The 56220-nt window shown below is 60.0% G+C and carries 57 protein-coding genes, 1 tRNA gene and 2 pseudogenes (1 of these 60 running past the window's edge); 41 read left to right on the forward strand and 19 right to left on the reverse strand.

Annotated elements, in window-relative coordinates; translation table 11 throughout:
• Positions 1–92: 92 nt before the first annotated feature.
• From AACV02_RS04960 to AACV02_RS04975, 4 genes are read right to left on the reverse strand one after another with little or no spacing between them, the layout of a single operon-like run.
• Positions 93–704, reverse strand: a complete 612-nt coding sequence (locus tag AACV02_RS04960) for a hypothetical protein (RefSeq protein ID WP_119736800.1) — start codon at positions 702–704, stop codon at positions 93–95.
• Positions 704–1972: a sialidase family protein gene (locus AACV02_RS04965; RefSeq protein WP_119736803.1), complete on the reverse strand. Its 1269-nt coding sequence runs from the start codon at positions 1970–1972 to the stop codon at positions 704–706. The genes AACV02_RS04960 and AACV02_RS04965 overlap by 1 nt, the downstream gene beginning before the upstream one ends.
• 23 nt (positions 1973–1995) lie before the next feature.
• Positions 1996–2541, reverse strand: a complete 546-nt coding sequence (locus tag AACV02_RS04970; RefSeq protein WP_119736805.1) for a cytochrome b/b6 domain-containing protein — start codon at positions 2539–2541, stop codon at positions 1996–1998.
• Complete coding sequence (locus AACV02_RS04975) at positions 2541–2807, reverse strand: PepSY domain-containing protein (RefSeq protein ID WP_119736807.1); 267 nt, start codon at positions 2805–2807, stop codon at positions 2541–2543. The genes AACV02_RS04970 and AACV02_RS04975 overlap by 1 nt, the downstream gene beginning before the upstream one ends.
• Before the next feature lie 146 nt (positions 2808–2953).
• Here AACV02_RS04975 and AACV02_RS04980 point away from each other — a divergent pair, with 146 nt between their 5' ends.
• Both AACV02_RS04980 and AACV02_RS04985 read left to right on the forward strand, forming a co-directional pair.
• A complete protein-coding gene (locus tag AACV02_RS04980) occupies positions 2954–3616 on the forward strand; it encodes a response regulator (protein ID WP_119736809.1) in 663 nt (220 codons plus the stop codon).
• Positions 3613–4995 (forward strand): ATP-binding protein, encoded by a 1383-nt coding sequence (locus tag AACV02_RS04985; protein WP_119736811.1) that lies wholly within the window; start codon positions 3613–3615, stop codon positions 4993–4995. The genes AACV02_RS04980 and AACV02_RS04985 overlap by 4 nt, the downstream gene beginning before the upstream one ends.
• On the opposite strand, the gene AACV02_RS04990 is transcribed toward AACV02_RS04985, so the two are convergent.
• The 5 genes and pseudogenes from AACV02_RS04990 to AACV02_RS05010 all read right to left on the reverse strand — a co-directional run.
• Positions 4952–5422 carry a hypothetical protein gene (locus AACV02_RS04990; RefSeq protein WP_119736813.1) on the reverse strand — a complete coding sequence of 157 codons (471 nt, stop codon included), beginning with the start codon at positions 5420–5422 and terminating at the stop codon, positions 4952–4954. The two genes, AACV02_RS04985 and AACV02_RS04990, sit on opposite strands and share 44 nt — an antisense overlap.
• A 4-nt stretch (positions 5423–5426) precedes the next feature.
• Complete coding sequence (locus AACV02_RS04995) at positions 5427–5714, reverse strand: colicin E3-like toxin immunity protein (RefSeq protein WP_119736815.1); 288 nt, start codon at positions 5712–5714, stop codon at positions 5427–5429.
• 155 nt (positions 5715–5869) lie between these two features.
• Positions 5870–6094, reverse strand: a complete 225-nt coding sequence (locus AACV02_RS05000) for a DUF7683 domain-containing protein (RefSeq protein WP_119736817.1) — start codon at positions 6092–6094, stop codon at positions 5870–5872.
• Positions 6095–6098: 4 nt separating this feature from the next.
• Complete coding sequence (locus tag AACV02_RS05005; protein ID WP_305955849.1) at positions 6099–6227, reverse strand: colicin E3/pyocin S6 family cytotoxin; 129 nt, start codon at positions 6225–6227, stop codon at positions 6099–6101.
• Between the two features lie 66 nt (positions 6228–6293).
• Positions 6294–6657 (reverse strand): annotated as a pseudogene (locus tag AACV02_RS05010) (detoxification); the annotation flags it as partial.
• Positions 6658–7018: 361 nt separating this feature from the next.
• On the opposite strand from AACV02_RS05010, the pseudogene AACV02_RS05015 reads away from it, so the two are divergent.
• Both AACV02_RS05015 and AACV02_RS05020 read left to right on the forward strand, forming a co-directional pair.
• Positions 7019–7158 (forward strand): annotated as a pseudogene (locus tag AACV02_RS05015) (DUF3077 domain-containing protein); the annotation flags it as partial.
• A gap of 226 nt (positions 7159–7384) precedes the next feature.
• A complete protein-coding gene (locus AACV02_RS05020; RefSeq protein ID WP_119736821.1) occupies positions 7385–8020 on the forward strand; it encodes a LysE family translocator in 636 nt (211 codons plus the stop codon).
• 8 nt (positions 8021–8028) lie between these two features.
• Here the strand turns inward: AACV02_RS05020 and AACV02_RS05025 are convergent, their stop codons facing one another.
• Both AACV02_RS05025 and AACV02_RS05030 read right to left on the reverse strand, forming a co-directional pair.
• Positions 8029–8358 (reverse strand): hypothetical protein, encoded by a 330-nt coding sequence (locus AACV02_RS05025; RefSeq protein ID WP_119736823.1) that lies wholly within the window; start codon positions 8356–8358, stop codon positions 8029–8031.
• Between the two features lie 94 nt (positions 8359–8452).
• Positions 8453–8537 (reverse strand) — tRNA-Leu (locus AACV02_RS05030).
• A gap of 108 nt (positions 8538–8645) precedes the next feature.
• On the opposite strand from AACV02_RS05030, the gene queA reads away from it, so the two are divergent.
• The 6 genes from queA to AACV02_RS05060 all read left to right on the forward strand — a co-directional run bounded on the left by queA (position 8646) and on the right by AACV02_RS05060 (position 14734).
• The gene (gene queA, locus AACV02_RS05035) at positions 8646–9710 is read left to right on the forward strand and encodes a tRNA preQ1(34) S-adenosylmethionine ribosyltransferase-isomerase QueA (protein ID WP_119736825.1); all 1065 of its coding nucleotides are present in this window, start codon (positions 8646–8648) and stop codon (positions 9708–9710) included.
• Between the two features lie 5 nt (positions 9711–9715).
• Positions 9716–10831 (forward strand): tRNA guanosine(34) transglycosylase Tgt, encoded by a 1116-nt coding sequence (gene tgt, locus AACV02_RS05040; RefSeq protein ID WP_003175976.1) that lies wholly within the window; start codon positions 9716–9718, stop codon positions 10829–10831.
• A 43-nt stretch (positions 10832–10874) separates the two neighbouring features.
• The gene (gene yajC, locus AACV02_RS05045; RefSeq protein WP_003175975.1) at positions 10875–11213 is read left to right on the forward strand and encodes a preprotein translocase subunit YajC; all 339 of its coding nucleotides are present in this window, start codon (positions 10875–10877) and stop codon (positions 11211–11213) included.
• 62 nt (positions 11214–11275) lie between these two features.
• Entirely contained in the window at positions 11276–13144 is a 1869-nt protein-coding gene (secD, locus tag AACV02_RS05050) for a protein translocase subunit SecD (RefSeq protein ID WP_106578266.1), read from the forward strand.
• Between the two features lie 9 nt (positions 13145–13153).
• Positions 13154–14068: a protein translocase subunit SecF gene (gene secF, locus AACV02_RS05055; protein ID WP_106578267.1), complete on the forward strand. Its 915-nt coding sequence runs from the start codon at positions 13154–13156 to the stop codon at positions 14066–14068.
• Positions 14069–14191: 123 nt separating this feature from the next.
• Complete coding sequence (locus tag AACV02_RS05060; RefSeq protein WP_015885750.1) at positions 14192–14734, forward strand: glycine zipper 2TM domain-containing protein; 543 nt, start codon at positions 14192–14194, stop codon at positions 14732–14734.
• Positions 14735–14938: 204 nt separating this feature from the next.
• On the opposite strand, the gene suhB is transcribed toward AACV02_RS05060, so the two are convergent.
• Positions 14939–15754 (reverse strand): type III secretion system regulator SuhB, encoded by an 816-nt coding sequence (gene suhB, locus AACV02_RS05065; RefSeq protein ID WP_003175971.1) that lies wholly within the window; start codon positions 15752–15754, stop codon positions 14939–14941.
• A gap of 145 nt (positions 15755–15899) precedes the next feature.
• Here suhB and trmJ point away from each other — a divergent pair, with 145 nt between their 5' ends.
• The 21 genes from trmJ to AACV02_RS05170 all read left to right on the forward strand — a co-directional run bounded on the left by trmJ (position 15900) and on the right by AACV02_RS05170 (position 34723).
• Complete coding sequence (gene trmJ / locus AACV02_RS05070) at positions 15900–16670, forward strand: tRNA (cytosine(32)/uridine(32)-2'-O)-methyltransferase TrmJ (protein WP_003210307.1); 771 nt, start codon at positions 15900–15902, stop codon at positions 16668–16670.
• A 2-nt stretch (positions 16671–16672) separates the two neighbouring features.
• Positions 16673–17458: a serine O-acetyltransferase gene (cysE, locus tag AACV02_RS05075; RefSeq protein WP_106578268.1), complete on the forward strand. Its 786-nt coding sequence runs from the start codon at positions 16673–16675 to the stop codon at positions 17456–17458.
• A 286-nt stretch (positions 17459–17744) separates the two neighbouring features.
• A complete protein-coding gene (gene iscR, locus AACV02_RS05080) occupies positions 17745–18236 on the forward strand; it encodes a Fe-S cluster assembly transcriptional regulator IscR (RefSeq protein WP_003194020.1) in 492 nt (163 codons plus the stop codon).
• 50 nt (positions 18237–18286) lie between these two features.
• Positions 18287–19501, forward strand: coding sequence for an IscS subfamily cysteine desulfurase (locus AACV02_RS05085; protein WP_017530022.1), 1215 nt, complete (start codon positions 18287–18289; stop codon positions 19499–19501).
• Positions 19502–19600: 99 nt separating this feature from the next.
• Positions 19601–19987: a Fe-S cluster assembly scaffold IscU gene (gene iscU / locus AACV02_RS05090; RefSeq protein ID WP_003175965.1), complete on the forward strand. Its 387-nt coding sequence runs from the start codon at positions 19601–19603 to the stop codon at positions 19985–19987.
• Positions 19988–20015: 28 nt separating this feature from the next.
• On the forward strand, positions 20016–20339 hold the full coding sequence (gene iscA, locus AACV02_RS05095; protein ID WP_003209680.1) for an iron-sulfur cluster assembly protein IscA: 324 nt from the start codon (positions 20016–20018) through the stop codon (positions 20337–20339).
• Positions 20340–20347: 8 nt separating this feature from the next.
• Complete coding sequence (gene hscB, locus AACV02_RS05100; RefSeq protein WP_106578269.1) at positions 20348–20869, forward strand: co-chaperone HscB; 522 nt, start codon at positions 20348–20350, stop codon at positions 20867–20869.
• Positions 20870–20917: 48 nt separating this feature from the next.
• Positions 20918–22780 (forward strand): Fe-S protein assembly chaperone HscA, encoded by a 1863-nt coding sequence (gene hscA / locus AACV02_RS05105; protein ID WP_119736827.1) that lies wholly within the window; start codon positions 20918–20920, stop codon positions 22778–22780.
• 3 nt (positions 22781–22783) lie between these two features.
• Positions 22784–23125 (forward strand): ISC system 2Fe-2S type ferredoxin, encoded by a 342-nt coding sequence (gene fdx, locus AACV02_RS05110; protein WP_015885743.1) that lies wholly within the window; start codon positions 22784–22786, stop codon positions 23123–23125.
• A 14-nt stretch (positions 23126–23139) separates the two neighbouring features.
• Complete coding sequence (gene iscX, locus AACV02_RS05115) at positions 23140–23340, forward strand: Fe-S cluster assembly protein IscX (protein ID WP_003238461.1); 201 nt, start codon at positions 23140–23142, stop codon at positions 23338–23340.
• 92 nt (positions 23341–23432) lie between these two features.
• Positions 23433–23858, forward strand: coding sequence for a nucleoside-diphosphate kinase (gene ndk, locus AACV02_RS05120; RefSeq protein ID WP_003175956.1), 426 nt, complete (start codon positions 23433–23435; stop codon positions 23856–23858).
• 29 nt (positions 23859–23887) lie between these two features.
• The gene (rlmN, locus tag AACV02_RS05125; protein WP_005791178.1) at positions 23888–25036 is read left to right on the forward strand and encodes a 23S rRNA (adenine(2503)-C(2))-methyltransferase RlmN; all 1149 of its coding nucleotides are present in this window, start codon (positions 23888–23890) and stop codon (positions 25034–25036) included.
• Between the two features lie 12 nt (positions 25037–25048).
• A complete protein-coding gene (gene pilW, locus AACV02_RS05130; protein WP_119736829.1) occupies positions 25049–25807 on the forward strand; it encodes a type IV pilus biogenesis/stability protein PilW in 759 nt (252 codons plus the stop codon).
• Entirely contained in the window at positions 25807–26805 is a 999-nt protein-coding gene (locus AACV02_RS05135) for a RodZ domain-containing protein (protein WP_119736831.1), read from the forward strand. The genes pilW and AACV02_RS05135 overlap by 1 nt, the downstream gene beginning before the upstream one ends.
• A gap of 2 nt (positions 26806–26807) precedes the next feature.
• On the forward strand, positions 26808–27917 hold the full coding sequence (gene ispG, locus AACV02_RS05140; RefSeq protein WP_071485714.1) for a flavodoxin-dependent (E)-4-hydroxy-3-methylbut-2-enyl-diphosphate synthase: 1110 nt from the start codon (positions 26808–26810) through the stop codon (positions 27915–27917).
• A 21-nt stretch (positions 27918–27938) separates the two neighbouring features.
• Entirely contained in the window at positions 27939–29228 is a 1290-nt protein-coding gene (hisS, locus tag AACV02_RS05145) for a histidine--tRNA ligase (RefSeq protein WP_106578273.1), read from the forward strand.
• Positions 29229–29293: 65 nt separating this feature from the next.
• Positions 29294–29911, forward strand: coding sequence for a tetratricopeptide repeat protein (locus AACV02_RS05150; protein ID WP_177410102.1), 618 nt, complete (start codon positions 29294–29296; stop codon positions 29909–29911).
• Positions 29904–31055, forward strand: a complete 1152-nt coding sequence (gene bamB / locus AACV02_RS05155; protein ID WP_106578274.1) for an outer membrane protein assembly factor BamB — start codon at positions 29904–29906, stop codon at positions 31053–31055. The genes AACV02_RS05150 and bamB overlap by 8 nt, the downstream gene beginning before the upstream one ends.
• Before the next feature lie 134 nt (positions 31056–31189).
• Positions 31190–32659 (forward strand): ribosome biogenesis GTPase Der, encoded by a 1470-nt coding sequence (gene der / locus AACV02_RS05160; RefSeq protein WP_106578275.1) that lies wholly within the window; start codon positions 31190–31192, stop codon positions 32657–32659.
• 136 nt (positions 32660–32795) lie between these two features.
• Positions 32796–33944, forward strand: a complete 1149-nt coding sequence (locus AACV02_RS05165; protein WP_119736834.1) for a pyridoxal phosphate-dependent aminotransferase — start codon at positions 32796–32798, stop codon at positions 33942–33944.
• On the forward strand, positions 33932–34723 hold the full coding sequence (locus AACV02_RS05170; RefSeq protein WP_119736836.1) for an amidohydrolase: 792 nt from the start codon (positions 33932–33934) through the stop codon (positions 34721–34723). The genes AACV02_RS05165 and AACV02_RS05170 overlap by 13 nt, the downstream gene beginning before the upstream one ends.
• 164 nt (positions 34724–34887) lie before the next feature.
• On the opposite strand, the gene leuA is transcribed toward AACV02_RS05170, so the two are convergent.
• The 4 genes from leuA to AACV02_RS05190 all read right to left on the reverse strand — a co-directional run bounded on the left by leuA (position 34888) and on the right by AACV02_RS05190 (position 40100).
• The gene (leuA, locus tag AACV02_RS05175) at positions 34888–36567 is read right to left on the reverse strand and encodes a 2-isopropylmalate synthase (protein WP_083356880.1); all 1680 of its coding nucleotides are present in this window, start codon (positions 36565–36567) and stop codon (positions 34888–34890) included.
• Positions 36568–36994: 427 nt separating this feature from the next.
• Positions 36995–37816: a peptidoglycan DD-metalloendopeptidase family protein gene (locus AACV02_RS05180; RefSeq protein ID WP_106578279.1), complete on the reverse strand. Its 822-nt coding sequence runs from the start codon at positions 37814–37816 to the stop codon at positions 36995–36997.
• Between the two features lie 3 nt (positions 37817–37819).
• Positions 37820–39199: an exodeoxyribonuclease VII large subunit gene (gene xseA, locus AACV02_RS05185; RefSeq protein ID WP_119736839.1), complete on the reverse strand. Its 1380-nt coding sequence runs from the start codon at positions 39197–39199 to the stop codon at positions 37820–37822.
• Positions 39200–39209: 10 nt separating this feature from the next.
• Entirely contained in the window at positions 39210–40100 is an 891-nt protein-coding gene (locus tag AACV02_RS05190) for a LysR family transcriptional regulator (protein ID WP_119736841.1), read from the reverse strand.
• A gap of 99 nt (positions 40101–40199) precedes the next feature.
• On the opposite strand from AACV02_RS05190, the gene AACV02_RS05195 reads away from it, so the two are divergent.
• The 4 genes from AACV02_RS05195 to guaA all read left to right on the forward strand — a co-directional run bounded on the left by AACV02_RS05195 (position 40200) and on the right by guaA (position 44897).
• Positions 40200–40967, forward strand: a complete 768-nt coding sequence (locus AACV02_RS05195) for a sulfite exporter TauE/SafE family protein (RefSeq protein ID WP_119737168.1) — start codon at positions 40200–40202, stop codon at positions 40965–40967.
• A gap of 145 nt (positions 40968–41112) precedes the next feature.
• A complete protein-coding gene (locus tag AACV02_RS05200) occupies positions 41113–41661 on the forward strand; it encodes a hypothetical protein (RefSeq protein WP_015885727.1) in 549 nt (182 codons plus the stop codon).
• A 104-nt stretch (positions 41662–41765) separates the two neighbouring features.
• The gene (gene guaB, locus AACV02_RS05205; protein WP_016977684.1) at positions 41766–43235 is read left to right on the forward strand and encodes an IMP dehydrogenase; all 1470 of its coding nucleotides are present in this window, start codon (positions 41766–41768) and stop codon (positions 43233–43235) included.
• A gap of 84 nt (positions 43236–43319) precedes the next feature.
• Complete coding sequence (guaA, locus tag AACV02_RS05210) at positions 43320–44897, forward strand: glutamine-hydrolyzing GMP synthase (RefSeq protein WP_119736843.1); 1578 nt, start codon at positions 43320–43322, stop codon at positions 44895–44897.
• A gap of 77 nt (positions 44898–44974) precedes the next feature.
• Here guaA and AACV02_RS05215 read toward each other — a convergent pair whose 3' ends face one another.
• Together AACV02_RS05215 and treR are read right to left on the reverse strand one after the other, a co-directional pair.
• Complete coding sequence (locus tag AACV02_RS05215) at positions 44975–45745, reverse strand: APH(3')-II family aminoglycoside O-phosphotransferase (RefSeq protein ID WP_119736845.1); 771 nt, start codon at positions 45743–45745, stop codon at positions 44975–44977.
• Positions 45746–45765: 20 nt separating this feature from the next.
• Positions 45766–46470: a trehalose operon repressor gene (treR, locus tag AACV02_RS05220; protein ID WP_106578287.1), complete on the reverse strand. Its 705-nt coding sequence runs from the start codon at positions 46468–46470 to the stop codon at positions 45766–45768.
• Between the two features lie 252 nt (positions 46471–46722).
• Between treR and treP the strand changes: the two genes are divergently transcribed.
• From treP to AACV02_RS05245, 5 genes are all read left to right on the forward strand, one after another.
• Positions 46723–48165 (forward strand): PTS system trehalose-specific EIIBC component, encoded by a 1443-nt coding sequence (treP, locus tag AACV02_RS05225; RefSeq protein ID WP_119736847.1) that lies wholly within the window; start codon positions 46723–46725, stop codon positions 48163–48165.
• A 65-nt stretch (positions 48166–48230) separates the two neighbouring features.
• Entirely contained in the window at positions 48231–49877 is a 1647-nt protein-coding gene (treC, locus tag AACV02_RS05230; protein ID WP_119736849.1) for an alpha,alpha-phosphotrehalase, read from the forward strand.
• 134 nt (positions 49878–50011) lie between these two features.
• Positions 50012–51232 (forward strand): maltoporin, encoded by a 1221-nt coding sequence (locus AACV02_RS05235; RefSeq protein WP_106578290.1) that lies wholly within the window; start codon positions 50012–50014, stop codon positions 51230–51232.
• 165 nt (positions 51233–51397) lie between these two features.
• Entirely contained in the window at positions 51398–53929 is a 2532-nt protein-coding gene (gene ptsP, locus AACV02_RS05240) for a phosphoenolpyruvate--protein phosphotransferase (protein ID WP_119736851.1), read from the forward strand.
• Between the two features lie 2 nt (positions 53930–53931).
• Positions 53932–54210 carry a PTS transporter subunit EIIB gene (locus AACV02_RS05245; protein WP_119736853.1) on the forward strand — a complete coding sequence of 93 codons (279 nt, stop codon included), beginning with the start codon at positions 53932–53934 and terminating at the stop codon, positions 54208–54210.
• A gap of 138 nt (positions 54211–54348) precedes the next feature.
• On the opposite strand, the gene mltF is transcribed toward AACV02_RS05245, so the two are convergent.
• Positions 54349–55809, reverse strand: a complete 1461-nt coding sequence (mltF, locus tag AACV02_RS05250; protein WP_106578293.1) for a membrane-bound lytic murein transglycosylase MltF — start codon at positions 55807–55809, stop codon at positions 54349–54351.
• Between the two features lie 287 nt (positions 55810–56096).
• Between mltF and purL the strand changes: the two genes are divergently transcribed.
• On the forward strand, positions 56097–56220 hold the 5' portion of the coding sequence (gene purL, locus AACV02_RS05255) for a phosphoribosylformylglycinamidine synthase (protein WP_106578294.1). 3773 nt of this gene lie beyond the right edge of the window; only the first 124 of its 3897 coding nucleotides appear in the window; its start codon is at positions 56097–56099; its stop codon lies off the right edge, out of view.

The following is a 56220-nucleotide window of genomic DNA, read 5'->3' on the forward strand; positions in this document are numbered from 1 at the left end:
CGCCAGGAGCGGCCCGCCATCGGTGACCCTTCCCAATCTCCAAAACGACGCTTATCAAAGGTGGGAGCGGGCTTGCCCGCGAAAGCGGTTTATCAGTTCCAAAGTTGCTGCCTGACACGCCGCATTCGCGAGCAAGCCCGCTCCCACAGGTTGAGTTGCATTAACCCGGCGATTACGCAGTAGCCCGCCAGGAGCGGATCGATCAGGTAATCCCAATAGTTCTCCGACGCCTTGAGCCGCAGTGCGAAGGCCAGGGTGCCCACTGCCAGCATCCACACCGCCAACGTGTTGCGCAGCCAGAGCAGCAGCAACGCCGCCGCGCCCACCAGCACAATCATCGGCCGCGGGTTGAAGCCCCAACGGTAAGGGTCGTGATACGTCAGGCCCATCGTGGCGGGATACAGCAGCAGGCTCAGCGCGCCAAACAGCAGCAGCAGCTGCACTTGATGTGGGCGATTAACCGGTTGCACTACGCCCAATCGGCACAGCGTTACCCACGCCAGCAACACCAAGGTGCTGATCGCCAGGTCATCGGTAAAGCTGCGCACGTACGCCGCCAATGGCAGTTCATTCACCGGGATAAAACTCAGCACCACCAGCATCGGCAGCAGCCATGGCCGCCAGGGTGCGGTAAAGCGAACCCTGCTCAAGAGCACAAACCCCAGCAGCACAAAACTCAAATGGGCCTGCCACACAGAAACCATCACAAATGCTCCGCCAGCCAGGCTTCGTTGAAGCTGACATGTTTGATAAAGGTGTTATTCCACGAGTACACCACGTGGTACATGCCGTCCGGGCTGCGGCTGAAATACGGATACTCGTACTCGAAATCACAGCCGCGCGGTTTGCACACGCGGTAATCCAGGTTGCTCAGAAAACGTTGCTCCAGCGGCAAGCGCTTGGCGCCGCTGGAAGCGCGAAAGCCCTCGCCGATGATTTCTTTGTAAGCCGCGTGGGAGAACGGCTGGCCGAGCGGGTCGGGCGACTGGTCCAGTTCCACCACCGTGCGCCATTGGCTGAACTGGGCGTTGGTCCCGTAGAGGCTGAGCTTGAAGCGACCGTCTTGCAGGTCGTTGAGGGCCACCAGCAAACCGTCATCCTCGGTTGCCACTGCCGCCAGGGATGAATTGGGGTTGGCCGGCTCCAACGGGTACGGCTCGCTCCAGGTTTGCCCGGCATCGATGGTGCGGCTGGCGAGCACGCGGTGATGGGTTTCGCCGGCGTAGCGCAACATCGCCACGGCGCGCTGGCCGTCCTGCGCCACGATGGTCGGCTGCAGGGAGTGCTTGCCGCGGCTGATGCGAAATTTGTCGATCACCGCGCCGTCGGGGCTCAAATACAGGTACTCGGCAAACTTGCCCATGAACTCGTGATACACCGGCAAGCCAATCGAACCGTCGGCGTGAAACACCGGCGCGGCGCGCACCAGCGTGCTGATATTAAAGAACGGTGAGGTCACCAATTGCCGCGGCGTCGACCAGTTTGCGCCGAGGTCAGTGGAGACCATCACGTTGATCGCGCTGGTGGCCCAGCCGCCGACCGACACCGACACATAAAACATCCACAGGCGTTTATCTGGCCCCAGCGCAATCACTGGGTTGCCCAGTTTGCGAATGTAGCGCTGCGTGCCGTCGCGGGTACTTTCGCGCGTGGCCAGCACCTGCTCGGCGCCCCATTCGCCGCTGCGCGCATCAAACCTTGCGGTGCGCACCTGCACATCGGCGGCGCCTTCGCGGCTGCCGGCAAACCACACGGCCATCAAGTCGCCGCCAGGCAGGGCGGTGACGGAGGAAGCGTGCACAAAGTCGGTAAGTTGCGAGGACACAAAGCGGCTGGTGTATTGCGGCGCCGTCGCGACCTTGGAGGTGTTCGGGCTCGCCTGGGCAAACGGCGCCAGCACGTGCGGCGGATGGCTTTGCCAGGCGGCGAAAAACACCGCGAGCAGGCTGCAGATCAGTAAGGCGGAGCGCATAGAGAACCTGTTGGGGAAAAGGATTACTGCGCACGCTCATCCGGCAGGCGTTTCCTGCAACCGGTGAGCATGGATAACGGCAGGTTGTCCTTCACCTGGAGACTTTCATACACGGCGGCCAGCACATGCACACAGACCAGACCCAGCAGCACATTGGCGGTGGTTTTGTGGACCTGCAGCGGCCAGTCGGCGCCCCATAACGCGTCGACTTCCTGCATCAGGAAACCGCTGATACCGAGGGTCAGCAGCGCCGACATCATCAACAGCATCACCAGCGCGCCGATGGGCGAATGACCGAGGCGATGCAGCCCTCGTCCGTCCAACACCCTACGCACATGGGCACTGAGTCGCGCAGGCGATGGCCAGAAATCCGACCAACGCGCACTGCGCGGTCCTACGAACCCCCACACCAGTCGCACCAGCAACCAGGCCATGGCGTAGTAGCCCAGCCACACATGCCAGTCGTCGCCCGCTTCGTTAAAGAAGTAGTTGGCGACGAAGGCCCCGGCGATAGACAGATGAAACAGCCTCACCAACGGGTCCCACAGGCGCAGGGATTCGCCTGCCATCAGCCCTTGATCTCAGTCTTCACGGCCTTGCCGGTGACCGGGTCGTGGTAGATTTCGACCTTGCGCTTGTCCTTGTCGAAGCCGTAGATCTCGTAGCAGTTGCCGTCGGTGACCTTGAACTTGCTGATCTCATACCCTTGAGCCTTGAGCGTGTCCTGGAAGGCTTTTTCGTCTTGCCACTGCGAGCGTTCGGCGGTGGTGCACTGCGGGCCGGCGAGGGCCATGGGGCTGGCGATAATCAGGGACAGCAGGAGAATTTTGCGCATGGAAAAGCTCTCGGCAGATGTGGGAGATTTCACAGTGCAAAACCAACCTTAGCGCAACCTTAGTTGGCAACGCGCCGTAACATCTTTCCCCGAAGGGGCCGCTGCAGAACCGGCATCATTCCGCCGTTTCCTACAGAGATTTCGCAATGCGCCTACTCCTAGTCGAAGATGATCGTGCCCTCGGCCAGGGCATTCGCGTGGCATTGGGCGCTGAAGGCTACACCCTGGATTGGCTGCAGGATGGCCTCAGCGCCCTGCACGCACTGCGCACTGAAAGCTTCGATTTGCTCCTGCTCGACCTCGGCCTGCCGCGCCTCGATGGGCTCGACCTGTTGCAGCAACTGCGCGCCGGGCAATACGACTTGCCGGTGCTGATCCTCACCGCCCGCGACGGCACCGCCGAACGTATCGCCGGCCTGGACACTGGCGCCGACGACTACCTGATCAAACCCTTCGACGTCGAAGAACTCAAAGCCCGCGTGCGCGCCTTATTGCGACGCAGCCAGGGCCGTGCCCAGCCAATGCTGGAGCACGCTGGCGTCAGCCTCGACCCGGCCACCCAGCAAGTGCGTTATCAGGATCAAGACATCATCGTCACCCCGATGGAATACCAGCTGCTGCACCAACTGATGGTGCGCCCCGGCAAAGTCGTGACCCGCGAGCGCCTGTCTCGCGCGCTGTATGGCTGGCAGGACCGGGTGGAGAGCAACACCCTGGAAGTGCTGATCCATAACCTGCGCAAAAAGTTATCCACCGAGCTGATCCGCACCGTGCGCGGCGTCGGCTACGTGCTGGCGCTTAACCCATGACTTCCGTTCGCGCCCGCATCCTCATTCCGGTGCTGGTGTTTATTTTGCTCGGCGACGCGCTGATCAGTTGGCTGGTGCTGCGCGACAGCCACCATGAAATCGAGGAAGTCTACGACGCTCAACTCGCCCAAAGTGCGCGCCTGCTGCAAGGCGTACTGCGCCAGCGCGACCCAGGCGAAGCGGATTGGGACAGGTTGTATCAGGCGTTCGACCAGGCCATGAGCCGCGTCGGTGAAGACGGCGTCGCGCACCCGTATGAAACCCGCTTGACCTTCCAGGTATGGCGCACCGACGGTGAACTCCTCGTGCGTTCCGCCGAGGCGCCCGTGCTGGCTGCGCCGCCGACTACCCTCGGCTCCCACGACATCATGGAGAACGGCAACGACTGGTGCGCCTTCCTCCTCGCCGACCCGCAGCAGGGCTTGCTGATCTGGGTGGGCGAGCGCGACGACATTCGCCAGGACCTGATCGAACGCATCGTGCGCCACACGCTCTGGCCCTCCTTGATCGGCGTGCCGCTGCTGACTGTGCTGATCTGGCTGACCATTGGCTGGGGCCTCAAACCCCTGCGCGCCATGGTGCTGTCGATTCGCGGGCGCAACACCGACACCTTGCAACCGCTGCACCTCAAACCGCTGCCGACTGATCTGGAACCGATGCAAACCGCGCTTAATCGGTTGTTGGTGCAGATGGATGACCTGCTCGAGCGCGAACGCCGCTTTATCGCGGATGCTGCCCATGAACTGCGCACGCCGCTGGCGATTTTGCGCATTCACGCGCAGAACGCTCAAAGCGCTGCGACCGAAGAGCAACGGCGCGAAGCATTGGATTTTTTGGTGAACGGAGTGGATCGCGCTACGCGAATTGGCAGCCAGTTGCTGACCATGGCGCGCATCGAGCCGCAACTGAACAACCCCGTGTGCAAGCCCGTGCAACTGACGGAACTGGTGCGCGAAGAACTGGCTGAGCTGACGCCACTGGCGATGGAAAAGGGTGTGGAGCTGGTGTTGGAAGGAGAGGAGGAATGTTGGGTGCAAACCGAGCCAGTGGCGCTGGCGATTGCGTTGCAGAACCTGGTGACCAATGCGCTTAACTTTTCGCCTGCAGGCAGTGAAGTGAAAGTGGTGATCGGCGCTGACTGCTTGAGCGTGGAAGACCAAGGTCCGGGGATTGATGAAGCGGAAATGGAGCGGTTGTTTGAGCGTTTTTATAGCCGGGATAACGCTAACGGCGCGGGGTTGGGGTTGGCGATTGTGGAGATGATTGTGGGGAAGATCGGCAGTGAATTGACGTTGAACAATCTGGCGCAGGGCGGCTTGCGCGCGCGGCTGAGCTTCACGGCTTGCGCGCAAGCGCCTGCGGGTATACCACACCGTTGAACGTGTGGGTGCAGCAGTCACAGCTTGGCTTCATCTGTTCGGGCGTCAATTGGGGGTTAACCTTTTGCAGCAGGCCCGACTCGTCGACCCACAAACCGCTGTAATAGCTGGAGTCGCCTAACAGCACATACTCGTCTTTGTCGCTTTCATGCAGCGCAACTATCCAGAACACGGGCTCCGAGCGATCCAGTCGAGCGTTGGCTTCGCTGAATACCTTGTCCCATGGCTGACCAACTTTGGACAGGAGAAAACGGAATAGCGGCGTGTAGTCAAAACCATGTCGTTGACGGCTGTGCATTGAACCGCGGGTGGACAGTGAGTGCTTTGCTTGTTTGGTACGCCGTTCATAGCGATAAGCGAAACCGCTACCGTGGCGCACGCCATGGGTTCGGGTGTTGACTGAGCGGTAGAGGAGGGGCTTTTTCATGGCATCAGGATTCCTTCCTGGGTTGTTTTGGAGGTGGCGGCCAAGCGCCTTGGTAGCGGAAGGAAATTTGGTAGTCGAAAAGGTTGGGCTGTATTTCATGCTGGAAGTAGGGCTGGAGAATTGATATCCAATTGGGGAGAACGTTGAAAACGTCGGCGTATATCGCGGTTTCTTCGCTCAGCCCCAGAGCATCAAAAGAACTGTCTGCATCATGAATATCCACGGAGCACTCATTTTCTTTTAAGTTATCATTGTTCTTTTCGTACCAGCGCAATTTAATTTTCATGACCATTTTTGCAGCTCCTCTCTTTCGGCAAAATCGACGGTGCAGGTTGCACCGTTCCTTGGCATTGTGGGGCTGGCGGATCGGGTGAGAACCCTGAGACACCAAAGGTTTTTTTCCAGAAAGTGAAGGCCGGCCAATGAGGTTTCGACTCTTTAAAATGGTTACGCGTCGCATGCCAAATACAGCGACGCATTTTTCGGAAAGACCAACGAGGTAATTTTCTCGATGCCTTCGATTTGCTGGGGAGTTAGCAGGTAGTCATAGACACATTCGTGCTCGTCCTCCCAACCCATAATTGGCAGCAAATCGGCAGCTTTCAGGTTGAGCGGTATTTCAGTCGAAATCTCCTCGCTTCCCACTGGGACTACGTAGATCAGGTGTTTCATGGATCTATTCTATCCTTCTCGTGTTTTTTGCGTCTTTGGTTCGTTCACCTGTTATAGGATCGAATTCGCCCAAGTGTTTCCCTCGCTTGTTGTACTTCTCGACCTTGCCTCGTTCAAAGTCCCATTCGTAGATATAGCCATGGGGATCCTTCCAGCGCGGCCTAAGGTGGCCTCCGCCTGTGACTCCGGATTTGGACTACAGAGCCAACTGCCCTAGACACAACGGGCAGGGCACTGCCGCTGATCTTGCGCAAAGCCACCGCGCCTCGGCTGTCCACCTCGCGCCCACCCAACAGGCTGAAATGGCCGTAGTCCTTGATCAGCTCCAACGGTACGTAACCGCTGGGGTCGTTGTAGCGAATGATGCCGTCGGGCAGTTGGCAGGGTTTGGTGAATACGCAACCGGGAAGCTTCGCGGGCGTAGGCGTAGGCGTAGGCGCCGGTGCAGGTGTTCGGTCGAGCAACACCATGGGCGGCGAATAGGGCACCCGTTTCGGCTGCGGCATCAGGATTCGTCGTTTGAGTTGTTCTTCTGCCGTGATGGGGTACGCGCGTTCTGACATGACGGGCTCACTTCCTTGTGCGAGGGAGTGAGCGTACGAGGGGGGATCAGAGGTTGATGTCGGGTTTGTTCGATGGTGTGCGTGGGAAAAGTCAGCTGGTTTCTAGCGACCCAAAAATGGGGAGTTGGGATTGCTGATGTTAGTGCCTACAGGCAGGTAGGACCGTTCTGAATTTGCTCCTGGGTCATCTTTAGCTCCTAAGCGTTTGCTACGGTCGCGAGCCAAATACGCGATGGATACGCCGAATGCTCACGTTCAACACCCTTTGGAAAAACCATCCCGAAATTTTCGGAGACGCTGCTCCATGCCGAACCAACGGCGCCAAGAATTTCAGTGATCAATGTGCGATCAACCTTGGCGTGCCGCCATGGACAACAGCACGGATCGCTGCGCCTGGGCGGCGCATTATTTGGGGGAGATGGCGAAGGCGGTGGTGGATGATTTGGCCGATGGGATGTTGCCGAATGGGTGATGGAGGAGGGTGACGCTGTTGGTGTGTAGGCGGGTGAGTTGAGGGTGTGGCGGCTGGCGTCTTCGCAGGCAAGCCAGCTCCTACAGTGGAGGGTGTACATCCGTTGAGTCAGTGTTAGCAGTAAAAGAGACCTTGGGGCGCCAAGGTCTCTTTTTTTGTCTATGTGTATGACGTTTTGCTCGCGCATCTGTATCTAACGGCCTGCTTTTCAACGCCCTACCATGGTGCCCAGCACAACTCTTAAGGAGCGACACCATGTCCGAACTGTCCAGCTGGCTGGCCTACGGCCTGATCTCACTCGGCATGGTACTCACGCCCGGGCCGAACATGATTTACCTCATTTCCCGCTCGATTTGCCAGGGGCGCACGGCCGGGTTGATCTCACTGGGCGGCGTTGCGTTGGGCTTCCTTGTGTATATGTTTTGCGCGGCATTGGGCATCACTGCGTTGGTGATGGCGGTGCCGTTTGCCTACGACGCGCTGCGACTCGGCGGGGCGTTGTACCTGGTGTACCTGGCCTGGCAGGCGGTCAAGCCGGGTGGTCGTTCGCCGTTTCAGGTTCGGGAATTGCCCCAGGACAGCCCGCGCAAGCTGTTCATGATGGGCTTTGTGACCAACCTGCTGAACCCCAAAGTGGCGGTGATGTATTTATCGCTACTGCCGCAGTTCATCGACCCGAACGGGCATGGCAGTGTGCTGACGCAGTCCCTGGTGCTGGGCTTTACGCAGATTGCCATCAGCGTGAGCGTTAACGCGTTGATTGCCATGATGGCGGGCTCCATCGCGGTGTTCTTCGTCACCCGCCCGGGCTGGCAGGTTGTGCAGCGATGGGTGATGGGCTCGGTGTTGATGGGGTTGGCGCTGCGGATGGCGGTTGAGGGGCGGCGGTAAGTCGCTTGTTACAGGATGGCTTTCAGGTAGTCCTTGAGTGCGTCGAGCGGGGCGTCGAGTGCTTCCAGTGTCGGGGCTTGGCGCACGTCCGCCGCAAGCCGTTGCAGCTCACGCCCCATCACCGTGCTTGGGCCGCCCAGGGAGTCGAGTGCTAACGCCAGGCACTCATCAAGCTTGAGTTGAATCGTGGCCAAATCCCCCTGACGCACCAACAACCCGAACACCTCGCGCTCATACCCGTCCATGATCAGGTCATCGCGCAGAATCGGGCTCGCGCCTTCGGTCTCATGCACCAGCTTGAGAGCAAAAAGGGCAACAGCTTCCAGCGTCAATTCCATGGTCCCGGCTCCTTAACGTCTGCGTTCGCCTGCGGCTGCTCACTTTTCGACAGGCGAAAAAAAAGACCTTGAATTTCAAGGTCTTTCTTTAAGATGGTGCCCCGAGGGAGACTCGAACTCCCACTCCTTTCGAAAACGGATTTTGAATCCGCCGCGTCTACCAATTCCGCCATCAGGGCTCAATGGCGGCGAAGTATAGAGATGAGATTACCGTTGGTCAATCACGTTTCATGGTCTATTTTCACTATTTCCGCTAGACTTCCCGGCCCTGCTAGACGAACCCCATCATGCGCGTTGCTGACTTTACTTTTGAGCTCCCTGATTCGCTGATCGCTCGCCACCCTTTGGCCGAGCGTCGCGCCAGTCGACTGCTGACCCTGGACGGGGTGAGCGGTGCCCTCGCACACCGTCAATTCACTGATTTGCTTGAGCATTTGCGCCCAGGCGATCTGATGGTGTTCAACAATACCCGGGTGATTCCGGCACGGCTGTTTGGCCAGAAAGCGTCCGGCGGCAAGCTGGAAATTCTGGTCGAGCGGGTGCTGGACAGCCATCGCGTGCTGGCCCATGTGCGCTCCAGCAAGTCGCCGAAACCGGGTTCGAGCATCCTGATCGATGGCGGTGGCGAGGCCGAGATGGTCGCGCGCCATGACGCGCTGTTCGAGCTCAAGTTTGCCGAAGAGGTGTTGCCGCTGTTGGAACGCGTCGGCCATATGCCGTTGCCTCCTTATATAGACCGTCCCGACGAAGACGCGGACCGCGAGCGCTACCAAACGGTGTACTCCCAGCGCCTGGGTGCTGTTGCCGCGCCGACGGCCGGGCTGCACTTTGACCAGCCGCTGCTGGATGCGATCGCCGCCAAAGGCGTCGAAAGCGCCTACGTGACTCTGCACGTGGGGGCCGGCACGTTTCAGCCGGTGCGTGTGGATAACATCGAAGACCACCATATGCACAGCGAGTGGCTGGAAGTCAGCCAGGAAGTGGTGGATGCGGTGGCGGCGTGCAAGGCGCGCGGCGGTCGTGTTGTTGCGGTGGGCACCACCAGCGTGCGGTCGTTGGAGAGTGCGGCGCGTGATGGCGTGCTCAAACCGTTCAGCGGCGACACCGATATATTTATCTTCCCGGGCCGGCCGTTTCATGTGGTCGATTGCCTGGTGACCAACTTCCATTTGCCGGAATCCACGCTGTTGATGCTGGTGTCGGCATTTGCCGGTTACCCGGAAACCATGGCCGCTTATCAAGCTGCCATCGCCAACGAGTACCGTTTTTTCAGCTACGGTGATGCGATGTTTATCACCCGAAACCCTGCGCCGACTGCTCCTAAAGAAGCGGGCCCTGAGGAACAACTATGAGTCGTATGTCGTTTGAATTGTTGGCCACGGATGGCAAGGCTCGTCGTGGTCGCCTCACGTTTCCGCGCGGCACCGTCGAAACCCCGGCCTTCATGCCCGTGGGCACTTACGGCACCGTCAAAGGCATGCTGCCGCGTGACATCGTCGCCACCGGCGCCGAAATCATCCTTGGCAACACCTTCCACCTGTGGCTGCGCCCGGGCACGGAAGTGATCAAGAAGCATGGCGACCTGCATGACTTCATGAAGTGGCAGGGCCCGATCCTCACCGACTCCGGTGGTTTCCAGGTGTTCAGCCTGGGCGCCATGCGCAAGATCAAGGAGGAGGGCGTGACCTTCGCCTCGCCGGTCGACGGTTCCAAGGTGTTCATGGGCCCGGAAGAGTCGATGCAGGTGCAGCGCGACCTGGGCTCCGACATCGTGATGATCTTTGACGAATGCACGCCGTACCCGGCGGACGAAGACGTGGCGCGTATCTCCATGGAGCTGTCGTTGCGCTGGGCTCAGCGTTCGAAGAATGCCCACGGCGACAACACCGCGGCGCTGTTCGGTATCGTTCAGGGCGGCATGCACGAAAGCCTGCGCAAGCGCTCGCTGGAAGGCCTGGACAAGATTGGCTTTGACGGCCTGGCCATCGGCGGTTTGTCGGTGGGCGAGCCCAAGCACGAGATGATCAAGGTGCTGGATTACCTGCCGGGCCTGATGCCGGCTGACAAACCTCGTTACCTTATGGGCGTTGGCAAACCGGAGGATCTCGTAGAGGGTGTGCGCCGCGGTGTGGACATGTTCGATTGCGTGATGCCAACCCGTAATGCCCGCAATGGGCATCTGTTCATCGATACAGGCGTGCTGAAGATCCGTAACGCGTTCCATCGCCATGATGATTCGCCGCTGGATCCCACCTGTGACTGCTACACCTGCCAGAACTTCTCGCGCGCTTATCTGCACCATCTGGACAAGTGCGGGGAAATGCTGGGTAGCATGTTGAATACCATCCACAATTTGCGTCACTACCAAGTCCTGATGGCTGGTTTGCGCGAGGCTATTCAACAGGGTACATTGGCCGCCTTCGTCGATGCCTTCTATGCCAAGCGCGGGCTCCCTGTGCCGCCCTTGGACTGAGTTTTCCGACCCTAAGATTCACTATTTGCAACTGGAGTGCTAAATGAGCTTTTTTATCTCTAATGCCATGGCTGACGCCGCTGCGCCTGCCGCTGCCGGCCCTATGGGCGGTGGTTTTGAGTGGATTTTCCTGGTCGGCTTCCTGGTCATTTTCTACCTGATGATCTGGCGTCCACAGGCCAAGCGCGCCAAAGAGCAGAAAAACCTGCTGGGCAGCCTGCAAAAAGGCGACGAAGTTGTGACCACTGGCGGCATCGCCGGCAAGATCACCAAGGTTTCCGATGCTTTCGTGGTTCTGGAAGTCTCCGACACCGTAGAAATGAAGTTCCAGAAGGGCGCCATCGCCGCCACGTTGCCAAAAGGCACGCTCAAAGCGATCTGAGTAACAACCTTTACCAATCGACGGGGCGCGCAAGGCGCCCCGCGTTATAAGCGGGCGGCGTGATGCTGAACAAATACCCTCTGTGGAAATACGTACTGATCCTGGCGGTGCTGGCGATCGGTTTTATTTATTCCGCTCCCAATCTTTATCCTGATGACCCTGCGATCCAGATCACGGGCGCCAGCACTTCGCTGCAAGTCAATCAGGCTGACCTGGAACGCGCGAGCAAAGCGCTCACCGACGCGGGAATTCAGGTTAAAGCGGCAACATTGGCGGCTGATGCGAAGGGCGGCTTGTTGCGCCTGACCAAGGCAGAAGACCAATTACCGGCCAAAGACGTTGTGCGCAAGGTCATGGGTGACGACTATGTTGTCGCGCTGAACCTGGCACAGACCACGCCAAAATGGCTGCGCAGCATTGGCGCGCACCCGATGAAGCTGGGTCTGGACTTGTCCGGTGGTGTGCACTTCCTGTTGGAAGTCGACATGGACAAAGCCCTCGACGCACGCCTGAAAGTCTACGAAGGCGATGTGAAGAGCCTGCTGCGCAAAGAGAAGTTGCGTTATCGCAGCCTGCCGCAGCTCAACGGTGCCATTCAGCTGGGCTTCTCTGACGAAGCGTCCCGCGAACAGGCCCGTGCGCTGATCCGCAAGAACTTCAACGATTTTGACATCGTGCCGGCCGACCTCAATGGTCAACCTGTACTGCGTCTGGCGATGACCCCAGCCAAGCTGGCGGAAATCCGCGAATACTCCATCAAGCAGAACTTGACCACGGTACGTAACCGCGTCAACGAGCTGGGTGTGGCTGAGCCGATTGTTCAGCGTCAAGGCGCCAACCGCATTGTGGTTGAGCTGCCGGGCGTACAGGACACTGCTGAAGCCAAGCGTATCCTGGGTAAGACCGCCAACCTGGAGTTCCGTCTGGCTGCTGAGCCGGGTGCTTCTCGCGCGACTGCCGAAGAATTCGAGTTCCGTGAAGGTAACCGTCCTCCAGCGTTGATCGAGCGTGGCTTGATCATCACCGGCGACCAGGTCACCGATGCAAAGGCAGGTTTTGGCGAGCACGGCACGCCTGAAGTGAACATTCGTCTGGATGGTCACGGTGGCGAACTGATGAGCCGCGCCACGCGCAGCAACGTTGGTCGCAGCATGGCGGTGATCTTCATCGAGCAGCGCCCGATCACCACCTACACCAAGCAAGTGGTCAACGGCGTCGAGAAAGACGTGCCGGTGCAGACCTTCAAGGAAGAGAAGAAGATCATCAGCCTGGCGACCATCCAGTCGCCGCTGGGTGCTCAGTTCCGCATCACGGGCCTGAACGGCCAGGGCGAATCGTCCGAGCTGGCACTGCTGCTGCGTGCCGGTGGTCTGGCGGCGCCGATGTACTTCGCTGAAGAGCGCACCATTGGCCCGAGCCTGGGTGCTGACAACATCACCAAGGGTATCGACGCAGCCTTGTGGGGCATGCTGTTCGTGTCGCTGTTCATCATCGCCATCTACCGCTTCTTCGGCATCATCGCCACCGTGGCCCTGGCGGGCAACATGGTCATGCTGCTGGCGCTGATGTCGCTGCTGGGCGCTACACTGACCCTGCCAGGCATCGCCGGTATCGTACTCACCATGGGTATGGCGGTAGACGCCAACGTACTGATCTTCTCGCGGATTCGTGAAGAGATCGCGGCGGGCATGACCGTACAACGTGCAATCAACGAAGGCTTCGGCCGGGCATTTACCGCGATTCTCGACTCCAACTTGACCACTTTGCTGGTCGGCGGGATTCTCTTTGCCATGGGCACCGGCCCGGTCAAAGGTTTTGCGGTCACCATGTCCCTCGGTATCTTTACCTCGATGTTCACGGCCATCATGGTGACCCGCGCAATGGTCAACCTGATCTTTGGCGGGCGTGACTTCAAGAAGTTGTGGATTTAAGGGGCTGCCATGTTACGTACAATCAACTTCATGGGCGTTCGCAACATTGCGTTCGGCGTCACTGTGCTCCTTACCGTTCTGGCGCTGTTCAGCTGGTTCCATAAGGGCCTGAACTACGGTCTGGACTTCACCGGCGGTACGCTCATCGAGCTGACCTACGAGAAGCCGGCCGACGTTACCCTGGTGCGCAACGAGCTGGTCAAGGCCGGCTATCACGAAGCCATCGTGCAGAGCTTTGGTGCGACCACCGACCTGCTGGTGCGTATGCCAGGTGAAGACCCGCAACTGGGTCACCAGGTAGCCGAAGCCTTGCAGAAGGTCGGCGGTGACAACCCGGCGTCGGTCAAGCGCGTTGAGTTCGTAGGCCCGCAGGTGGGTGAAGAGCTGCGCGACCAGGGCGGCCTCGGCATGCTGATGGCGCTGGTCGGCATCATGATCTACCTGGCGTTCCGCTTTCAGTGGAAGTTCGGCGTCGGCGCGATTGTGTCGCTGATCCACGACGTGATCGTGACCGTGGGTATCCTCGCGTACTTCCAAATCACCTTCGACCTGACGGTGTTGGCGGCGGTGCTGGCGATCATTGGTTACTCGCTCAACGACACCATCGTGGTATTCGACCGGGTGCGTGAAAACTTCCGCGTACTGCGCAAGGCGTCGCTGATCGAGAACATCAACGTCTCGACGACCCAGACCCTGCTGCGGACCATGGCGACATCGATCTCCACCTTGCTGGCGATTGCTGCGCTGATGATCTTCGGTGGCGACAACCTGTGGGGCTTCTCCCTGGCGCTGTTTATCGGCGTTCTGGCGGGTACCTACTCGTCGATCTACATCGCCAACGTGGTGCTGATCTGGCTGAACCTCAACAGTGAAGACTTGATCCCTCCTGCCGCTACCGGCAAGGAGGTCGACGACCGCCCTTGACGGGCGCTTGTTGACACGCTGTTACAAAGAAGGCGCGAGTATTGAACTCGCGCCTTTTTTTTTGCTCCAAGGCTGGGTATAGCGCGGACGTTTCGGTCCGTTTGTGATGGTCAGGAGGTTCACGTGAACAAGTCGTTGCTGGTTGGTGCGGTATTGGGTGCTGTCGGTGTGACTGCCGGGGGTGCTGTTGCCACCTACAGCCTGGTAAAAAGCGGCCCTGAGTATGCGCAAGTGCTGGCGGTGCAGCCGGTGAAAACCCAGATTAAAACCCCGCGCGAGGTCTGCAAGGACGTCGCCGTAACCCGGCAGAAGCCGGTGCAGGATCAACATCAAATCGTCGGCACCGTGGTTGGTGCGCTGGCCGGTGGCCTGTTGGGCAACCAGGTCGGTGGCGGTAATGGCAAGAAGCTGGCGACTGTAGCCGGTGCGGTGGGTGGCGGTTACGCCGGTAACAAGGTTCAGGAAGGCATGCAGAACCGCGATACCTACACCACCACACAAACCCGTTGTAACACCGTCAACGACATCAGCGACAAGGTTGTCGGCTATGACGTGCGGTACACCCTGGATGGCAAAGAAGGTTCGGTGCGCATGGACCGTGATCCAGGTGGCCAGATTCCAGTGGATAAAGAAGGTCGTTTGGTTCTGGGTCAAAACCAGCAGTAATTCCAGGCCGAGCGCGGTTCAAAATGTGAGAGGGGGCTTGCTCGCGAACGCGGAGTGTCAATCGACAGATTTATTGACTGGCTACCGCTTTCGCGAGCAAGCCCGCTCCTGCATTGGGTATGGGTTGACGCTGGAATTGCCGTATCGCCCAAATCACAGGCATAAAAAAAGCACCCCTCGGGGTGCTTTTTTGTGCCCGCTCGCTTAGCGCTTCAGCGAAGCCGGCAGGTGCGGCTGGATCGCCGTCAGTACAGCCTTGAAGCACTTGGTGTTACCGGCAACGACGTGGCCTTTCTCAAGGAAGTCGTGGCCGCCAGTGAAGTCGCTCACCAAACCGCCAGCTTCTTGAATCAGCAGTGCGCCTGCGGCCATGTCCCACTCGGACAGGCCCGACTCCCAGAACGCATCAAAACGACCGGCAGCTACATAGGCCAGGTCCAGACTGGCTGCGCCAGCGCGACGGATACCGGCGGTCTGGCCAACCAGGGCGCGGAACATGCCCAGGTAGTTTTCCAGGTTGTCCATCTGGTCGTCACGGAACGGGAAGCCCGTGCCCAGCAGGGCGCCGTCGAGGCTGGTGCGACCGCTGACACGCAGACGGCGACCATTCAACTGGGCCCCACGGCCGCGGCTGGCGGTAAATTCTTCCTGGCGAACCGGGTCCAGAACCACTGCGTGTTCCAGGCGGCCGCGGTATTTGCAGGCAATGCTCACGGCAAAGTGAGGAATGCCGCGCAGGAAGTTGGTGGTGCCATCCAGTGGGTCGATGATCCACAGGTAGTCTTCGCCTTCGCCGCTGCCTTTGTGCAAACCGGTTTCTTCGCCGAGGATGCCGTGGGTAGGGTAGGCCTTGCGCAGAGCGTCGATGATTTTCTGTTCGGCGGCGCGATCCACCTCGGACACATAATCCTTGGCGTCTTTTTCGTCGACCTTGATGGTATCCAGGCGCTCGATGGAGCGGAAGATCAATTCACTGGCGCTGCGGGCGGCGCGCAGCGCGATATTCAGCATGGGCTGCATGGATGTGTCACCTAAGGTTGTTAAAGAAAGCCGGGCATTCTAGCAGAAACTTTCTTCAGGTGAAGGACGACGTTAGCTTTCATGGCATAACCTTAGGCTGTTCTGTAAGATTTGCTCCCCTTTCCCGTGTCCGAGAGCGCCTCCCTTGCTGCAAAACATTCGTGTCGTTTTGGTCAATACCAGTCATCCCGGCAACATCGGCGGGGTGGCGCGAGCCATGAAAAACATGGGGCTGACGCGCCTGGTGCTGGTCGAGCCGCGCGTGTTCCCGCACCACGAGGCCGATGCCCGTGCATCCGGCGCCAATGACATCCTCGAAAAAGCCCAGGTCGTCGCCACGCTGGAAGACGCCTTGGTCGGCTGCAACCTGGTGCTCGGCACCAGCGCCCGCGACCGTCGCATCCCCTGGCCGCTGCTGGATCCGCGCGAGTGCGGCACCAAAGTAGTGGAAGAAGCTGCCGGCGGCGCAGAAATCGCCTTGGTATTCGGCCGTGAAGACTCCGGCCTCACCAATGAAGAGCTGCAGCGATGTCATTACCATGTGCACATTCCATCAGACCCTGAATTCAGTTCGCTGAACCTCGGGGCGGCGGTGCAGGTATTGAGTTATGAAGTGCGCATGGCCTGGCTGGCCGCTGAAGGTCAGCCGAGCAAGGTAGAAAAGGATGAAGTCGCATCGACCAAGAGTGGCGAACTGGCCACGATGGACGAGCTGGAGCGATTCTATGAGCACCTGGAGCAAACCCTGGTGGCCATCGAATTCCTCGATCCGGAGAAACCACGGCACTTGATGGCGCGCCTGCGTCGCTTGTACGGGCGCAGCTCGGTCAGTCGAGCAGAGATGAATATATTGCGTGGCATCCTCACGGAAACCCAGAAAGCGGCCCGTGGCGAGCTGCTTAAGCGGAAGGATTAAAAATGTTCGAGCGTTTGCGAGAAGATATCCAGAGTGTTTTCCACCGTGACCCGGCGGCGCGCAACGCCTTTGAAGTGCTGACCTGCTACCCGGGCATGCACGCGATCTGGATTCACCGCCTGTCCGGCGCGTTGTGGGGCATGGGCTGGAAATGGCTGGCGCGCGTGGTGTCGAACTTCGGCCGCTGGTTGACCGGCATCGAGATTCACCCGGGTGCCAAGGTGGGGCGTCGCTTCTTTATCGACCATGGCATGGGCATTGTGATTGGCGAGACCGCCGAAATCGGTGATGACGTGACCCTGTATCAAGGCGTGACGCTGGGCGGCACCACCTGGAATAAAGGCAAGCGCCACCCGACTTTGGGTGATGGCGTGGTGGTAGGAGCGGGCGCCAAGGTGCTCGGTCCCTTTACGGTGGGTGCCGGTGCCAAAGTAGGTTCCAATGCTGTGGTGACCAAGGCCGTGCCGCCTGGCGCCACCGTTGTGGGCATTCCTGGGCGGATCATCGTCAAGCCGGAAGTTGGCGATGAGCAGGAAGCCAAGCGCAAGGCCATGGCTGAGAAGATCGGCTTCGATGCTTACGGCGTCAGCGAAGACATGCCTGACCCCGTGGCGCGTGCCATTGGGCAATTGCTTGACCACTTGCAGGCAGTCGACGGCAAGCTGGACGGCATGTGCGGCGCGTTGAAGGAGCTGGGCAGCAGCTATTGTGCGAAAGATCTGCCTTCGCTGCGCGAAGAAGACTTCGCTGAGATCAAGAGCGAACACGCTACAACCAAGGCTGGGTGAGCGCGGTCCCCTGTGGGAGCTGGCTTGCCTGCGATAGCGGTCTGCCAGCCACCTTCTCATTGCTGATCCACCGCTTTCGAGGGCAAGCCAGCTCCCACATTTGATCTCCACTGGTCTTGAGATAAGGCTTGGGCCCTGTTCCCGCTGTTCGATCCCACCCCATCCTGCTATGATTCGCGCGCCCTTTTTACGGGTAATCCTGACTAAAGTACTAGGTCTTATAGTTGACTTAAATACTCGGGAATCGCATACTTGCTCCCATTCTGAAACACCTTGGTACTTGTCCATGAGACTGACTACAAAAGGCCGATACGCGGTAACCGCCATGCTTGACCTGGCCTTGCACGCGCAAACTGGGCCGGTGTCCCTGGCCGATATCTCCGAGCGCCAAGGCATTTCCCTGTCCTACCTCGAACAGCTGTTTGCCAAATTGCGCCGTAGCAACTTGGTTTCCAGCGTGCGTGGGCCGGGTGGTGGCTACCAACTGTCCCGCGACATGCAGGGCATTCAAGTAGCCCAGGTGATTGACGCGGTCAACGAATCCGTCGATGCCACCAAATGCCAGGGTTTGGGTGATTGCCACGCCGGCGACACCTGCCTGACGCACCACTTGTGGTGTGACTTGAGCCTGCAGATCCATGAGTTTTTGAGTGGTATCAGCTTGGCTGATCTTGTGACTCGCCGTGAGGTGCAAGAAGTAGCCCAGCGTCAGGACCAGCGCCGTTGCAACACTAAGGCGCCGCGTCTGGACAAGATCGAAGCGTCCGCCGTCGAGTGACAGCCGCAGAGCTAACGGCACGCCAGCCAGCCTGATTTAGGAGAAAGTCCATGAAATTGCCGATTTACCTTGATTACTCAGCGACCACCCCGGTTGATCCGCGTGTCGCGCAAAAGATGAGCGAATGCCTGCTGGTTGACGGAAACTTCGGCAACCCGGCCTCCCGTTCCCACGTGTTCGGCTGGAAAGCCGAAGAAGCGGTCGAGAATGCTCGTCGCCAGGTTGCTGACCTGGTGGGCGCCGACCCACGCGAAATCGTCTGGACCTCCGGTGCTACCGAGTCCGACAACCTGGCAATCAAGGGCGCGGCGCATTTCTACGCGACCAAAGGCAAACACCTGATCACCACCAAGATTGAGCACAAGGCTGTCCTCGACACCATGCGCCAACTGGAGCGTGAAGGTTTTGAGGTCACCTACCTCGAGCCAACCACCGACGGCATCGTCACCCCGGCCATGATCGAAGCCGCGCTGCGTGAAGACACCATCCTGGTTTCCGTGATCCACGTGAACAACGAAATCGGCACCATCAACGACATTGCGGCCATCGGCGAGCTGACCCGTTCCAAGGGCATCCTGCTGCATGTCGACGCGGCTCAGTCCACCGGCAAGGTCGACATTGACCTGTCGAAACTGAAAGTCGACCTGATGTCGTTCTCCGCCCACAAGACCTACGGTCCTAAAGGCATCGGCGCGCTGTACGTGAGCCGCAAGCCTCGCGTGCGCATCGAAGCTACCATGCACGGCGGCGGTCACGAGCGCGGCATGCGTTCCGGCACCCTGGCGACCCACCAGATCGTCGGCATGGGTGAAGCCTTCCGTGTAGCCAAAGAAGACATGGCTGCCGAAAACGTGCGCATCAAGGCGTTGAGCGATCGCTTCTACAAGCAGGTCGAGAACCTTGAAGAGCTGTACATCAACGGCAGCATGACCGCCCGTGTACCGCACAACCTGAATTTGAGCTTCAACTACGTCGAAGGCGAGTCGCTGATCATGGCGCTCAAGGACCTGGCGGTTTCGTCCGGTTCGGCCTGCACCTCGGCCTCGCTTGAGCCTTCGTACGTGCTGCGCGCCCTGGGCCGCAACGACGAACTGGCACACAGCTCGATCCGCTTTACGTTCGGCCGTTTCACCACCGAAGAGCAAGTCGATTACGCCGCGCAGAAAGTCTGCGAAGCCGTCAACAAGCTGCGCGTTCTGTCGCCGCTGTGGGACATGTACAAAGACGGTGTCGACATTTCCAAGATCGAGTGGGCGGCACACTAAATATAGAAGCCGCCACCCAAGCTCTGTAGGAACGTGGCGGAAAACGCAGGCGTTTTTACAGGGTTCCAGAGCGGCCCTGATGAGTGAGGATTCAGTACCATGGCTTACAGCGAAAAGGTCATCGACCACTACGAAAACCCGCGCAACGTCGGCAAGATGAACGCGGAAGACCCTGATGTCGGCACTGGCATGGTCGGCGCTCCGGCGTGCGGCGACGTTATGCGCCTGCAGATCAAGGTCAACGACGCTGGCGTTATCGAAGACGCCAAGTTCAAGACTTACGGCTGCGGTTCCGCCATTGCCTCAAGCTCCCTCGCGACCGAGTGGATGAAAGGCAAGACCCTGGATGAGGCTGTCACCATCAGCAACACCCAGCTGGCCGAAGAACTGGCCTTGCCGCCAGTGAAAATTCACTGCTCCGTACTCGCAGAAGACGCCATCAAGGCGGCCGTTCGCGACTACAAGCAGAAGAAAGGCTTGATCTAAGCATTTGGCGACGAGTAAGGAGTCAACGATGGCTATCAGCATGACAGAAGCGGCTGCGCAGCACATTCGCCGCTCCCTGAATGGGCGCGGCAAAGGTGAGGGGATTCGTCTGGGTGTTCGCACCACGGGCTGTTCCGGCCTTGCCTACGTGCTGGAGTTTGTCGACGAGGTGGTCGAAGAGGATCAGGTGTTCGAAAGTCACGGCGAGAAAGTGATCATCGACCCTAAAAGCCTTACCTACCTGGACGGCACCGAGCTCGATTTCGTCAAGGAAGGGTTGAACGAAGGCTTCAAGTTCAACAACCCAAACGTGCGCGGTGAATGTGGCTGCGGCGAAAGCTTCAACATCTGAGGCTATCTGTGGGTACTCCTTGTCATTTCGCTTTATTCGAGCTGCAGCCGAGCTTTCGGCTGGACCTCGAGCAGCTTGCCACGCGCTACCGAGAATTGGCGCGTGGCGTGCATCCGGACCGCTTCGCTGACGCTTCCGAGCGTGAGCAACGCCTGGCGCTGGAGAAGTCGGCCAGCCTCAATGAAGCCTATCAGACGCTTAAAAGCCCCCCGAAACGCGCGCGTTACCTGCTCGCGATGAATGGTGGCGAGTTGCCGATTGAAGTCACGGTGCACGACCCGGACTTCCTGATGCAGCAGATGCAGTGGCGCGAAGAACTCGAAGATTTGCAGGACGAAGCCGATGTGGCCGGTGTCGCAGTCTTCAAGCGCCGTCTGAAAGTGGCCCAGGATGAGCTCAACGAAAGCTTCGCAGCCTGTTGGGATGATGCAGCGCAACGTGAACAGGCCGAACGCCTGATGCGGCGCATGCAGTTCCTCGACAAGCTCACCTACGAAGTGCGCCAGCTAGAAGAGCGCCTCGACGATTAACCCAGTGCTGCCCGTGCACGCCTGATAGACAGATAAGACCTGATTACCATGGCCCTACTGCAGATCGCCGAACCCGGCCAAAGCCCTCAACCGCACCAGCGTCGCCTGGCGGTCGGGATTGACCTGGGCACCACCAATTCCCTGGTCGCCGCCTTGCGCAGCGGCCTGTCCGAGCCGCTGCCCGACGCCGATGGCCAGGTTATCCTGCCGTCGGCCGTGCGCTATCACGCCGACCATATTGAAGTCGGTGAGTCGGCCAAGCTGGCGGCGTCCTCCGATCCTTTGAACACCGTGCTGTCGGTCAAGCGCTTGATGGGTCGTGGTCTGTCCGACGTCAAGCAATTGGGCGACCAGCTGCCGTATCGCTTTGTCGGTGGCGAATCGCATATGCCATTCATCGACACCGTCCAGGGCCCCAAAAGCCCGGTGGAGGTGTCGGCCGATATCCTCAAGGTGCTGCGCCAGCGCGCGGAAACCACCTTGGGCGGCGAACTGGTCGGCGCGGTGATCACCGTGCCTGCGTATTTTGATGACGCTCAGCGCCAAGCCACCAAGGACGCGGCGAAACTCGCCGGTCTGAACGTGCTTCGCCTGCTCAATGAGCCGACGGCCGCCGCTGTGGCCTATGGCCTGGATCAGCACGCCGAAGGCCTGGTTGCAATTTACGACCTGGGCGGCGGCACCTTTGATATTTCGATCCTGCGCCTGACCGGCGGTGTGTTCGAAGTGCTGGCCACCGGTGGTGATACCGCCCTGGGCGGCGATGACTTCGATCACGCCATTGCCGGCTGGATCATCACCAGCGCCGGTTTGTCCGCCGACCTTGACCCGGGCGAGCAGCGTCATTTGCTGCAAACCGCCTGCGCGGCCAAAGAAGCGCTGACTGACGCCCGTTCTGTCGATGTTTCCTACGGTTCCTGGTCGGCCCAGCTGACGCGCGAAGCCTTCGACGCGCTGATCGAGCCAATGGTCGCTCGCAGCCTTAAAGCTTGTCGCCGTGCGGTACGTGATTCCGGTGTTGAGCTGGAAGACGTCGCTGCCGTGGTTATGGTCGGCGGTTCGACTCGTGTGCCGCGTGTGCGCGAAGCCGTTGCTGAAGCATTTGGTCGCCAGCCGCTGACCGAAATCGATCCGGATCAAGTGGTTGCCATCGGCGCTGCGATCCAGGCCGATACCCTGGCCGGCAACAAGCGCGACGGTGGCGAATTGCTGCTGCTCGACGTGATCCCGTTGTCCCTGGGGCTGGAAACCATGGGCGGCCTGATGGAGAAGGTGATTCCACGCAACACCACCATCCCCGTTGCCCGCGCCCAGGACTTCACCACGTATAAAGATGGCCAGACGGCCATGATGATTCATGTGCTGCAAGGTGAGCGCGAGCTGATCAGCGACTGCCGTTCCCTGGCGCGCTTTGAATTGCGCGGCATTCCGGCGATGGTGGCCGGTGCAGCGAAAATTCGCGTGACCTTCCAGGTTGACGCCGATGGTCTGCTCAGCGTGGCTGCGCGTGAACTGGGTTCGGGCGTAGAAGCCAGCATCCAGGTCAAGCCGTCCTACGGCCTGACCGACGGCGAAATCGCCAAAATGCTCAAGGATTCGTTCCAGTACGCCGGTGACGATAAAGTCGCCCGCGTACTGCGTGAACAGCAAGTTGATGCGCAGCGCTTGCTTGAGGCCGTACAAGGCGCTCTCGACGCCGACGGCGAGCGCCTGTTGGACGCCGAAGAGCGCATGGTCATCGACCTGCAGATGCAGGAACTGGCCGAACTGATGAAAGGCAACGATGGTTACGCCATCGAGCAGCAGACCAAGCGCCTGTCGCAAGTGACTGATGCCTTTGCCGCCCGCCGCATGGATCAGACGGTGAAAGCCGCACTGGCCGGGCGCAACCTGAATGAAATCGAGGAATAATTAATGCCGCAGGTCATTTTTCTGCCACACGCCGAGCATTGCCCGGACGGTATGGTCGTGGAGGCTGAGACCGGCAAGTCCATTCTCGAAGTTGCCCATGACAACCACATCGAGATCGAGAGTGCCTGCGGCGGTGTTTGCGCCTGCACCACCTGCCACTGCGTGATTCGCGAGGGTTTCAACTCGCTTGAAGAAGCGGATGAGCTGGAAGAAGACTTTCTGGACCGCGCGTGGGGCCTTGAAGCGACTTCTCGCCTAAGCTGTCAGGCAAAGGTTGGGACCGAAGACATCACCGTCGAAATTCCGAAATATTCCCTCAACCATGCGGCTGAAGCACCGCATTGATTCAAGGAAATGTCATGAGCCTGAAATGGGTTGATGTACAAGAAATCGCTATACAACTTGCTGAAGCCCACCCTGAGGTCAATCCTCTGACGGTCAACTTCGTCAAGCTGCGCAATCTGGTGATGGAGCTGCCGGACTTTGACGACATCCCCGACCGGGGTGGCGAAAAGGTTCTGGAGGCGATTCAAGGCCTGTGGATCGAAGAAGCAGACTGAGCCGCCTTATTACGCAGTTAGGCAATACCCAATAACCCGCGTATAATTCGCGGGTTTAATTTTTCGTAAATTACCGTTTCTGGAGTTACACCATGGCTGTTCAACGTACTTTCTCCATCATCAAGCCTGACGCTGTTGCAAAAAACGTCATCGGCGAGATCACCACTCGTTTCGAAAAAGCCGGCCTGAAGGTTGTAGCTTCGAAACTCAAGCAACTGTCCAAAGCTGAAGCTGAAGGCTTCTACGCTGAGCACAGCGCTCGTGGTTTCTTCGGCGACCTGGTTGCCTTCATGATCTCCGGTCCTGTTGTTGTTCAGGTTCTGGAAGGCGAAAACGCTATCGCTCTGAACCGTGAGCTGATGGGCGCTACTAACCCTAAAGAAGCAGCTGCCGGCACCATCCGTGCTGACTTCGCTGAGTCCATCGACGCCAACGCTGTTCACGGTTCGGACTCCGAAGCCGCTGCTGCTCGCGAAATCTCGTACTTTTTCGCTGCTACTGAAGTAACCGCTCGCTAAGCATCGGCTTAAAGAGTGAGGGTGAATCCATGACTACATCGACTGTTAAAACCAACCTGCTGGGTCTGACTCAGCCGGAAATGGAGAAATTCTTCGACTCAATCGGGGAGAAGCGTTTCCGTGCCGGTCAGGTAATGAAGTGGATTCACCACTTTGGTGTCGACGATTTCGACGCCATGACGAACGTCAGCAAGGCCTTGCGCGATAAGCTCAAGGCCATTGCTGAGGTCCGTGGTCCCGAAGTGGTCAGCGAGGACATCTCCAGCGACGGCACCCGTAAGTGGGTGGTGCGCGTGGCGTCCGGCAGCTGCGTCGAGACCGTCTACATTCCCCAGGGCAAGCGCGGCACTTTGTGCGTTTCGTCCCAGGCAGGCTGTGCCCTGGACTGCAGTTTCTGCTCCACCGGCAAGCAAGGCTTCAATAGCAACCTCACCGCCGCCGAAGTCATCGGCCAGGTGTGGATTGCCAACAAATCCTTTGGCAGCGTCCCGGCAACCGTCGACCGTGCCATCACCAACGTGGTGATGATGGGCATGGGTGAGCCGCTGCTGAACTTCGACAACGTGATTGCGGCCATGCACCTGATGATGGACGACCTGGGCTACGGCATTTCCAAGCGCCGTGTGACCCTGTCGACCTCAGGCGTAGTGCCGATGATCGATGAGCTGGCCAAGCACATCGACGTCTCCCTGGCGTTGTCGCTGCACGCGCCCAATGACGCATTGCGTAATCAATTGGTGCCGATCAACAAGAAGTATCCGCTTAAGATGCTGCTCGAATCTTGCCAGCGTTACATGGCGACTTTGGGCGAGAAGCGTGTGTTGACCATTGAGTACACCATGCTCAAGGACATCAACGACAAGGTTGAGCACGCCGTCGAGATGATCGAGTTGCTCAAGAACACCCCGTGCAAGATCAACCTGATTCCGTTTAACCCGTTTCCACATTCTGGCTACGAGCGGCCGAGCAACAATGCTATCCGCCGTTTCCAGGATCAACTGCACCAGGCCGGCTACAACGTCACCGTACGCACCACGCGTGGTGAAGACATCGACGCCGCCTGTGGCCAATTGGTAGGGCAGGTGATGGACCGCACCCGCCGTAGCGAACGTTATATCGCCGTGCGCGAACTTAACGCCGCCGAAGATTTGCCGCAAATTGCTGTGAATCGAATCTGAGAGAGGATCTCTATGCCCTTGCGCCTTGCGCTGCTTTTGCTAGTTACCGGCCTCGCGGCCGGTTGTGTTTCATCGGGCCATGACAGCCCTTTGCAGACGGGTAAAGGCCGTGACGAGGCGCGAGTTGCCTATGTGCAACTGGGCTTGGGTTATTTGCGGCAAGGCATGAGCGAGCAGGCCAAGGTGCCGTTGAAAAAGGCCCTCGAACTGGACAGCGATGATGCCGACGCGAATGCCGCATTGGCTTTGGTGTTCCAGGCCCAGGCTGAGCCTGAGTTGGCCGATCAATATTTCCACAAGGCTTTGGCCTCGCGTCCTGCCGACCCTCGGCTGCTGAACAATTACGGCAGCTTCCTGTTCGAGCAGAAACGTTATGACCAGGCTTCCCGTTATTTCCAGCAAGCCTCCGCCGACGCCCTTTACCCGGAGCGGTCGCGGGTATTCGAGAACCTTGGGGTCACCTCGATGCGCCTCGGCCAGCGTGACAGCGCGCGCCAGCAGCTGGAAAAAGCCCTGCATTTGAACAGTCGTCAGCCACGCGCGTTGCTCGAAATGGCTGAGTTGTCTTACGAAGACAGGCATTATGTGCCGGCACGTGACTATTACGAGCGTTTTAGCCTGCTCAGCGGGCAAAATGCACGTAGTCTATTGCTCGGTGTGCGGCTGGCGACGGTTCATGATGAACGCGATACAGCCGCACGTTTTGGCCAGCAACTCGAACGACTCTATCCCGGTACGCCGGAATATCAGCAATACCTGTCGGAGCAATGATGAAAGCGGCGCACCCGGAAGTTGTAGCAGCTAATCGCGTAAACCCAGGCGAGACCTTGCGTCAGGCCCGCGAAAGCAATGGTTGGTCGCTGGCAGAAGTGGCCCTCAAGCTCAATTTGACCACGACTTCCCTGGGCAACCTGGAAGCCGGCGCGTTCGACAAGCTGCCTGGGCATACCTTCGCCCGCGGCTATATCCGCGCCTATGCCAAGCTGCTGGGCATTGACCAGACCGTGCTGGTCCAGGAATTCGACCAATTTACCGGCACCGACTCTCAGGGCAGCAATGTGCACGGCCTGGGTCGCATCGAAGAGCCGGTGCGGGTTTCCCACACGATTTTGCGCATTGTCAGCCTGTTGCTGCTGATTGCCGTGATCGGCGGCGGTTTCGTCTGGTGGCAAGACCAGGCCTCCCAGCGCAGCAAGGACCTGACCAGCAACGCCATGGAGCACGTCGAAGTCGAAAGCGCCGACGGCACCACCCAGATTCACCCGCTGGACGAGCCGGAAGACCAGGCCGTTGCCGAAGGGCAGGCCGCGCCAGAAGCGCCGGCCACCACCGAGCAGCCCATGCCGGAAGCGGGTACTGCAGCGGCGACTGCTGCCGTGCCGACTCCAGCCGCACCGGCGGCTCCGGCCGCGCCAACTGCCCAGGCCCATACCCCAGCCGTTGCCGCTCAGGCTCCAACGACCGCCGCGCCAGCTGCACCGGCAGCGCCGGCCGTTGCGCCGCCAGCTGCGCCTGCGTTGATCGCCGGTGACGGCCATATCCAGATTACCTTCGTCGCTGACTGCTGGACGCAAGTCACCGATGGCAACGGCAAAGTGCTGTTCAGTGGTTTGAAGCGTAAGGGAGATACGCTTGACCAAGGCGGCAAGCCTCCTTTGACGCTGCGTCTGGGCTTTGCCCGTGGCGCGCAAGTGGCCTACAACGGCCAGCCTGTGGACGTAGCGCCGTTCACCAGTGGCGAGACCGCTCGCCTCAAGTTGGGACAATAGTCATGCACGGCGAATCTCCAATCAAACGTCGCGTATCGCGCAAGATCTGGGTCGGCTCGGTGCCGGTGGGTGGCGACGCCCCCATCGCGGTGCAGAGCATGACCAACAGCGACACCAATGATGTCGCTGCCACCGTCGCCCAGATCAACCGTCTGGAAGCGGCCGGCGTAGACATCGTGCGGATTTCCGTGCCAGACATGGACGCTGCCGAAGCCTTCGGCCGCATCAAGCAGCTCGTCAAGGTGCCGCTGGTTGCCGACATTCACTTCGATTACAAAATTGCCTTGCGTGTCGCCGAGTTGGGCGTCGATTGCCTGCGCATCAACCCGGGCAACATTGGTCGCGAAGACCGTGTGCGCGCAGTGGTGGATGCTGCCCGTGATCGCGGCATTCCGATCCGCATCGGTGTCAACGCCGGTTCCCTGGAAAAAGACCTGCAGAAGAAATACGGCGAACCGACCCCGGCCGCGCTGGTTGAATCGGCGCTGCGCCACGTTGAGCACCTTGAACGCCTGAATTTCCAGGACTTCAAGGTCAGCGTAAAGGCTTCCGACGTGTTCATGGCGGTAGAAGCCTACCGCCTGCTGGCCAAGGAAATCGTGCAGCCGTTGCACCTGGGTATCACTGAAGCGGGCGGTTTGCGCTCAGGCACAGTGAAATCTGCGGTAGGTCTCGGTATGCTGCTCGCCGAAGGGATTGGCGATACTATCCGCATCTCCCTGGCGGCGGACCCGGTAGAGGAAGTGAAGGTCGGTTACGACATTCTCAAATCCCTGCATTTGCGTTCCCGTGGCATCAACTTCATTGCCTGCCCGAGCTGCTCGCGGCAGAACTTCGACGTGGTGAAAACCATGAACGAACTGGAAGGGCGCCTCGAAGACTTGCTGGTGCCACTGGATGTTGCGGTGATTGGCTGTGTGGTTAACGGCCCGGGTGAAGCCAAAGAGGCGCACATCGGCCTGACTGGCGGTACGCCCAACCTGATTTACATCGACGGCAAGCCGTCGCAGAAGTTGACGAATGACAATCTGGTGGATGAGCTCGAAAGACTGATCCGCGAGAAAGCGGCCGAGAAGGTCGCGGCTGACGCAGCGCTGATCGCGCGCGGCTAAGAACGAATTTAAGGATTAGATGTGAGCAAGTCTCTGCAAGCCATTCGTGGCATGAACGACATCCTGCCGGAGCAGACGCCGTTGTGGCGCTACTTCGAAAGCACGGTCGCGCGCCTGCTGGATAACTACGGTTACAAGCAGATCCGCATGCCGATCGTCGAATTCACCGAGCTGTTCAAGCGCTCTATCGGTGAAGTGACCGACATCGTCGAAAAAGAGATGTACACCTTTGAAGACCGCAACGGCGACTCCCTGACCCTGCGTCCGGAAGGCACCGCTGCGTGCGTGCGCGCCGTGCTCGAGCATGGCATCACGGGTGGCGGCCAGACCCAGAAGCTGTGGTACATCGGCCCGATGTTCCGCCACGAGCGCCCGCAGAAAGGTCGCTACCGTCAGTTCCACCAGATCGGTTGCGAAGTCTTCAACCTGGATGGTCCGGACATCGACGCCGAGCTGATCGTGCTGACCTGGCGCCTGTGGGGCCAACTGGGTATCCGCGACGCGGTCAAACTCGAACTCAACAGCCTGGGCACCAGCGAATCCCGGGGCCGCTATCGCGAAGCCCTGGTCGAGTACCTGTCCGCTCACCTGGACAAGTTGGATGAAGACAGCCAGCGCCGTCTGAAAACCAACCCGTTGCGTGTACTGGATACCAAGAACGCCGACACCCAGGCCGTACTGGTCGATGCGCCGAAAATGGCCGACTACCTGGACGACGAATCGCGCACGCACTTCGAGGGCCTCAAGGCTCGTCTGGATGCGGCCGGTATTCCCTACGTGATCAACCCGAAACTGGTGCGTGGCCTCGATTACTACAGCAAGACCGTATTCGAGTGGGTCACCGACAAACTCGGCGCCCAGGGCACCGTGTGTGCCGGTGGTCGCTACGACGGCCTGGTTGAGCAAATGGGCGGCAAGCCGACCACGGGCGTGGGCTTTGCCATGGGTATCGAGCGGCTGATCCTGCTGCTCGAAACCCTGGAGCAGGTTCCGGAAGAAATTTCCCGTCAGGTGGATGTGTACCTGTGCGCCTTTGGCGAGGCCGCCGAACTGGCAGCCCTGGCCCTGAGCGAGAAAGTACGCGACCAACTGCCGAACCTGCGCCTGCAGGTCAATGCCGGCGCCGGCAGCTTCAAGAGCCAGTTCAAGAAGGCCGACAAGAGCGGTGCGCTGTATGCACTGATCCTCGGCGATGACGAGCTGGCCCAGCAAGTGATAGGTTTCAAACCCCTGCGTGGCCAGGGCGAGCAACAGAACATTGCCTTTGATGCGCTTGCCGCGCACTTGGCCACCTGCGTCGTGCAGGGTTGAAGCTGTCGAACAGCCGAATTTAGCGATTAAGGAGTATTGGGGTGTCGAGTACTGATGATGAGCAGATGGCCGAGTTCAAGGACTGGTGGCAGCGTAACGGCAAGCCCCTGGTTACCGGCGGTCTGCTGGCTTTAGTGGTGGTGTTCGGCTGGCAAGCCTGGCACAAGTATCAGGCCAACCAGTCCCAAGGCGCCTCGGTCCTCTATCAGCAATTGCTGGAAACCACGCTCACGCCGGACGGCAAGCCTGATCCTGCCCAGGTTGCAGACCTGGCCGGCAAGCTCAAAAGCGAATTCGGCGGTAGCACCTACGCCCAGTACGGCAGCCTGTTCGTCGCGAAAGTTGCGGTGGACACCGGCAAATTGGATGACGCCGCGACCGAACTGAAGGCCATCGCCGACAAGCCGACCAACCCGACCCTGGGTGAAATCGCACGTCAGCGCCTGGCACAGGTATTGGCGGCACAGAACAAGGCTGACGAAGCACTCAAACTGCTCGACGGCGATGCTGACAAAGCATTTGTGGCCACTCGTGAAGAGCTCAAGGGCGACCTGTTGGTCCAATTGGGTCGTACCGACGAAGCCCATGCTGCGTACCAAAAAGCCAAGGCGGCGCTGTCTGATGAAGCGGCAGTCGGTGGCTTACAAATCAAGCTGGACGACTTGGCCAAAGGGGATGCGTGACGTGATCCGTTGGAAACATGCAGCATTGCTGGCTCTGGCCGTTCTGGCCGCGGGTTGCAGCAGCAACAGTAAAAAAGAACTGCCTCCGGCCGAGCTGACCAGCTTCAAGGAAGAAGTGGTCCTGCAAAAGCAGTGGAGCCGCTCCGTCGGTGATGGCCAGGGCGACCTGTACAACCTGCTGCAGCCGGCAATCGACGGCGAAAACATTGTGGCCACTGACTCCACTGGCGTGATCATTGCCATGGATCGCATGAATGGCGACGTGAAGTGGAAGAAAGACCTCGAGTTGCCGGTTTCCGGTGGCGTGGGTGTCGGCTACGGCATGGTGCTGGTCGGTACGCTCAAAGGCGACGTGGTTGCTCTGGACTCGGCGACGGGCGAAGAGAAATGGCGCGCTCGTGTGACCAGTGAAGTGCTCGCAGCGCCTGCCACCAACGGCGATGTCGTAGTGGTGCAGACCCAGGATGACCGTGTGATCGGCCTGGACGCCGCCACCGGCAACCAGCGTTGGTTGTACGACAGCACCCCTGCGGTGCTGACGCTGCGCGGTACCAGTGGTCCGATTGTGACCAACAACCTGGCCGTTGCAGGCCTGTCGACCGGTAAAGTGGTCGCCCTGGATACCCAGAACGGCGTGCCGGCCTGGGAAACCCGTGTGGCAATCCCTCAAGGTCGTTCCGAGCTGGATCGCGTTGTGGACATCGACGGCGGCTTGCTGCTGTCGGGCGAAACCCTTTACGTGGCCACCTACCAGGGCCGCGTTGCGGCGCTGGACCTGCAAAGCGGCCGCATCAACTGGCAGCGTGATGCTTCCAGTTATGCCGGTGTCGCCCAAGGGTTTGGCAGCGTCTACGTAAGCCTGGCGTCCGGCACCGTTGAAAGTGTCGATGAGCGTTCCACCACTGCATTGTGGAGCAACGACTCTCTGGCCCGCCGTCAACTGTCGGCACCGGAAGTGTTCTCCAGCTACGTAGCGGTAGGCGACTTCGAAGGTTACCTGCATCTGCTGAGCCAAGTGGACGGTCGTTTTGTCGGCCGCGAGCGTATCGACAGCGACGGCCTGCGTGCCCGTCCGCTGGTCGTGGGTAACATGCTTTACGTGTATGGCAACAGCGGCAAGCTGGAAGCCCTGACCATCAAGTAAGAACTATGCTTGGGGTAAAACCCAGGCGGCCCCGCTTCGGCGGGGCATGCGGCATTTGAATATGCTGCCCCGAGCACCAGCCGCTGCCTTGCAGCGGCTTTTGTATTTTCTGAAATAACGAAGTGGAGAGCCGCATGGTTCCCGTAATCGCCCTGGTGGGCCGACCTAACGTCGGCAAGTCCACCTTGTTCAACCGCCTGACCAGGACTCGCGACGCCATCGTCGGCGACTTGTCCGGTCTGACCCGTGATCGCCAATACGGTGAGGCAAAGTGGCAAGGGCGCTCCTACATTATTGTCGACACCGGTGGTATCTCCGGTGACGAGCATGGCATGGACGAAAAGATGGCCGAGCAGTCGCTGCTCGCTATCGAAGAAGCCGATGTCGTGTTGTTCCTGGTGGACGCCCGCGCGGGCTACACCGCTGCCGACCAGATGATTGGCGAGCACCTGCGCAAGCGCAACAAGCGTTCCTATCTGGTCGCCAACAAGATCGATAACATCGATCCTGAGGCGGCCCGTGCCGAGTTCAGCCCGATGGGCCTGGGCGACGCGATCCCGGTCGCCGGTGCTCACGGTCGCGGTATCACCCAGATGCTGGAAATCGCCCTGCGCGACTTCCCTAAGGATGACGCCGAGGAAGAAGAAGGCATCGAGGAGATCGTCGCCGAAGGTGAGGAAGCCAAGCGCATTCCTGGCCCGAGCGAAAAAGACGGTATCAAGATCGCCATCATCGGCCGCCCGAACGTTGGCAAGTCGACCCTGGTTAACCGCATGCTCGGTGAAGACCGCGTAATCGTTTATGACCAGCCCGGTACCACGCGCGACAGTATCTACATCCCGTTCGAGCGTAACGACGAGAAGTACACGCTGATCGACACCGCCGGTGTGCGCAAGCGCGGCAAGATCCACGAGGAAGTTGAAAAGTTCTCGGTGGTCAAAACCCTGCAAGCGATCAAAGACGCCAACGTGGTGATCTTCGTGATGGACGCCCGCGAAGGCGTGGTGGACCACGACCTCAACTTGCTGGGCTTTGCCCTGGAAGCCGGTCGCGCCCTGGTGATCGCGATCAACAAGTGGGACGGCATGACGCCGAGCGAGCGCGATTTCGTCAAGATCGAGCTGCAGCGTCGCCTGTTCTTTGTTGAGTTCGCCGATATCCACTTTATCTCGGCACTGCACGGCACTGGCGTGGGTAACCTCTACGCGTCCGTACAGAACTCGTTCAAGTCCGCGGTCACCCGATGGCCGACCAACCGTCTGACCCAGATCCTGGAAGACGCGGTTGGCGAGCACGCGCCACCGATGGTCAACAACCGCCGGATCAAACTGCGTTACGCCCACTTGGGTGGTGCCAACCCGCCGATTATCGTGATCCACGGTAACCAGATCGAGAAGGTGCCAAAGTCCTATGTGCGTTACCTGGAAAACACCTACCGCCGTGTCTTGAAACTGGTCGGTACGCCGATCCGTATCGAGTTCAAAGGTGGCGAGAACCCATACGAAGGCAACAAGAACACATTGACTGACCGTCAGGTGAACAAGAAGCGTCGTTTGATGACTCACCACAAGAAGGCCGACAAGAAGCGCCGCGACAAGAAATAAGCGCCGCTTCAAGTTCTAAGCTACACGCTGCAAGAGAGGGCTCTTTTTGAGCCCTTTTTTGTGCCTGATGGATTGCTGGCTTGACCTGCTTGCAGCTTGCAGCTTAAAACTTGCAGCTCACCCGAAGGGGGCTCCCATGATCACCAGCAAGCTGCCGAATGTCGGTACGACCATTTTCACCACCATGTCGCAACTCGCTGCCGAGACCGGCGCGCTCAACCTGTCCCAGGGCTTTCCCGATTTCAATGGACCCAAGGCGTTGCTCGATGCGGTGGGCCAGCACGTTGCCAGCGGGCATAACCAGTATTCACCGATGACCGGTTTGCCAGCCCTGCGCCAGCAAGTGGCGGCCAAGATCGCCCGCAGCTACGGCGCTACGGTTAATCCCGACAGCGAAGTGACCATTACTCCCGGCGCCACTGCCGCGATTTTCTGTGCGATTCAGGCGGTGATCCGCAACGGCGATGAAGTCATCGTGTTCGACCCCTGCTACGACAGCTACGAGCCCTCGGTCGAGCTGGCCGGCGGTCGCTGCGTGCATGTGCAACTGAGCCTGCAGGGCTTCTCCCTGGACTTTGAAAAGATCAAGGCCGCGCTGTCGCCGCGCACGCGCATGATCATCCTCAACACCCCGCACAACCCGACCGGCGCACTGATCAGCCGCGCCGAGCTGGACCAGTTGGCCGAATTGGTCCGCGACCGCGATATCTATCTGGTCAGCGATGAAGTCTACGAACACTTGGTGTTCGACGGCGTGCCCCATGTCAGCGTATTGGCCCATGAAGAACTGTATCAGCGTGCGTTCGTGGTCAGCTCTTTCGGCAAGACTTACCACGTCACCGGCTGGAAAACCGGCTACGTGGTCGCGCCACCGGCGCTGACCGCTGAACTGCGCAAGGTGCATCAATATGTCAACTTCTGCGGCGTGACCCCTTTGCAGTACGCTTTGGCGGACTTCATGGCCGATCACCCGGAACATGTCGAACAATTGCCGGCTTTCTACCAGGCCAAGCGCGACCTGTTCTGCGACTTGCTGGCGCCGTCGCGCTTCAGCTTTGCCCGGGTGACCGGTACTTACTTCCAATTGGTGGATTACTCACAGATTCGCCCGGACCTGGATGACGTCGCCATGTCGCTGTGGATGACCCGCGAGCACGGCGTGGCGACGATCCCGGTCTCGGTGTTCTACCAGAACCCACCCCAAGGCCAGCGCCTGGTGCGCCTGTGCTTTGCCAAACGCGAGGAGACGCTGCAACAAGCAGCCGAAAAACTATGCGTGATCTGAGTGCATTACCCAACCTGAACATCGCCCTGGTGCAGACCAGCCTGGTGTGGCATGACCGTCAGGCCAACCTGGAACATTTCGAGCTGTTGCTGGAGCAGGCCAAAGGGGCCGACCTGATTGTGCTGCCGGAGATGTTCACCACCGGGTTTTCAATGGAGTCGCATACCCTTGCTGAACGGGAAAACGGTCCGACCCATCACTGGCTCCAGGCTCAGGCGGCGAAGTACAACGCCGTGATCACCGGCAGTGTGATTATCCAGGCCGCCGATGGCAGTCATCGCAACCGCCTGCTGTGGGCGCGGCCGGACGGCGAGGTGTTGCACTACGACAAGCGCCACTTGTTCCGTATGGCGGGCGAGCACGATCACTACACGCCGGGCGAGCGCCAGGTGCAGTTCGAATTGAAGGGTTGGCGTATTCGGCCGTTGATTTGCTATGACCTGCGCTTCCCGGTGTGGAGCCGTGATGCTCAGGACACTGACTTGCTGCTGTACACCGCCAACTGGCCGGGTGCGCGGCGCCTGCACTGGAACCGTTTGCTGCCAGCGCGCGCGATCGAAAACCTGTGCTACGTGGCGGCGGTGAATCGGGTGGGCACGGATGGGAAGGGCTTTGCCTACACCGGAGACAGTCAGGTGCTGGATTTCCAGGGCGAGACCTTACTGAGTGCAGGGGAGGCGGATGGCGTGTTTCAGGTGTGCCTGGAGGCGGCAGAGCTGGCGGCGTATCGCGAAAAATTTCCGGCGAACCTTGACGCAGACAGGTTTGAGTTTGTCTGAAAGACCGCTTTCGCGAGCAAGCCCGCTCCCACATTTGGAATGCATTGCGCCTGTGGGAGCGGGCTTGCCCGCGAAGAGGCACTTACTGACCCCACAAAACCTGCGCCCAACAAAAAGGCCCCTGAGTGCTCACCCAGGGGCCTTTTGCATTTCCACGAACCCGCTTACGCCGCTTTCGCTTCCTGCTGGCTCAACGAGCGGTTCAGGGCACTGAACAGTGCCTTGAAGCTGGCCGTGGTGATGTTTTCATCAATGCCCACGCCATGCACCGGACGCTCGCCATTCACACGCAGCTCAATGTAGGCCGCTGCCTTGGCGTTGGTGCCTGCCCCGATGGCATGTTCGTTGTAGTCCATGATCTCTACGCCAATCGGCAAGCCAGCCACCAGCGCTTCCAGGGCGCCGTTGCCTTTGCCTTTCCAGTGCAGGTTGGTTTCGCCCTGGCCTTTGCCCGAGACTTCCACTTCGACAAAGCTGTTGCCGTTTTCTTCCTGCAGACGATGGCTGACCAGCGCGTACGGCGTGTTGGCTTGCAGGTATTCACGCTGCAGCAAGGCGTAGATCTGTGGCGCGGTCATCTCAAGACCCACGCGGTCGGTTTCAGCCTGGACCACCTGGCTGAATTCGATCTGCATGCGGCGCGGCAAGCTGATGTCGTATTCCTGCTCCAGCAGGTAGGCGATGCCGCCTTTGCCCGACTGGCTGTTCACACGAATCACCGCTTCGTAGCTGCGGCCAATGTCGGCCGGGTCGATCGGCAAGTACGGCACTTCCCACAGCGCGTCGGCTTTCTGCTGGGTGAAGCCCTTGCGGATCGCGTCCTGGTGGGAGCCGGAGAACGCGGTGTGCACCAGGTCGCCGACGTACGGGTGGCGTGGGTGCACTTGGATCTGGTTGCATTCCTCGACGACTTTGCGCACGCCGTCGATGTCGGAGAAGTCCAGTTGTGGGTCCAGACCCTGGGTGTACATGTTCAGTGCCACAGTCACGAGATCGACGTTACCGGTGCGCTCGCCGTTGCCGAACAGGCAGCCTTCGACACGGTCGGCGCCGGCCATCAGGCCCAGCTCGGTGGCGGCTACGCCGGTGCCACGGTCGTTGTGCGTATGCAGACTGATGATCACGCTGTCGCGGCGGTTGATATGACGACCGAACCACTCGATCTGGTCGGCATAGATGTTCGGCGTTGCGCACTCGACGGTGGCGGGCAGGTTGAGGATCATCTTGTGCTCAGGCGTCGGGTTCCACACCTCGATCACCGCGTCACACACTTCTTTGGCGAACTCCAGCTCAGTGGCGCTGAAGGTTTCCGGGGAATATTCGAAGGTCCATTGGGTTTCCGGCTGCTGGGCGGCGTATTTGACGAACAGCTTGGCGGCGTTGACCGCAATGGCCTTGATGCCGTCCTTGTCCTGGTTGAACACGATGCGGCGGAACGACGGCGAAGTGGCGTTGTACAAGTGCACGATGGCCTTTTTGGCGCCGCGCAGGGATTCGAAGGTGCGTGCGATCAAGTCTTCACGGCCCTGGGTCAGCACCTGGATGGTGGTGTCCTCGGGGATATGGTTGTCTTCGATCAGGGTGCGCACGAAGTCAAAGTCGGTTTGCGAAGCAGCCGGGAACGAGGCTTCGATTTCCTTCACGCCCACCGCAACCAGGGTCTTCCAGAAACGCAGTTTTTTTGCGGCGTCCATCGGCTCGATCAGCGACTGGTTGCCATCACGCAAGTCGGAACTGCACCAGATCGGCGCTTCGGTGATGGTTTTCGACGGCCAGGTGCGGTCCGGGATATCGATGGTCGGGAACGCACGGTACTTCGAAGACGGGTCTTTGAGCATGCTCATCGGGAAATCCTTTGTTGTAGGGGCCGAGAAAAGGCGGCCTGCCGTAGAACTGTTTTTAGGGATAAAGCAAGAAGACGAGGCAGATCGATTCAGCCTGGCAGTCGTGCGCTGACGAGGCACAGGCTGCGGTGCTGGCGGAGCTGAATGAGGGTGTGAGAGGTTTTCATAAGCTCAACCCTAACCGCCGGGGTGAAAGATGGCAAGCTGTCGAGAAAAATTGAGATAAGTTCTGCTATCTGGCGGGCGTGCGAGATTTTATGGCGGGTTTGTAGCTGAGAGTTGATTTTAATTGCGTGGCCTTTATTAGGGGCGCAATTGTGTTGGCAGACCTGGCGCCATCGCGGGCAGCCCGGCTCCCCCAGGGAATCGCGATCACCTGTGGGAGCCGGGCTTGCCCGCGATGAGGCCGGTATGTTTAATATTTATATCAGGGCTGGAACGCGCCAATAAAGATCGCCGGGTCGACTCGTGCATCGTTGAGGCTGATGTTCCAATGCATGTGCGGCCCGGTGGCGCGGCCCGTCGAGCCGACCTTGCCCACCACCGCGCCGCGCGCCAGTTGGTCGCCCACCTTCACGTCGATCTTGGACATATGGCAGAACATGCTGATAAAGCCCTGGCCATGGTCGACAAAGACGGTGTTGCCGTTGAAGAAGTAATTGCCGGTAAGGATGACTTTACCGGCCGCCGGGGTCTTGATCGGCGTGCCGGCACCGACGGCGAAGTCGAGGCCCGAATGCGGGTTGCGCTCCTCGCCGTTAAAGAACCGGCGTACGCCAAACTTGCTCGACAGCGGCCCATTCACGGGTTTATCCAGCAGTAAGTTGCTGGGCGTGTTTGGACTGAAACTGCGGTAAGCCTTGAGCTGGACCGCCAGTTCGCCCTCGATGCGCTTGAGCTGTGCCGGGTCAGGATTGACCTGGCTTTTGTTTTTCAGGGTGATGTGCTGCTCGGGGTATTTCTTGAAGCCCACCACAAACGGCAGGGTTTGCCCACCGCTGGTGAGGCGTTGGGTGCCGGGTTTAACCGTCAGGGGAATCCCGACAATCGCCAGCCAGGTGTTCTGTTCCTTGACCACCAACACCGGCCTGTTCTGATAGGTGGCTTTGGGCGCGGTTGCCGATGCACCCAGATCGACAACAGCGACGCCGCCCGGCACCGGCTTGTTCAGCAGCCTGGTGATGTAGCTGTCGGCATGGGCATTGAAGGTGAGGCACAACAGCATCAGCAGGCTAAATAGACGGGGCATCAATCAATCCAATAACGAAAGGGTGACGGGCGCCAGGTGGTTATCTTCCACCCGCACCTGCAATTGGCCTTCACCGAGGCGCGCGGTCAGGCGCTGGCCGGTGTGGGTTTGCGCGGCGTTGCGGATCGCCTGGCCACGTTCGTCCAGCAAAATGCTGTAGCCACGGCCCAGGGTCGCCAGTGGGCTGACCACTTGCAGCGTCTGCACCTGGCTTTGCAGTTGCAAGCGACGCGCCTTGAGGCCTTCGCGCATGGCGCGCGGCAGGCGTTCGGCGAGGCTGTCCAGGCGCTGGCGCAGCAGGGCCAGTTGACGGCCGGGGTGCTGACCGGCGAGGCGGGTTTCCAGGCGGATCAGGCGTTCGCGACGGGTATTGAGGCTGCGTTCGAAGGCGCGGCGCATGCGCATGTCCAGGTCATCCAGGCGCTGTGCCTGTTGGCGCAGACGTTCGCCGGGGTGACGCAGGCGGCGGGCCATGCCTTCCAGGCGCAGGCGCTCGTGACTCAGGCGATTGCGCATCAGCATCACCAGGCGGCGGTGCAGGTTTTCGACCTGGCGCACCAAATGGCTGGCATCGGGGGCGAGCAATTCGGCGGCAGCGGAGGGCGTGGGCGCGCGCACGTCGGCCACGAAGTCGCAGATCGACACATCGGTTTCATGGCCGACGGCGCTGACAATCGGCGTCACGCACGCGTCCAACGCACGCGCCACGGCTTCTTCGTTGAAGCACCACAGATCTTCCAGGGAGCCACCGCCGCGAGCGAGGATCAACGCGTCGAAGCCACGTGCGTCGGCCAGCTTGAGGGCGCGCACAATCTGCGACACGGCCTCGCGGCCTTGCACGGCCGTCGGGATCAGCGTTAATTCAACGTTCGGCGCGCGGCGGCCGAACACGCTGATGATGTCGCGGATCACCGCACCTGTGGGCGAACTGATGATGCCAATGCGCCGAGGATGCGCCGGCAGCGGCACCTTGCGTTCGGCACTGAACAAGCCTTCGGCGCTGAGCTTTTCCTTCAACGCATCAAAGGCCAGGCGCAGCGCGCCATCACCGGCGGGCTCTACGGTGTCGAGGATCAATTGATAGTCGCCACGGCCCTCGAACAGCGAGACCTTGCCGCGCACTTTGACCGCCAAACCATCCTTCAAGGCTTGGCGCACCCGTGCGGCGTTGTTGCGAAACAACGCGCAACGCACCTGGGCGCCGCTGTCCTTGAGGGTGAAGTACACATGGCCGGACGCCGGGCGGGCGAGGTTGGAGATCTCGCCCTCGACCCAGATATTGGTGAACACGTCTTCCAGCAACACCCGCGCGCGGCCGTTGAGCTGGCTGACAGTCAGGACTTCGCGGTCCAGGCCCAGACGGGCAAAGGGATCTTTAATCATGGGCGGCAGTTTATAGGCATTCGCGCAAGGTTTGGCAGAATTGCTCGACCAGCGCGCTCGGCGTCTGCGCGCAGGCCAGGGCCACGGTGCTGAGGCAGTCCGGATCAGCCAGGGGCAAAAAGTGCAGGTTGGCGGGTGCGATGTCCTGCATGGATTTTGGTAACAAGGCAATTCCGAAACCGGCCTGGATCAGTTGCAGCTGCGTGGTTTTGCGTGACATCACCCGTGCAGCCTTGGGGAAAAATCCTGCGCGCATGCAGAGTTCGGCTGACAGATAACTCAGGCCGCCGCGTTGGGGATGGGGGATCGAGATAAACACTTCGTCCTTGAGCTGTTCCAGTTCGACAGGTGCATTGCTGCGCGCCAGCGCGTGATCAGGCGGCACAGCCAGCACCAGCTGTTCGTTGTACAAGGGCACCACCCGGACACCTTCGCGTTGGCGCAACACCGGCAAGCGCAACAGCCCGACTTCAAGCCGACCCTCGGCGATTTCCTCAAGTTGCGCCTCGGAGGACAGTTTGACGATGTCCATCGACACGCCAGGGCAGCGCTCCAGCCAGGTGCTGATGGCTTTCAACACGTGCCCGCTCATCGGCACGGTGCTCGAATGGCTCAGGCGCAACGTGCCCAGCTTGCCATGGCCCACCTGGGTGGCCATTTCGCCGGCCTTGAGCAACTCGCTCAGCAGGTTGCGCGCCCGTGGGTAAAAGGCTTCGCCGGCCGCCGTCAGCCGGGGTTGGCGCGCGGTGCGTTCGAACAGTGGCGTTTGCAGCTGGGTTTCCAGCTCTTTGATCTGTCGGCTCAGGGCCGATTGCGCCACAAACAGGCGTTCGGCGGCGGCGCTGAAGCTGCCGCTGTCGGCAATTTCGACGAAGTAGCGCAGTTGGCGAGTGGAAATCACGCGTCATGCCTTTTCGAGATGAGTGGAGGGCTTTGAAGATATTAGTCGCAACACTCGCCGATGGCTAAAGTGCACGTCATCTTTTTCAAGGAAGTGCCCATGAGCCTGGTTGAGCTGATGAGTCAGTGGTCGTTTGGCGGCGTTGATTGGCTGGTGATCGGCCTCGGCATTGTCGTGGCCTACATCGTGTTTGGTATCGCAGGCTTTGGTACGGCGCTGGTCGCGGGGCCGATCCTGATTGTGTTTATGCCGTTGTCGAAAATCATCCCGCTGCTGGTGTTGCTCGACTTTGTCGCGGCCTTTGGCAACCTGCTGCAATCGCGGCGGGAGGTGAACAAGCCGGAGCTGTTGCGATTGCTGCCGTGCATGGCTATCGGTTGCACGCTTGGGGTGGTGTTTTTGCTCAATCTGCATTCGGACCTGTTGCTGCTGTTGATGGGGCTGTTTATCAGCGCCTATGCGCTTTACAGCCTGGCGGTAAATGCGCGGCCGACGCAGCTGGCGGCGGGCTGGTCGATTCCCATGGGCACGGTCGGTGGGTTGTTTGGTGCCTTATTTGGTAGTGGCGGCTTTTTATATGCGATCTACCTGAACAGTCGTCTGCCCAAGGACGCGGCGCGGGCCACGCAAAGTGCGTTGATCAGTTGCAGCACCGTGGTGCGCCTGAGCCTGTTCCTGATTGCCGGGGTGTACGCTGATTGGCCGCTGTTGATGTTGGCGCTGTGCCTGTTGCCGGCGATGGCCCTGGGGCTGTGGGTTGGGCGCAGGCTGACGATGCGGATGTCGCGTGAGGCGTTTGTGCGGTGGGTGACGTGGCTGGTGTTGGCGAGCGGCATTGCGTTGATCGGGCGGTACTTGAGTACTTGACCTGTGGGTGTCAGGGATTAAGCTGCCGGGCTCTAGGGCCTCATCGCGGGCAAGCCCGGCTCCCACATTTTTGATTTGTGAACGCAGTCAAATGTGGGAGCGGGCTTGCCCGCGATGGGGCCAGTAGCCACACCGCAGGACTCTCATGAACTCCCAAAGCATCCTTGTCCCGAAAATTTCCACCTTGCCCGTCCACGAACCCCGCGCGCGGGCGATCGTGCGCTGGCTGGTGCGCAAGAACATCATCAAGGAAGAGCTGACCACCTGCGGGCGTACCGGCAATCGCATGGCCTACGCCCTGGCCGACGGCGCCCGTGCCGTGGTGTTGCACCCCGAAGCGCTGCCGTTCAACGAGCCGATCAATGGCCTCGAGATTATCTACAAACGCTGCATCTATACGCCGGCCAAGGGTTTTCTCGAAGAAGCCGGCTGCCCGGAGTGCCTTAAAGAAGTCGGCGAGGCGCTGTTCGAAAGCCTGGAAGACTGGATGCCCGGCCACACCGACAACTTCACCTGCCCTTTGTGTGGGCATGAAGACGACATCAACGGGTTTCTGTTCCTGCAGGAATGCGGGTTTTCCAACCTGGGTTTCATTTTCAACAACTGGGCAGAGGCGGGCTTCAAGCAAAGCTTTATCGACGAATTCGCCGATTGGCTGGACCAAAAGATGAGTTGGGTCAAAGTCGAGCTTTAACCCTTCTATCAGTATTACCAAGTTTGTCAGAGTTTTACATTGAGCCTGACAGGGTGCATGTATATAATGGCGCGCTTCCATTTTCCCGCTCGGGAGCCCCCGCGATGCTGCGTATCAGCCAAGAAGCTCTGACATTCGACGACATTCTCCTAGTGCCCGGTTATTCCGAGGTGCTTCCTAACGAAGTCAGTCTCAAGACCCGCCTAACCCGTGGCATCGAGCTGAATATTCCCCTGGTTTCCGCTGCCATGGACACCGTCACCGAAGCCCGTTTGGCAATCGCCATGGCTCAGGAAGGCGGCATCGGCATCATCCACAAGAACATGACCATCGAGCAGCAAGCTGCCGAAGTGCGCAAGGTCAAGCGTTACGAAGCCGGTGTGGTGAAAGATCCAATCACCATCGAAGCCGACGCCACCGTGCGTGACCTGTTCGACCTGACCCGCCTGCACAACATCTCCGGCGTCCCGGTACTGCATGATGGCGACCTGGTCGGCATCGTCACCTCCCGTGACGTGCGTTTCGAGAACCGTCTTGAAGTCACCGTCCGCGAAGTGATGACGCCTAAAGAGCGCCTCGTGACTGTCAAGGAAGGCGCCGACAAGAACGATGTGCGCGAGCTGCTGCACAAGCACCGCATCGAGCGCGTGCTGATCGTCGACGACAAATTCGCCCTCAAAGGCATGATGACCGTCAACGACATCGAAAAAGCCAAGGCTTACCCGCTGGCCAGCAAGGATGACCAAGGTCGTCTGCGCGTTGGCGCTGCGGTCGGCACCGGTAAAGACACCGGCGATCGCGTTTCGGCCCTGGTCGCTGCCGGCGTTGACGTGGTGGTGGTCGACACTGCCCACGGTCACTCCAAAGGCGTGATCGACCGCGTGCGCTGGGTCAAACAGAATTTCCCTGACGTGCAAGTGATCGGCGGCAACATTGCCACCGGCGCTGCCGCCAAGGCCCTGGCCGAAGCAGGCGCCGACGCCGTCAAGGTCGGTATCGGCCCGGGCTCGATCTGCACCACGCGTATCGTCGCCGGTGTGGGCGTGCCACAAATCAGCGCCATCGCCAACGTCGCCGCTGCCCTTGAAGGCACCGGCGTTCCGTTGATCGCCGACGGCGGCATCCGTTTCTCCGGTGACCTGTCCAAGGCCATCGTCGCCGGTGCTTCCTGCGTGATGATGGGCTCGATGTTCGCCGGTACTGAAGAAGCGCCGGGCGAGATCGAACTGTTCCAGGGTCGTTCGTACAAGGCTTACCGCGGCATGGGTTCGCTGGGCGCCATGTCCCAGGCGCAAGGCTCTTCCGACCGTTACTTCCAGGACTCCTCGGCAGGCGCCGAGAAGCTCGTACCGGAAGGCATCGAAGGCCGTGTGCCGTACAAAGGCACCTTGAGCGCGATCATCCATCAACTGATGGGCGGCCTGCGTTCCTCGATGGGCTACACCGGCAGCGCCGACATCGAAGAAATGCGTACCAAGCCTGAGTTTGTACGAATCACCGGCGCCGGCATGGCTGAATCCCATGTCCACGACGTGCAGATCACCAAGGAAGCGCCAAACTACCGCGTAGGTTGAGGCTTCCAGCAAAATGTTAAGTAACCGGGGCTGTTTTATTCAGCCCCGAGTTGTTTCTGAATTACATAGACGAGACTGATCCTCATGGCCCTCGACATTCACGCCCACCGCATCCTGATCCTCGACTTCGGTTCCCAGTACACCCAGCTGATCGCCCGCCGCGTGCGCGAAATCGGCGTGTACTGCGAACTGCACCCGTTCGACATGGATGACGAAGCGATTCGCGAATTCGCCCCTAAAGGCGTCATCCTCGCCGGCGGCCCCGAGTCCGTGCACGAAGCCAACAGCCCGCGCTGCCCGCAAGCCGTATTCGACCTGGGCGTGCCCGTCTTCGGTATCTGCTACGGCATGCAGACCATGGCCGAGCAACTGGGCGGCAAGGTTGAAGGTTCCCAGCTGCGTGAATTCGGTTACGCCCGTGTTGATGTGGTCGGCAAGAGCCGCCTGCTGGACGGCATCGAAGACCACATCGACGCCGACGGCCTGTTCGGCCTCGACGTGTGGATGAGCCACGGTGACAAAGTCACCAAGATGCCGGAAGACTTCCACATCCTGGCCAGCACCCCGAGCTGCCCGATCGCCGGCATGTTCAGCGACGAGCGTCGTTACTACGGCGTGCAGTTCCACCCCGAAGTCACCCACACCAAGCAAGGCGGGCGCATCCTGTCGCGCTTCATCCTCGACATCTGCGAGTGTGAAGCCCTGTGGACTCCGTCGAAAATCGCTGAAGACGCCATCGCCCAGGTTCGCGCCCAGGTCGGCACCGACAACGTGCTGCTCGGCCTGTCCGGCGGCGTTGACTCCTCGGTAGTTGCTGCCCTGCTGCACAAAGCCATCGGCGACCAGCTGACCTGCGTGTTCGTCGACAACGGCCTGCTGCGCCTGCACGAAGGCGAGCAAGTGATGGCGATGTTCGCCGAGAACATGGGCGTCAAGGTGATCCGCGCCAACGCGGAAGACCAGTTCCTGAACAACCTGGCCGGCGAGTCCGATCCAGAGAAGAAGCGCAAGATCATCGGCCGCACCTTCATCGACGTATTCGATGCCCAGTCCAACAAACTGGACAACATCAAGTACCTCGCCCAGGGCACCATCTACCCTGACGTGATCGAGTCGGCCGGCGCCAAGAGCGGCAAGGCTCACGTGATCAAGTCCCACCACAACGTGGGTGGCCTGCCTGAGGAAATGAACCTCAAGCTGGTAGAACCGCTGCGCGAGCTGTTCAAGGACGAAGTCCGCCGTCTGGGCCTGGAACTCGGCCTGCCGTACGACATGGTCTACCGCCACCCATTCCCAGGCCCGGGCCTGGGCGTGCGCATCCTGGGTGAAGTGAAAAAGGAATACGCCGACCTGCTGCGTCGCGCCGACCACATCTTCATCGAAGAACTGCGCAAAGCCGACTGGTACCACAAGGTCAGCCAGGCATTCGTGGTGTTCCAGCCAGTTAAGTCGGTGGGTGTGGTAGGCGATGGCCGTCGTTACGCCTGGGTTGTTGCCCTGCGTGCGGTGGAAACCATCGACTTCATGACCGCCCGTTGGGCACACCTGCCGTACGAACTGCTGGAGACTGTCAGCGGCCGTATCATCAATGAGATCGAAGGTATTTCGCGCGTGACGTATGACGTGTCGAGCAAGCCGCCGGCGACGATTGAGTGGGAATGATCCTGCGCTAGCAGGTAAACGCTAAATAACAAAACCCCGGCCATGTGCCGGGGTTTTGCGTTTCAGGCGTCAGGCGTTTAGAAAAACTCATCCAGCAGGCAGTAAAACTTCATCCGCTGCTCATCAGGCTCAACACCATAAAGCTCAAAGAATGGCTTTACCCATTTCGGCCCAACGTTGCGTTCGATGCTGCGTGCCGCCAGGGCCAGGTCTTGATAGCGGTCGCTGATGCCAAGGCGTCCGCAGTCGATAAAGCCGCTGAAACGGCCGTCTGCGGCCATGAAATTCGGCAGGCAGGCGTCACCGTGGGTCACTACCAGGTCGTGGGTGTTGGGCTGGGTCGACAAGAGCTCGGCGAACACATCCTCGAGGCTTCGCCCGAGTCGTTCGTCGTCGAAGTCCGTCTCATCGATCAGCCCGGCATTGACGTGCGCCCGCGCGAGCGCGATGCGCTGTTGCAGGGCGTGATCGAAGGGGCATTGCGCGATGGGTACCTGGTGCAGGGTGCGCAGGGCTGTCGCCAGGATGTCGACGGTCTGCGCGGCGGACAGCGTGTTGGCGCTGGCCAGGTCCTGCCCAGGCACGGCGGTCATCAGCAGCCAATGGTGGTGGGTGTCTATCAGCTCATCCAGTACAACGGGTGCAGGCAAATTAACCTGCCGGAGCCACCGAAGGCGCTCGATTTCGTCCGCAAGTTCGCTGAACGCCACCAGGGGTTCGGCCTTCAGGAACAGATCCTTACGCCCGACCTGGCGCAGGCGGAACACGTCAGCCCGCGATTCACCGATGGCCTGTTGCTCAATCAGCGCCTGCGCAAACTGTGTACGCCACTTGTCTGGGATATTCACAGTACCTGACCTCTCTGGCCTCAGCGCCGCGCAATATCCGAGAAGTAAAACTTGTCCAGCGTATGCCGCGACTCGGTGTACTCGAACTGCCGCCCATCCTGCAAAAACGTCTGGTTGCTCACCACGATCACATGGCTCTGACCTTCGAGGTCCAGGTGGGTCTGATCGTCCTTGCTGCGCGGCAGGGCTTCGATGGTGCGTTGCGCGTAGCTGATCTGCAGCTGCAGCGTTTGTTCGATAAACGCGTAGATGGACTGTTCGGCGATGTCGCGGTCCAGACCGGGGATCAGTTCGGCAACGAAGTGGTTGATGTCGAGGATCACCCGTTTGCCGCCGATGCGCCGTACCCGTTTGATCCGCGTGATCAGAGTGCCGGGTTCGGCCTCGATGTGTTGCAGCAGTGAACCTTCCAGCGGGACTTGGCTGAACTCGACGACTTCGGTGCGTACGTCATCGCCCAGGTCAGCGTGGGTTTCGTGGAAGCTGACGATGCCGCCCAGTTGAAACTCGATCGGGTTGGGCGACAGCACGAACGTGCCCTTGCCGTGAATTTTTTGCGCGAAACCGCGCTCCTGCAGCTGCTCGATTGCGCGACGCACGGTGCCACGGCTGGCCTGGTAGGCGTCCATCAGTTCGGTTTCGGAGGGAAGGCGCGTGCCGCGTTGCAGGCGTTCGGTGGTGATGTTGGCAAGCAGATCCGTATAGATCTGGTTGTATTTGCTCATGGGGATGGCTCTATGCCCGACTTGATGAGGGTGAACTGCGCGTTCAAGGCAGGAACCTTAGTGGCAGAGGTGGGCTTTGTCCATTGGCCGCCTGTGGAATAGAGGAAAAGTCTGACTCCACATTCAGAAAATTAAACTATTTGTAACTCGTACAGACGAGTTGTTGCTTTAACTCGTACAGACGAGTACTTTTGCCCTCGGCGTGCTGCCAATGACTGCCCCCAAATAAAAAAATCAAAGTGGAAACCAAGCATGAGCCACGACTATTCGACTATTGCCCGCGAGATTCTCGAGAACCTCGGGGGCAGCGACAACCTTGAGCAGGCTGCCCACTGCGTGACCCGCCTGCGCCTGGCGCTCAAGGACCCGAGCCTGGTCAACAGCAGTGCGTTGAACCAGGTCGATCTGGTCAAGGGGTCGTTCTTCACCGGCGGCCTGTTCCAGGTGGTGATCGGCCCCGGTGAAGTGGAGCGGGTTTACGCCGCCCTGCGCGAGCAGACCGGTCTTGCCGCCTCCACCATCGCCGACGTGAAAAAGAAAAGCGCTGACAAGATCAACCCTATGCAGCGCCTGGTGCGGGTGTTCTCCGATGTGTTCATGCCGATCCTGCCGGCGCTGATCATTGCCGGCTTGCTCATGGGTGTGAACAACCTGATGGGCGCAAAGGGCATGTTCATCGCGGACAAGACCTTGCTGGAGGCCTACCCGAACCTGGACGGGGTGTGGAGCCTGATCAACCTGATGGCCAACACTTCGTTTGTGTTCCTGCCCGCGCTGGTGGGCTGGTCGGCGGCCAAGCGGTTTGGCGGCAGTGAAATCCTCGGCATCGTGCTCGGCCTGATGCTGGTGCACCCGGACCTGCTCAATGCCTGGAACTACGGTAAGGCGGTCAGCGGGCTTGATGGCCAGAGCATGCCGTACTTCGATATTTTCGGCTGGTTCAAAATCGAGAAGGTGGGCTATCAGGGGCAAATACTGCCGATCCTGATGGCCGCCTATGTCATGAGCGTCATCGAGAAATGGCTGAAGGCGCGTGTACCCAATGCCATTCAATTGCTGGTGATTCCAATCACCACCATTGTCGTCACGGGCGTGCTGGCGCTGGCGATTATCGGTCCTGTGACCCGTCACCTGGGCATCCTGATCACCCAAGGCCTGGTCACGCTGTTCGACCTGGCGCCAATGTTGGGCGGGGCGATATTCGGTCTGCTGTTTGCACCGCTGGTGATCACCGGCATGCACCACATGTTCCTTGCCGTGGACCTGCAATTGATCGCCATTCAGGGTGGCACCTTTATCTGGCCAATGATCGTCATGTCTAACCTGGCCCAGGGCAGTGCGGCGCTTGGGGTGTTCTACATGACGCGCAATGCACGAGACAAAAGCATGGCGTCCACCTCCGCAATCTCCGCTTACTTCGGCATCACTGAACCGGCGATGTTCGGCATCAATCTGCGCTTCAAGTTTCCGTTCTATTCAGCGTTGCTCGGCTCGGCCATGGCCAGTGTTTTCCTGGCGATGAACCAGGTCCAGGCCTCTGCCATTGGGGTGGGCGGCTTGCCTGGCTTTATCTCGATTATTCCGCAGTTCATCCCGGTGTTTCTGATTGGGATGTCGATCGCGATTGTCGTGCCGTTTGTTTTGACCTGTGTGTTGAGCATGAAGATTGTTCAGCCTGGATACAGGGTCGCCTGACCTACCGCTATCGCAGGCAAGCCAGCTCCCACAGTTGATCGCATTTCAAATTGAAGGAACCCACCATGCAAAACTGGCAGCACTCGGTGATCTACCAGATCTACCCAAAAAGCTTCCACAGCCACGCGGGTAACGCCACCGGTGACCTGCTGGGCATCGTGGACAAGCTCGATTACCTGAAATGGCTGGGCGTGGATTGCCTGTGGATCACCCCATTCCTGCGCTCGCCGCAGCGCGACAACGGCTATGACATCAGCGACTACTACGCCATCGATCCAAGCTACGGGACCATGGCCGACTGCGACCTGCTGATCAGCGAAGCGGCCAAGCGCGGCATCACGCTGATGCTCGACATTGTGGTCAACCACACCTCCATCGAGCACGAGTGGTTCCAGCAGGCGCGCAGCAGCCTCGATAACCCGTACCGCGACTTCTACATCTGGCGCGACCAGCCAAACAACTGGGAATCCAAGTTCGGCGGCTCCGCCTGGGAATACGAAGCGCAAACCGGCCAGTACTTCCTGCACCTGTTCGACCACACCCAGGCCGACCTGAATTGGGACAACCCCCAGGTGCGCGCCGAGGTGTTCAAGCTGATGCGCTTCTGGCGCGACAAGGGCGTGGGCGGTTTCCGCCTGGACGTGATCAACCTGATCTCCAAGCCCGCCGATTTCCCCGAAGACAACACGGATGGTCGTCGCTTCTACACCGACGGCCCGAACGTGCACGAATACCTGCAGGAAATGCACCGCGAAGTCTTCGAAGGGCATGACCTGATCAACGTCGGCGAGATGTCGTCCACCAGCCTGGAACACTGCATTCGCTACTCCAATCCTGAGTCGAAAGAGCTGTCGATGACCTTCAACTTTCATCACTTGAAGGTCGATTACCCGAACCTGCAAAAGTGGGTGAAGGCCGACTTTGATTTCCTGCAGCTCAAGCAGATTTTCTCTGACTGGCAACTGGGCATGCAGGCCGGTGGTGGCTGGAATGCGCTGTTCTGGTGTAACCACGACCAACCGCGGGTGGTCTCGCGTTTTGGTGACGACGGCGAGCACCGCGTGGTCTCGGCCAAGATGCTCGCCACGGCGCTGCACTTCCTTCAGGGCACGCCGTATGTGTATCAGGGCGAAGAGTTGGGCATGACCAATCCTGGCTTCAACACGATCGAGCAGTACCGCGATGTCGAGACCCTGAACATCTTCCGGCTCAAGCGCGATGCCGGTGAGTCCGAGGCCTCGAGCATGGCGGCGATCATGCAGAAGTCGCGCGACAACGGCCGCACGCCGATGCAGTGGAGCACTGAAGTCAACGCCGGTTTCAGCAGCGGTGAACCCTGGATCGGTATTCCAGCCAACGCGGCGCAGATCAACGTCGAAGGCCAACGGGATGACCCGGATTCGGTGCTGCATCACTACCGTGCGCTGATTGCGTTGCGTCGGCATGAGCCGCTGATTCAGGCGGGGGTTTATCGCCCACTGCTGCAAGACCACCTTCAGGTCTGGGCCTACCTGCGCGAAGGCCATGGCGAGCGCTTGCTGGTGGTGAACAACTTCTATGGCAAACCCTGCGAAATCCAGCTGCCGCAAGGCGTGATCAACGCGTCGAGCGCGCAGCGCCTGCTGATCAGCAACTACCCCGATTGCCCGTTGCGTACGGCCACGGTGGTGTTGCGCCCTTATGAATCTTTCGTGCTGCACCTGACCGACTGAAACACCGCGAGTCACCCGTAGGAGCCCACTTGCCGGCGATAGCGCCCTGAGCGCGCCATTGCCAGCGAGCAGGCCCCTGCACGCCGCGCGAAAGACAAAAAGTAAGAAAAAAATAAAAATAAAAGGAGTGCTTCATGAAAACAACAATAAAGCTGGGCCTCATTGCGTCATGCCTCACCGCACCTTTTGCCGCGCAGGCCCTGGAATTTGCCGGTTACTTGCGCAGCGGCGCGGGCACTTCAACGGGCAGTGGCAAGCAGCAGTGCTTCCAGTTGCCGGGGGCGCAATCCAAATACCGTCTGGGTAACGAATGCGAGCAGTACGCCGAGCTTGAGCTGCGCCAGGACCTTCTGACACTCGACGACGGCTCGGTGCTCAGCGTCGATGCCATGGCATCGCTGTACAACAAGTACGACCGTGCCCTGAAGTTCCAGGGCGAAGACAACGGCTCGGCGCGCATGCCGCAGATGTATGCGCAGTGGTCCAATTTGCCCAGCCTCAATGGCGGCTCGGTGTGGGCGGGCCGGCGTTACTACAAACGTAACGACATCCATATCTCCGACTTCTACTACTGGAACCAGAGCGCCACGGGCGGCGGCGTCGAGGACGTGCTGATCGGCGACCTCAAATACAGCTACGCCATTTCCCGCAAGGACAACCTGTACCAGAAGGAATACGCCACCCGTCACGACTTCAACGTCGCGGGGTTCAAGACCAACCCCGGCGGTGAGCTGGAGTTTGGCTTGAGCTACATCGAAAAAGCCGGCGGGCGCGACGCCAACAGCGGTTGGGCGATCACGGCGCAGCATGTGCAAAAACCTTTCCTGGGCGGCAAGAACAAGTTTGCCTTGCAGTACGGCGAAGGCCCCGGCACGGGCTTGGGCTACACCGGCAACACCGCGTTGGATAACAGCAGTAAAAGCTACCGCGCCGTGGAGTTTTTCGACTGGCAGGTGACCCCGCGTTTCGGCGGGCAGGTCGAGGCGGTGTATCAAAAAGATATTCGCCCTGGCAGCCAGGACCAAACCTGGATGTCCATCGGCGTGCGCCCGGCGTATGCCATCAGCGAGCAGTTCAAACTGGTCACCGAACTTGGGCATGATCAGGTCGACGCCACCGGTGGCACGCGCAAGCTGAGCAAATTCACCTTCGCCCCGACCTGGTCGCCCAATGGCCCGGATTTCTGGGCGCGGCCGGAAGTGCGTTTGTACTACACCTATGCAACCTGGAACGAAGCGGCCAAGCGCGCGGCGAATGAATTGGCGGCGGGCTCGGCGTTGTCCGACACCGGCGCCTACGGCACAGCGCGGCATGGCTCGAATGTGGGTGTGCAGGTCGAATACTGGTGGAAATAACGCGGATTTAAGTGAATGAGTTTTATGTGGGAGCTGGCTTGCCTGCGATAGCAACACCTCGGTTCTACTGAGAAACCGAGTCGCCAGCATCGCAGGCAAGCCAGCTCCCACATTGGATCTTCGTTCGCCCTATGATTTTTACAGAACAAAACAGCAGGTGAAGTCATGACCACAACGCAACCCCTGGAACTGCTGGCGCCGCTATCGGGTGTGCTGCTGGCGCTGGATCAGGTGCCCGACCCGGTGTTCGCCAGTCGCATGATCGGCGACGGCCTGTGCATCGATCCCACCTCGCAGACCCTTTGCGCGCCGCTGGCCGGGGTGATCAGCAGTCTTCAGGACAGTGGCCATGCGGTCAGCGTTACCGACGACAACGGCGTCCAGGTGCTGATGCATATCGGCCTGGACACGGTGAACCTGGCAGGCCAGGGCTTCACGCGGCTGGTGCAGGAAGGCCAGCGAGTGGAAGCTGGGCAGCCGCTGATTGAATTCGATGCCGATTACGTGGCGCTCACTGCGCGCAGTTTGTTGACCTTGATGCTGGTGGTCAGCGGCGAGCCGTTTACGCTGTTGGCGCCCGACGGCAATTGCGTGGATGTGGGCCAGCCGCTGCTGCGAGTATCCCCCGGCGAGGCAACTGCAGCAGTCGCGCAGGAGGAGGGTGAGGCCCTGTTCTCCAAGCCGCTGAGCTTGCCCAACGCCAATGGCTTGCACGCCCGCCCTGCGGCGGTGCTTGCCCAGGCGGCCAAGGGTTTTGAGGCGAGCATTTACTTGCACAAGCAAACCCAAAGCGCCAACGCAAAATCCCTGGTGGCGATCATGGCGCTGCAAACCGCACAGGGCGACACCTTGCAGGTCAGTGCGGCGGGTAACGATGCCGACGCGGCGATCAAGGCATTGGTCGCGCTGTTGGCCGAGGGCTGCGGCGAAACGGTTGCGGCACCGGCGCAGGTGATTGAGGCAGTCGCGCCCGTGTCGTCGGCCGCGTTGCTGCGTGGCGTGTGTGCGTCACCGGGTTCGGCATTTGGCCAGGTTGTGCAGGTGGCAGAACCGGAGCTGAACATCATTGAAAACGGCACGGGCGAAACCGCCGAGCGCGACGCGTTGACGCGTGGCCTGCTGGCGGCGACCGAGGCGCTGCAAACCCTGCAAGCCAAGGCGGCCGGCAGCGCCCAGGCCGAAATTTTCAGGGCCCATCAGGAGTTGCTCGAAGACCCGACCCTGCTGGAGCAAGCCCACGGCCTGCTGGCCGAAGGCAAAAGCGCCGCCTTTGCCTGGAACAGCGCCACCGTTGCCACCGCCAAGCTGTTCCAGGGCCTGGGCAATGCGTTGCTCGCCGAGCGCGCGGCGGATTTGGCCGATGTCGGCCAGCGCGTGTTGAAGCTGATTCTCGGTATCCAGGACCGCGCATGGGACTTGCCCGAGCAGGCCATCCTGATCGCCGAGCAACTGACGCCGTCACAAACCGCCAGCCTGGATACGCGCAAGGTGCTGGGGTTTGTCACTGTCGGCGGCGGCGCGACCAGTCATGTGGCGATCCTCGCCCGTGCGCTCGGCCTGCCGGCGATTTGCGGTGTGCCAGGGCAGGTGTTGGCACTGGCTAATGGCAAACAAGTCCTGCTCGACGCCGACAAAGGCGAGCTGCACCTGGAGCCAGACCTGGCTGAAATCGAAACACTGCAGGCGGCCCGTGATCAGCAAGTGCAGCGCCGCCAGCGTGAGGTGGCGCAGGCGGCCTTGCCGGCCACGACCCGCGACGGTCATCACGTTGAGGTCACGGCCAACGTCGCTTCATTGCAGGAAGTGGAGCAATCCCTGGCCCTGGGCGGTGAAGGCGTCGGCCTGCTGCGTTCGGAATTTCTCTACCTGGACCGCAACCGCGCACCCAGCCCCGAGGAGCAAGCGGGCACCTACAGCGCCATCGCCCGCGCCCTGGGCACTGAACGCAATTTGGTCGTGCGCACCCTGGACGTGGGGGGCGACAAACCGTTGGCCTATGTGCCGATGGAAAGCGAGACCAACCCGTTTTTGGGCTTGCGCGGTATCCGCCTGTGCCTGGAGCGCCCCGAGCTCCTGCGCGAACAGTTTCGCGCGATCCTTGCCAGCGCCGGTTTGGCGCGGCTGCACATCATGTTACCGATGGTCAGCCTGCTCTCGGAGCTGCACCTGGCGCGCAGGATTCTTGAAGAGGAAGCGCTGGCGCTGGGGCTTGAAGCGTTGCCGAAGCTGGGCATCATGATCGAGGTGCCGTCTGCGGCGCTGATGGCCGATGTCTTTGCCCCGCATGTGGACTTTTTCTCCATCGGCACCAATGACCTCACCCAATACACCTTGGCCATGGACCGTGATCACCCACGGCTGGCCAGCCAGGCTGACAGCTTTCACCCTGCGGTGTTGCGCCTGATCGCCACCACCGTCAAGGCCGCGCATGCCCATGGCAAGTGGGTGGGCGTGTGTGGCGCGTTGGCGTCCGAAGCGTTGGCGGTACCCATGTTGATCGGGCTTGGCGTGGATGAGTTGTCGGTCAGCGTGCCGCTGATCCCGACCATCAAGGCCACCGTGCGCGAGCTGGGCCTGGCTGACTGCCAGATCATTGCCCGCCAGGTGCTGGGCCTGGAAGAAGCTGCGCACGTACGCGAGGCCCTGCGCCAGTACCACGCGGCTACCGTTCAAACCTCACCTGTCGTGGAGCACTGAGCATGTTCGAGAAATTGCAGCGGGCGTTCTGGAAAGCCCTGACCCCGGATTTGATTGCCGAGACGGTCACGGCGCCGACGCCGAGTCTGTTGTCGGCCAGCGTGCTGAGTGCATTGGGTGGCGCGGATAACCTCAAGTCTCAGCAACGCGTGGCGTTGACGCGGGTGCGTGTGCAACTGCAGGATGCGGCGCGGTTGGATGAGCCGGCGTTAAAGGCGGCGGGTGTGCCGGGGGTGATGGTGTTGGGCGGCGGCGTCGTGCATTTGCTCACGGGTCTCTGAAGCCAGGCGCAGCTCAAAAATGTGGGAGCGGGCTTGCTCGCGAAGAAGGAGTGCCAGTCACTGAATGTGTCGACTGACACACCGCTGTCGCGAGCAAGCCCGCTCCCACACGGGTTTTGGGGTGTTTGGGCGAGTGGCTTACAGCTGCGGGTTATCTTCCGGCGGCTTGGTCTTGTCCACGCCCGGCACATGCAAATTGCCGTCGACCACCTGGTTGCCTTCCAGCTGCGGCTGGGTCACCCAGGTGAGGATGTCGTAGTAACGCCGGATGTTCGCCACAAAATGCACCGGCTCACCGCCGCGCGCATAGCCATAGCGGGTTTTGCTGTACCACTGCTTCTGCGCCAGGCGCGGCAGCATCTTCTTCACGTCCAGCCATTTGTTGGGGTTCAGGCCGTCCTTCTTCGCCAATGTGCGCGCGTCTTCGAGATGGCCGGTGCCGACGTTGTAGGCGGCGAGGGCGAACCAGGTGCGATCCGGCTCGGCGATGCTGTCGTCCAGCTCATCCTTGATTTTCGCCAGGTATTTGGCGCCGCCCATGATGCTTTGCTTGGCATCCAGGCGGTTGGACACGCCCATGGCCTGGGCGGTGTTCTGGGTCAGCATCATCAGGCCACGCACGCCGGTCTTGGAGGTGACGGCCGGTTGCCACAGTGATTCCTGATAGCCGATGGCCGCCAATAGGCGCCAGTCGACTTTTTCTTCCTTCGCGTAAGTCCGAAAGTGCTTCTCGTATTTGGGCAGGCGTTGCTGCAAGTGCTGGGCAAAGGTGTAGGCGCCGACGTAACCGAGAACATCGACATGCCCGTAATAGCGGTCTTTAAGACGCTGCAGGGTGCCGTTCTTTTCCACCTTGTCCAGGTAGCTGTTGATCTCGTTGAGCAGGCTGTTGTCATCGCCTGCCGCCACGGCCCAGCTTTGGTGGCTGGCATTGCCGAGGTCGAAGGCCACGCGCACGTTGGGGAAGTACACCTGGTTCATCGCGACTTCATTGGAGTCCACCAGGGTCAGGTCGATTTGCCCCTCGTCGACCATGCGCAGCAGGTCGACGACTTCAACGGCGTCGGACTCTTCGTATTCAATCGCGGGATTTTGCTTTTTCAGCTCGGCCAATTGCTCGGCGTGGGTGCTGCCCTTGAGCACCATGATCTTCTTGCCCACCAGGTCGGCTGCGGTGGTGGGGCGCGACTGGCCGTTGCGGTAGATGATCTGCGGCGTCACTTCCAGGTAAGGGTGCGAGAAGCGCACCTGTTGCTCGCGCTGTTCGCTGCTGACCAGACCGGCGGCGGCCAGAACCGGGCCGTTGGGTTTGCCCAACTGGCCGAACAGGTCATCGAGGTTGTCGGCGGTCTCGATTTCCAGCTTCACGCCCAGGTCGTCGGCAAACCGCTTGACCAGTTCGTATTCGAAACCGGTTTCACCGTTGCGGTCCTGGAAATACGTGGCCGGGCTGTTTCGGGTGATCACCCGCAATACGCCATCCTCCTTGATTCGCTCGAGCGTGCTGGGTTTATCAACACAGGCGCTGAGCATCAGGAAGAGTCCGGTTGCGATCAGCCATTTGGCGCATCGCGGGCGCAAAGCAGTAGGGGAGAACATCTGCGCAGTATACGCAAACGACCCTCAGCGCCATATCTCGACAGCAGCGGACTTGTCTGCTAGCGCCCGCAGAACCGGGCTGCAGCCCGCAGAAACGCGGGTTGGCGAGGGTTTGTGACGGTTAAAATAACTGCGCGCCCAGCCCCGGAAAATGCCCCGATACTGTGCAAACCGTGCCAACTGACGTTCGGCAGCGGCCAGCCGTGCCGTTTCGGGTGCCGTTGGCGATGGTTTACGCTAGAATGCACGGCCTCAAAGCACACCCCCTTCCCGAGGCTGTCCCGAAGATGTTGATCCTGCGCGGCGCTCCTGCCCTTTCTGCCTTTCGCCACAGCAAACTCCTTGAGCAACTGAGCCAGAAGGTTCCAGCGGTTACAGGCTTGTATGCTGAATTTGCTCACTTCGCCGACG

It is taken from the genome of Pseudomonas sp. Larv2_ips (assembly GCF_963879675.1).
Taxonomy (GTDB): Bacteria; Pseudomonadota; Gammaproteobacteria; order Pseudomonadales; family Pseudomonadaceae; genus Aquipseudomonas.

Bases quoted from the DNA above. Each gene is read 5' to 3' on its own strand.
- AACV02_RS04985 (WP_119736811.1), top strand. From the start codon at position 3,613: ATGACTTCCGTTCGCGCCCGCATCCTCATTCCGGTGCTGGTGTTTATT.
- queA (WP_119736825.1), top strand. From the start codon at position 8,646: ATGCGCGTTGCTGACTTTACTTTTGAGCTCCCTGATTCGCTGATCGCT.
- yajC (WP_003175975.1), top strand. From the start codon at position 10,875: ATGAGCTTTTTTATCTCTAATGCCATGGCTGACGCCGCTGCGCCTGCC.
- AACV02_RS04960 (WP_119736800.1), bottom strand. From the start codon at position 704: ATGGTTTCTGTGTGGCAGGCCCATTTGAGTTTTGTGCTGCTGGGGTTT.
- iscA (WP_003209680.1), top strand. From the start codon at position 20,016: ATGGCTATCAGCATGACAGAAGCGGCTGCGCAGCACATTCGCCGCTCC.
- bamB (WP_106578274.1), top strand. From the start codon at position 29,904: ATGCGTGACGTGATCCGTTGGAAACATGCAGCATTGCTGGCTCTGGCC.
- AACV02_RS04970 (WP_119736805.1), bottom strand. From the start codon at position 2,541: ATGGCAGGCGAATCCCTGCGCCTGTGGGACCCGTTGGTGAGGCTGTTT.
- AACV02_RS05000 (WP_119736817.1), bottom strand. From the start codon at position 6,094: ATGAAACACCTGATCTACGTAGTCCCAGTGGGAAGCGAGGAGATTTCG.
- xseA (WP_119736839.1), bottom strand. From the start codon at position 39,199: ATGATTAAAGATCCCTTTGCCCGTCTGGGCCTGGACCGCGAAGTCCTG.
- suhB (WP_003175971.1), bottom strand. From the start codon at position 15,754: ATGCAGCCCATGCTGAATATCGCGCTGCGCGCCGCCCGCAGCGCCAGT.
- secF (WP_106578267.1), top strand. From the start codon at position 13,154: ATGTTACGTACAATCAACTTCATGGGCGTTCGCAACATTGCGTTCGGC.
- AACV02_RS04980 (WP_119736809.1), top strand. From the start codon at position 2,954: ATGCGCCTACTCCTAGTCGAAGATGATCGTGCCCTCGGCCAGGGCATT.
- pilW (WP_119736829.1), top strand. From the start codon at position 25,049: ATGCCCTTGCGCCTTGCGCTGCTTTTGCTAGTTACCGGCCTCGCGGCC.
- AACV02_RS05235 (WP_106578290.1), top strand. From the start codon at position 50,012: ATGAAAACAACAATAAAGCTGGGCCTCATTGCGTCATGCCTCACCGCA.
- AACV02_RS05150 (WP_177410102.1), top strand. From the start codon at position 29,294: ATGGCCGAGTTCAAGGACTGGTGGCAGCGTAACGGCAAGCCCCTGGTT.
- AACV02_RS05135 (WP_119736831.1), top strand. From the start codon at position 25,807: ATGAAAGCGGCGCACCCGGAAGTTGTAGCAGCTAATCGCGTAAACCCA.
- ispG (WP_071485714.1), top strand. From the start codon at position 26,808: ATGCACGGCGAATCTCCAATCAAACGTCGCGTATCGCGCAAGATCTGG.
- treR (WP_106578287.1), bottom strand. From the start codon at position 46,470: ATGAGCAAATACAACCAGATCTATACGGATCTGCTTGCCAACATCACC.
- hscA (WP_119736827.1), top strand. From the start codon at position 20,918: ATGGCCCTACTGCAGATCGCCGAACCCGGCCAAAGCCCTCAACCGCAC.
- guaA (WP_119736843.1), top strand. From the start codon at position 43,320: ATGGCCCTCGACATTCACGCCCACCGCATCCTGATCCTCGACTTCGGT.
- treP (WP_119736847.1), top strand. From the start codon at position 46,723: ATGAGCCACGACTATTCGACTATTGCCCGCGAGATTCTCGAGAACCTC.
- AACV02_RS05200 (WP_015885727.1), top strand. From the start codon at position 41,113: ATGAACTCCCAAAGCATCCTTGTCCCGAAAATTTCCACCTTGCCCGTC.
- AACV02_RS05170 (WP_119736836.1), top strand. From the start codon at position 33,932: ATGCGTGATCTGAGTGCATTACCCAACCTGAACATCGCCCTGGTGCAG.
- ptsP (WP_119736851.1), top strand. From the start codon at position 51,398: ATGACCACAACGCAACCCCTGGAACTGCTGGCGCCGCTATCGGGTGTG.
- iscX (WP_003238461.1), top strand. From the start codon at position 23,140: ATGAGCCTGAAATGGGTTGATGTACAAGAAATCGCTATACAACTTGCT.
- tgt (WP_003175976.1), top strand. From the start codon at position 9,716: ATGTCGTTTGAATTGTTGGCCACGGATGGCAAGGCTCGTCGTGGTCGC.
- guaB (WP_016977684.1), top strand. From the start codon at position 41,766: ATGCTGCGTATCAGCCAAGAAGCTCTGACATTCGACGACATTCTCCTA.
- ndk (WP_003175956.1), top strand. From the start codon at position 23,433: ATGGCTGTTCAACGTACTTTCTCCATCATCAAGCCTGACGCTGTTGCA.
- rlmN (WP_005791178.1), top strand. From the start codon at position 23,888: ATGACTACATCGACTGTTAAAACCAACCTGCTGGGTCTGACTCAGCCG.
- AACV02_RS04995 (WP_119736815.1), bottom strand. From the start codon at position 5,714: ATGGTCATGAAAATTAAATTGCGCTGGTACGAAAAGAACAATGATAAC.
- AACV02_RS05180 (WP_106578279.1), bottom strand. From the start codon at position 37,816: ATGCCCCGTCTATTTAGCCTGCTGATGCTGTTGTGCCTCACCTTCAAT.
- AACV02_RS05195 (WP_119737168.1), top strand. From the start codon at position 40,200: ATGAGCCTGGTTGAGCTGATGAGTCAGTGGTCGTTTGGCGGCGTTGAT.
- secD (WP_106578266.1), top strand. From the start codon at position 11,276: ATGCTGAACAAATACCCTCTGTGGAAATACGTACTGATCCTGGCGGTG.
- der (WP_106578275.1), top strand. From the start codon at position 31,190: ATGGTTCCCGTAATCGCCCTGGTGGGCCGACCTAACGTCGGCAAGTCC.
- AACV02_RS04975 (WP_119736807.1), bottom strand. From the start codon at position 2,807: ATGCGCAAAATTCTCCTGCTGTCCCTGATTATCGCCAGCCCCATGGCC.
- AACV02_RS05020 (WP_119736821.1), top strand. From the start codon at position 7,385: ATGTCCGAACTGTCCAGCTGGCTGGCCTACGGCCTGATCTCACTCGGC.
- leuA (WP_083356880.1), bottom strand. From the start codon at position 36,567: ATGAGCATGCTCAAAGACCCGTCTTCGAAGTACCGTGCGTTCCCGACC.
- AACV02_RS05085 (WP_017530022.1), top strand. From the start codon at position 18,287: ATGAAATTGCCGATTTACCTTGATTACTCAGCGACCACCCCGGTTGAT.
- AACV02_RS04965 (WP_119736803.1), bottom strand. From the start codon at position 1,972: ATGCGCTCCGCCTTACTGATCTGCAGCCTGCTCGCGGTGTTTTTCGCC.
- AACV02_RS04990 (WP_119736813.1), bottom strand. From the start codon at position 5,422: ATGAAAAAGCCCCTCCTCTACCGCTCAGTCAACACCCGAACCCATGGC.
- iscU (WP_003175965.1), top strand. From the start codon at position 19,601: ATGGCTTACAGCGAAAAGGTCATCGACCACTACGAAAACCCGCGCAAC.
- fdx (WP_015885743.1), top strand. From the start codon at position 22,784: ATGCCGCAGGTCATTTTTCTGCCACACGCCGAGCATTGCCCGGACGGT.
- AACV02_RS05165 (WP_119736834.1), top strand. From the start codon at position 32,796: ATGATCACCAGCAAGCTGCCGAATGTCGGTACGACCATTTTCACCACC.
- treC (WP_119736849.1), top strand. From the start codon at position 48,231: ATGCAAAACTGGCAGCACTCGGTGATCTACCAGATCTACCCAAAAAGC.
- cysE (WP_106578268.1), top strand. From the start codon at position 16,673: ATGTTCGAGCGTTTGCGAGAAGATATCCAGAGTGTTTTCCACCGTGAC.
- AACV02_RS05245 (WP_119736853.1), top strand. From the start codon at position 53,932: ATGTTCGAGAAATTGCAGCGGGCGTTCTGGAAAGCCCTGACCCCGGAT.
- iscR (WP_003194020.1), top strand. From the start codon at position 17,745: ATGAGACTGACTACAAAAGGCCGATACGCGGTAACCGCCATGCTTGAC.
- AACV02_RS05025 (WP_119736823.1), bottom strand. From the start codon at position 8,358: ATGGAATTGACGCTGGAAGCTGTTGCCCTTTTTGCTCTCAAGCTGGTG.
- mltF (WP_106578293.1), bottom strand. From the start codon at position 55,809: ATGTTCTCCCCTACTGCTTTGCGCCCGCGATGCGCCAAATGGCTGATC.